The sequence below is a fragment of the Stutzerimonas kirkiae genome (genome assembly GCF_004327335.1).
GTDB lineage: Bacteria > Pseudomonadota > Gammaproteobacteria > Pseudomonadales > Pseudomonadaceae > Stutzerimonas > Stutzerimonas kirkiae.
In genome coordinates this window covers 1-57,671 of record NZ_QJUO01000017.1, presented here as the reverse complement: position 1 = coordinate 57,671, position 57,671 = coordinate 1, and the positions used below count along the sequence as shown (strand labels likewise).

Here is a 57,671-nt window from a genome sequence, read left to right as displayed (position 1 = left end):
GGGTGCGCGCTATACCGGTCGCAAACCCGGGAACTCGGCCAACACGCTTGAAGTGCCAGCGTTCGTCGTTTATGACACCAGCGTCAGCTATGACCTGAGCAAGCTGTCCCCAACCCTGCGCGGAGTGCAGGCCAGACTGAACGTACAGAACCTGTTCGATCGGGAGTACGTATCGCACTGCAACTACTACATGGGTTGCTACTACGGCCAGGAACGCGTTGCCGCTCTGGAAGTCTCCTACGACTGGCGATCGGTCCTCGCGGGCAGGACCGGGCCCGCGCCCGGCCTGTTGGCCACCTCCGCCATGCCCTTGATGACGACCGGGTCCTGCTGGCTGGACGCGGTGTGGGTGAGCCGGTGTCCGGCAGGGTGGCTGTACGCACCGTTTTCGCGTTCAGGGGCGCGCCACCCTCCATGGACCAGGGGAATATCCCTTGGCCTATCGCCCCCTGAGCAACTGCAGCAGCGCATCCGCATCCAGCTTGCCACTCACTTCGCCGCCATCCAGCAGGCTGTCGGCGAGATCGCGCTTGCGGCCATGCAGGGCGACGATCTGTTCCTCGATGGTGTTCTCGGTGACCAGCCGGTAGATGGTCACCGGGCGCTGCTGGCCCATGCGGTGGGCACGGTCGCTGGCCTGGTCTTCCACCGCCGGGTTCCACCAGGGGTCGAGGTGGATGACGTAGTCGGCGGCGGTCAGGTTGAGCCCGCTGCCACCGGCCTTGAGGCTGATCAGGAAGACTTCGCCGGTGCCGGCCTGGAAGGCTTCCACCGCCGCCTGGCGCGCCTTGGCCGGGGTGCCGCCGTCGAGGTACTGGTAGACGATGCCCTGTCGTTCGAGCCAGGCGCGGACGATGCTCAGGTGGTCGACGAACTGGCTGAACACCAGTGCCTTGTGGCGGTTCTCCAGCAGTTCCGTGACGATCTGCTGGAATGCCCGCAGCTTGCTGCCGAGCAGTGGCGAGCCGGGCAGCACCAGCGATGGGTGGCAGCAGAAGCGACGCAGGCGGGTGATTTCCGCCAGTACCTGGAGGGCTTGGCCATCCTCCGCACCGGCATTGGCGAGCTTGTCCACCGCTTGCTGGCGCAGGGCCTCGTACTGGAGGGCTTCGTCGTCGGAGAGCGGCACCTTGTAGGTGATCTCGGTACGTGCCGGCAACTCGTCCAGCACCTGGTTTTTCAGGCGGCGCAGGATGAACGGCTGGATCAGGTTCTTCAGGGCGCGGCGGGCGCCGGGGTCGCCATTTTCGATGGGGTTGGCGAAGCGCTGGGCAAAACTGTCCTGGCTGCCGAGCAGGCCCGGGTTGATGAAGCGGAACAGGTTCCACAATTCGCCCAGGTGGTTTTCCAGCGGTGTGCCGGTGGCGACCAGGCGGAAGTCCGCCTGCAACGCCATGGCGGCCTGGGAACGTTTGCTCTGGGCGTTCTTGATCGCCTGGGCCTCGTCCAATACCACGCTGCTCCAGCGAATCGCGGCGAAGGCTTCGCTGTCCTGCTGCAACAGGCCGTAGCTGACGATCACCAGGTCGCGCGGACCGAGGTCGTCGAGGCTGCGCTGGCGCTGATAGTCGCGCAGTTGCAGGGTGGGGGCGAAGCGGCGGCTCTCGGCCTGCCAGTTGAGCGTCACCGAGGTCGGCGCCACCACCAGTTGCGGGCCGAGGGCGGCGCGCTGCAGCAGCAGGGCGAGGGTCTGCACCGTCTTGCCCAGGCCCATGTCGTCGGCCAGGCAGGCGCCGACGCCCCATTGCGCCAGGCGCGCCAGCCAGGTGAAGCCTTCCTGCTGGTAGTCGCGCAGTTCGGCTTGCAGGGTGCTGGGCAGTTGAGGCTGATAGTGACGCAGAGATTGCAGGCGCTCGAGGTGGCCCTGCCAGTCGGCGCCAGCCTTGAATTCGTCGACTTCCTCGGCCAGCGAAGCCAGCAAGGGTGCGCTCAGCGGGCTGAGGCGCAGGCCCTGGTCGCTGACCCGCTCGGCCAGGTGGGCCAGTTCGTCGAGGCGTTTGCGCAGGCTGTCGCCGATCGCCAGCCAGTCGTTCTCGCCCAGCTTGAGGAAGCGCCCGGGACTGGCCTGCAGCAGTTCCAGCAACTGGCGCAGTTGCAGCACCTTGCCGTCGTCGAGGGTGATGCTGCCTTGCAACTGGAACCAGTCGCCCTGTTGCTTGAGGCCGAGTTTCAACTGCTGCAGGCTGCTGTTGCCCTTGATACGCATGCGCTCGCCTTCGGGCCAGACGCATTGCAACCGGTCGCCGTCGAGGGCCTGCAGTTCGCTCAGCACCTGCAGGGCGTCCTGGGGCTGTTCCAACTGCCATTCCTGGCCGTCGCTGTCGGCGCGGGCCAGGCCGGGGCAGGCGTCGAGCACCTGTTGCAGGGCCTGCTTTTCCGCGTGCAGATCGCGGACCACCTGTACGGTGCGGCCTTGCTGTTCGCCCAGCAGCCGTTCGCTGCCGTGGCCGGGGCGGAACCAGCCGCCTTCGCCCAGCGGGCGCACCAGCAATTGCAGGCGCAGGCCTTCGGCCAGTGGCAGCAGGTGCGCATAGAGGGTGGTGTCGGCGGCGATTTCATCGACCTGCCCGGCCAGTTCGGGAATATCCGAATGGATCGGCAGCAGCGGCGCGATGGAGCCGATGGCTTCGACCAGTTGCGCCTTGGCCGAGCGTGGCACGTTCAGCTCTTCGCCGACGATATCGGCGATCTGCCGCAGTTCGCGGGTGACCGGGTAGAGCACCAGGCGGGTCGGGGTTTCCCTTTCCAGGAACGGACCATCGCTGCCGCCGATGCCTTCCGGTTGCAGGCGCAAGCGGATATTGCCGTTATGCTCCTGCAAGTGCAGGCAGGGCTGGCCGGCGACCAGGTCGATACGCACGTCCGGGGCATCGCTCCAGAACAGTGCGGGGTGGCCGATCAGTTTCGGCAGCGCCAGTTCCAGCGGCAGTTCGTAATGTGCGCTGCCGTAGTAGGCGTGGCTGCTCTGGATCATCTGGATCGCCTGGCGATCCTGCTCCACCAGGAAATCCAGGCTGTCGCTTTCCTCGCGCAAACGCTTGAGCGCCACGGCCTTGCCCTTGCTCCATTGCCCCTTGGTGCCGAGCCGTTGTTCACGCGGCTCCAGTTGCTGGTAATAGCTGTCGAGGTTGAGCAGCCAGACCAGCCGCGCCTTTTTCGCCGCGCTCGCTGTCGTTGCCGGGGGCGCGCTCTTGATCCGGGCCAGGGCGTTGAGGGCATGCTGCCAGGCTTCCTGGCGCTGGTAGAGGTCGACCAGCGGTTGCAGGCCATGCTGTGCATGGTAGCCGGTGAACTGGTGTGGCAGGCCGAACTGGCGGGCGATCAGCGCATCGAATTCGGCGGCCAGCCAGTGGTAGCCCAGTCGTTCGAGCAGGTCGCGCTGCTTTTGCAGGCGCAGGCACCAGTCAGGGGTGCCTGCGTTGGGGCTGTCCTGCCAGTACAAGCCGAGGGCTCCGAGCAGGCCGTCGAGGCCGTACAGTTCTTTCGGCAGTTCGATGGTGCGCAGTTGTGCCGGCGCGGCGCCCAGCAGTTGTGCCTGCAGCCGCTCCAGGATGCGGTAGGGCTCGTACTGGCCGGCCTTGAGCTTCATCTCGATGGCCTGCTTGAGTTCCGTGTAGTGCTGCGGGTCATGCTGGGCGATCAACGCCATGCAGTAGAGGGCGTTGAGGGACCCCGGCAGTTCGATCTTGCGTTTGCGAGTGCTCTTGCGAATCGCCGCCAGCCATTGCTGGAAGGCGGCCAGGGTTTCTCCTGGCTGGCCGTGCAGCAGCGCTCCGGCTGTCCGCCCGAGTATGTCGAAGCTGTCCTGGGCGTGGGTGGCAAACGCCTGCCAGTCCCCCCGGTATAACGCCTGTAGCGCCAGTTGCAGCCCGAGCGGGCTGCCCGGCGGCAGGCTGTCCGCTTCCTGCAGGGCCAACTGGTAGGCCGGGGTGCCCGCGCCGGGGGTGAGGTTGTGCCAGCCGAGGCTGGTTTCCAGCAGGAGTTCCCGGGTCGGCGCCGCGAGCAGGGCCAGCGCCTTGCGACCACTGTCGCTGGCGAGCAATTGCTGCAACGGGTGCTGGGCATGCAACTGGTCGTGAGGGATGATGCTGGCCAGTCGATAGAACGCCTCGGACAGCCCTTCGAGGTCGTCTTCCAGCAGGCCCAGCCAGATATCCTGTTGCAGCCTGGGTCGCGATGGGGGTTGCCAGGGCGTCGACTGTGGCTGGCTCGCCCGCAGCTTGCGCAACCAGTCATGCCTGTCGGCTGACGAGAGCAGATGCAGCACGATGTCGCCATGCAGTTGCGGAGGGAGCCCGTAAAAGGTGGTTTCGTTGGCTTGTTTCAGTTGTCGCTGGGTGATCCAGCCTTGCTGCAACAGCGGTTGCAGGAAGTCCGCGAGAGAGGCATGGTCGAGCAGCCTGCCGCTGTCGCTGCGGCATCGCATTTCCCGCAGTTGCTTGAGCAGGGCGCTCTTGCTCTGGCCGGGAAAGCTGGTGGCCAGGCTATACAGGAGGGCCTGGTAATTCCGGGGGATGCGCGAGAACTCGTGTGTCATTTGATCCATCGGTAATTTCCAGCGGGCGAGTGCCCATGCGTTCTATCAGGGGCGAAAAGAGCGCTGGAAGGCCAGACGAAAAGGTGCGGCTTTCGTCCAGGCCTTCAGGGGTTCCGGGTCAGCCCTCCAGCAGGGCCTTGTTGCGTACCGCTCCCTTGTCGGCGCTGGTGGCCAGCAGCGCGTAGGCCTTGAGCGCGGTCGAAACCTTGCGTGCACGTGGTTGGGCGGGTTTCCAGCCCTTTTTCTCCTGTTCGGCACGGCGGGCCGCCAGTTCCTTGTCGTCGACCAGCAGGTTGATCGAACGGTTGGGGATGTCGATCAGCACTTTGTCACCGTCCTGCACCAGGCCGATGGCGCCGCCGGCGGCGGCCTCCGGCGAAGCGTGGCCGATGGACAGGCCCGAAGTGCCTCCCGAGAAACGGCCATCGGTGAGCAGGGCGCACTGCTTGCCCAGGCCCTTGGATTTCAGGTAGCTGGTCGGGTAGAGCATTTCCTGCATGCCCGGGCCGCCCTTCGGACCTTCGTAGCGGATGATGACGATATCGCCGGCGACGATCTCGTCATTGAGGATGCCCTTCACGGCGGCGTCTTGGCTTTCGAAGATGCGTGCCCGCCCTTCGAATACATGGATCGACTCGTCCACCCCGGCGGTCTTCACCACGCAACCGTCCTCGGCGATATTACCGTACAGCACGGCCAGGCCGCCTTCCTGCGAATAAGCGTGCTCGACGCTGCGGATGCAGCCATGCTCGCGGTCATCGTCGAGGCTCGGCCAGCGGGTGCTCTGGCTGAACGCGGTCTGGGTCGGAATGCCCGCCGGGCCGGCGCGGAAGAAGGTGTGCACGGCCTCGTCGGCGGTCCGGGTGATGTCCCACTGGGCGATGGCGTCGGCCATGCTCGCGCTATGCACGGTGGGCATGTCGGTGTGCAGCAGGCCGCCACGCGCCAGTTCGCCGAGGATGGAGAAGATACCGCCAGCGCGGTGCACGTCTTCCATGTGGTACTTCTGGATGTTCGGCGCCACCTTGCACAGTTGCGGCACCTTGCGCGACAGCGCGTCGATGGCGCGCAGGTCGAAGTCCACCTCGGCTTCCTGGGCGGCGGCCAGCAGGTGCAGGATGGTATTGGTCGAGCCGCCCATGGCGATATCCAGGGTCATGGCGTTCTCGAATGCCTTGCGGCTGGCGATGCTGCGCGGCAGCACGCTGGCGTCGCCTTCGCCGTAGTAGCGCTGGCACAGTTCCACGGCCAGGCGCCCGGCGCGCAGGAACAACTGTTCGCGATCGCTGTGGGTGGCCAGGGTCGAGCCGTTGCCCGGCAGCGACAGGCCGAGGGCCTCGGTCAGGCAGTTCATCGAGTTGGCGGTGAACATGCCGGAGCAGGAGCCGCAGGTCGGGCAGGCGCTGCGCTCGTATTCGGCGACCTTCTCGTCGCTGGCGCAATCGTCGGCGGCGATCACCATGGCGTCCACCAGGTCCAGGCCGTGGCTGGCCAGCTTGGTCTTGCCGGCTTCCATCGGCCCGCCGGAGACGAACACCACCGGGATATTCAGGCGCAGGGCGGCCATCAGCATGCCGGGGGTGATCTTGTCGCAGTTGGAGATGCAGACGATGGCATCGGCACAGTGGGCGTTGACCATGTATTCGACGGAGTCGGCGATGATCTCGCGGCTGGGCAGCGAATAGAGCATGCCGTCGTGGCCCATGGCGATGCCGTCGTCCACGGCGATGGTGTTGAATTCCTTGGCCACGCCGCCGGCCCGCTCGACTTCGCGGGCGACCAGTTGGCCCATGTCTTTCAGGTGCACATGGCCGGGCACGAATTGGGTGAAGGAGTTGGCGATGGCGATGATCGGCTTCTTGAAGTCTTCGTCCTTCATCCCGGTGGCACGCCAGAGCGCACGCGCACCGGCCATGTTGCGGCCATGGGTGGAGGTTTTCGAGCGATAGTCGGGCATGTTCGATGTCCTGCGGCTAATCAGGTAATGAGCGTTTATATGTCGGGTGAGCGGGTCGGCGGTCTATGGCCGCGTCCGGAAGTGGGCGTGGGGCGGTACGGGATCACCGTCCGCCCGGGCCTGGCTCACGAGCCTGCCGGAGGATGCCTGGCGAGGAATGTGCCGATTCTACGCCGCACGGGGTGGCGGGGAAAGGCGGTGGCGATTTAACAGGCCCTGGCTCGTCGGCTCGATACTGATCGCGGGAGCATCGAACGGTTTCCGGCGGGTGCGGGCCAGCCTGCGAGGCACCGTTGCGGACGCGCCCGCAAGAGCGCCGTGGCAGCCGGTCTTTCGTGACGTTCGATAAAATTCTATAAGACGCAATCCTGTTTACCGAGGCGTCCCAGCCATGAGCATTTCCCGATCGCCCTGGGCCTATCTGGCCATTGGCCTGGTCCAGGGAGGGCTACTGTTCCTCCTTTCGTCCCGTCTGGTCGAGTCCGCCGGAGGGCGGACACTGCTCCATGCGGCGAGTGCGGCGGCACTGGTGGGCGGGTTGCAGATGCAATTGCTCTGGGGCGCCTGCGCCAGTCCCGCAGTTGGCTGCCGGTGCTGGGTTGCGCCTTGCTGTTCGCGGCACTGGCAGGCTGGTTCGCCTGGCAGTTCAACAGGCGCTGGGAGCTGGATGCGCCTTATGGGTTCGGCTTTGTCAGTGCGCTGGCGCTGGGGCTGCTGCTGTATACGCTCTGCCCCTTCGTGCAGGCCTGGACGACTCGCCGAGGTTGGCGCTTTGATTACCACGCGCTCTACAGCCATGCCTGGAACAATGCCCTGATGCTGCTCCTGGCCGGGCTGCTGGTGGGGGCGTTCTGGTTGCTGATATGGCTCTGGAGCGCGCTGTTCGGCATGCTCGGCATCGACCTCTTCGAGCGCTTGTTCCTCAACCGGACCTTCGTCAGCCTGAGCATTCCGATGGTCTTCGCCCTGGGCCTGCGGGTCGGCCTGGAGCGCGTCCAGGTCATCGATGCGCTGCGCTCGGTGCTGCTGGGCCTGTGCCGCCTGCTGCTGCCGATGAGTTCGCTGATCATCCTGCTGTTCCTGGTCAGCCTGCCCTTCACCGGGCTGCAGCCGCTCTGGCAGACGCGCAACGCCACGGCGATCCTGCTGTCGCTGCTGCTGGCGCAGGTGCTGCTGGCCAATGGCGTGTTCCAGGATGGTCGCCAGGAAAGCCGCTACCCGAGGCCGCTGCACTGGCCCATTTGCCTGGGGCTGCTCGGTTTGCCCGTGCTGGCCGGCCTGGCGGGGTATGCGCTGTGGTTGCGGGTCGACCAGTACGGCCTGACGGTCGAGCGCTTCTTCGCCATCCTGATTACCCTGGTGGGTGCCTTGTATGCCCTGCTGCTGGCGGTTGCGACACTGCGCCGGGCGCAGCCCTGGCTGGCGTCGCTGGCGCTCGGCAATCCGCCGCTGGCCTTGTTCAGCGCTGCCCTGCTGGCGTTGTCGCAGACGCCCTTGCTCAGCCCGTTGGAGTTCAGTGCCGCCAGCCAGTACCAGCGCCTGCTCGACGGGCGGGGCGATAAAAGCGCACTCGATCAATTGCGCCTGCGCCTCGGCGAGCCGGGGCAACGCCGCTACCAGGCGCTCGAGGCCTTGATGGAGAGCCCGCAGGACGTGCCCGCATCGTTGCGCGAGCTGATGTCGCCGCACAGTCTGCTGGCGCCCGAGGCGCAAGCGTTGCTGGATGAGCGGCCGCTCTCAGGCAAGTGCCTGCGGCCGGGATGTTTCCTGATGGCACTGGATCTGGATGGCGATGGCCAGGACGAAGTGCTCTGGGTCGATACAACCGGCAAGTGGCCACAGAGCTCGCTGTTCGCCCGCGAGCAGGATGGCCACTGGCGGCGCTTGAGAACGCAGGGTGGCCTGGGGCGGCTGCCGCCAGGGGAGTTGCTCGAACGGTTGCGCGAGGGGCGCTTCAGCCTGGAGCCGCTGCGTTATCCGGTACTGAGGATCGGTGAGGCGAGTCTCTACCCGATGGAATGACGACGGCAGGGCCTTCGCGAGCGGCTCGTCGCGTGAGCCGGCCCTCGCGGGCCGTTCACGTCAGTTCGGCGCATGCTCGGCATGCCAGCCGGCGGCGCTGATGTGTGGGTCGAGGCTGAAGCGGCCGGCCAGTTGCTCGAGCAATTCATCCTCGCGGCGCAGGCTGAACACCACCGCGCTGACCTCGACCAGGCCGCTGCCATCGAGGGCGTGGCTTTCCAGGCGTTGCAGGCGCAGTTTGCGGTGGTTGATGCTCTTGAGCAGCAGGTTGCGGATGCGTGCCTCGTCGTTCGTCTTGCAAGTCAGGTCGACACGGTAGAACTGCTCCTCCTGCGTGGCGTGCAGGGTGTGGCGGTTGATCAGGTTGGCCAACGGGTGGAGGACCAGGTTGGTCAGCACGATCAGTCCGCCGACCTGGACGGCCAGCAGGCTGTAGCCGGCTCCCGCCAGGGTGCCGACGGCCGCCGAGCACCAGAGGGTTGCCGCCGTGCTCAGGCCGCGCACCGAGAACCCGTCCCGGATGATCACCCCGGCCCCGAGAAAGCCGATGCCCGAGACCACCTGGGCGGCGACCCGTGTAGAACTGCCCTCCTCCGGAAACAACAACGACAGGCTGGTGAAGATCGCCGCGCCGAGCGCTACCAGCGAGTTGGTGGTCATCCCGGTCAGGCGGTGCCGCCACTGGCGTTCCAGGCCGATGCAGGTGCCGATCAGCGCTGCCAGTGCGAGGTGCAGCAGTATTTCGCTGCTCAGGGGGGATACTGCGAGCATGGGCGGCTCGTCCTCTATCCATGGAAACCGCCAGCTTCGGGCCTCGGCTCGCAGGCTGCAAGGGGATGGTGATAGCGGATTGACAATAGTGTGTATTTGCCATGCGTCGGGCGAGGCGTCGTGTGGATGCATGTTCGTCATTTTTTACGTTATTTACCTGTAGATCGCTTAGGTTTCGACGGCGATTGCGGTTGCCATGCCCGTATGGGTTGCGCATGGCGCGCCCTTCGTTCGCATTGGCCCGTGGGGCTTCGAGTCGGCTCTGGGAGGCAGGCTTTTCAATATGTCGGTGGGCGTGCGGGGCGGGGCCGCCGCACAAGCCTCTCCCCCAGGTGGGAGACGGCCAAGGCGCGGGGAGCCGTAGACGCCGTAACGGAGCGATGCCATCGACGGCAACGGTGCGCGCAACCCCTGGCCCGCAAGCCTGGAAAATGCCGCCGCGCTCTGCCTGGAATGATTCCGATCTTTTCAGAAGGTTATTGCTCAGGTTTGCTCAGACTGCATGGGCGTTGTCTCCATTACACTCGATGCCAATAGGCCATCATCCGTGTAGTCGAAGGCCCCGTTGCATGGTGCCTTCCGCTGCGCGATCGACTGGCCCCTGTTCGTCGTCCGTAGGAGCCGTCGTCATGCCATTACCCCGATTTGCCATCACTCGCATGGCCCATGCCTGGTTGCTGGCCTTGCCGCTGTGCATCGGCCAGGCCATGGCCCAGACCCCTGCTGACCAGGAGGCCGCTGCCCGCCAGGCCGAGCGGCTGCAGAACGAGATGAACCAGCGCATCCAGCAGCAGCGCCTGCAGGACCTGCAATCGGAGCAGCCGCCGACGCGCCTGCAAGTGGCCCCGCCACAACCGCGAGCGCGGGAGGGCGGGGTCTGCCGGGAAATCCGCGAGGTGTCGATTCGCAATGCGACGCTGTTGTCCAGGCGTAGCCTGCAACGACTGGAGGCGAGCTACAGCGGTCGTTGCCTGGGTGTGGCGGAGATCGAGCGGTTGCTCGCCGATGTCACCGCGGCCTATATCGCCAAGGGCTATGTGGCCGCGCGCGCCTACCTGCCGGCCCAGGACCTGAGCGGCGGAAGCCTGTATATCGAAGTCGAGGAAGGGCGGATCGAACGGATCGAGGTCGAGGATGGTGACGCGAGCTCGATCGCTCCGGCCAATGTGATGCCTGGCGTGGCTGGCGAGCCGCTCGACCTGCGGGATCTTGAGCAGGCGCTGGACCAGATCAATCGGCTGGCTTCGAACAACGCGACCATGGAGATCCTGCCGGGCAGTGCGCCGGGCGACAGCCTGGTGCGCTTCAGCAATACGCCTGGGCGCCCGCTGCACCTCAACCTGACCTATGACAACAGTGGGCAGCGGGCCACCGGGCGCAACCAGTTGGGGATCAACCTCGCCCTGGACAACCCGCTGGGTTTCAACGATTTCATCAGTCTTACCCACCGCCGTGCCCAGCCCTATGACAGCGGTAGCCGCGGCTCCTGGTTCAACAACCTCAGCTATGTGCTGCCCTGGGGCTACAACACCTTCAGCCTGAGCCTTTCCGACTCCGAGTACGCGAGCCAGTTGAAGGCACCCAGTGGCTCCCGCCTGAAGACCAGCGGCGATTCGCAGACCTATACCCTGCGACTGGACCGGGTGCTCTGGCGTGGCCAGTCGGCGCAGTGGAACCTGTCTTCTGCGCTGACCCAGAAGGAGCAGGACAATTACCTGGAAGACGTGCTGCTGGGGGTGAGCAGCCGGCGCCTGAGTGTGTTCGATCTCGATTCTTCGTTCACCACCCGCCTGTTCGGTGGCGCCTTCAGCCTGAACCTGGGCATGGCCCGTGGCCTGCACCTGTTCGGTTCGTTGAAGGATGCCGCCAACCTGCCCGACTGGGCGCCGCGGGCGCAATTCGACAAGTTCAAGTATGGCGCTGGCTACTCGCGAGCGTTCCGCCTGGCCGGGCAGGAACTGAGCTTCTCCAGCCAGCTCAACGGCCAGTACGCCCAGGACGTGCTGTACGGCTCGGAACGCCTGTCCATCGGCAGCCCCTACACGGTGCGCGGTTTCAACGAGGAGTCGATCTCCGGCGATCACGGCTACTACCTGCGCAACGAACTGGCGCTGAACCGGCCGCAGGTGTTGCCGGGAGGCCGGGTCGCCCTGTTGCGGCCGTTTATCGCGCTCGACTATGGCAAGGCCTGGAACCGCACCGAGGAATCCGCCGGTGACCTGAGCAGCGCCAGCCTGGGCCTCGGGCTGTTCAGCGGTCCGCTGAGCCTCAACCTGGCCCTGTCCCATCCCCTCGACTCGCCCAAGTATGGCGATGACCGGGGCGACACCCTGTCCTTCAGCCTCAGCCTTTCCCTCTGACCAGGAGTGATGACATGAACCATATCTTTCGCATCATCTGGAGCAGGGTACGCCACGCCTTCGTGGTGGTTTCGGAGAATACCCGGCAGAGCGGGCCGGCTTCCTCGCGGGGGCGTGGGCGGGCATCCGCTAGCCCCGGCGTCTTCGTGCTCGGGGCGCTGAGCGCCGCGCTGTTCATCGACTCGGCCATGGCCGCCGGCGTCGAGGTGGCCTCGGGCAATACCCAGGTGTTCAACGCACCCAACGGCGTGCAGGTGATCGACATCGCCACCGCCAACGCCGCCGGCCTGTCGCACAACCGTTATATCCACTACAACGTCGACGCCAGCGGCCAGGTGCTCAATAACAACTCGGTATTGAGCCAGGCCGGTGCCCTGCAGTCGCAACTCGCGGGGCAACTGGTGCCGAACGTCAATCTGACCAACGAGGCGCGGGTGATCCTCAACGAGGTGGTGGCACCCAACCGTTCCAGCCTCGGTGGCTATACCGAAGTGGTCGGCGGCAAGGCCGACGTGATCGTCGCCAACCCCTATGGCATCACCTGCTCCGGTTGCGGGTTCATCAACACCGACCGCGCCACCCTGACCACCGGTACGCCGGTGATCGGCGGCAACGGTGCGCTGGCCGGCTTCCAGGTGCGCCAGGGCGACATCCTGGTGGAGGGCAATGGCCTGGATGGGCGCAACCAGCAGGTCCTCGACCTGCTGGCGCGGCAGGTGAAGATCGACGGACAGATCAACGGCAATGACCTGCAGGTGGTGGCCGGCAGCAACGACTACGACTATGCCGAGCGCAGCGCCAGCGCGCAGGAAACGACGGACGATGCGCCGTTGTATGCCATCGACTCCAGCGCCCTGGGCGGTATGTATGCCCAGCGCATCCGCCTGATCGCGACCGAGGGTGGCGTTGGCGTGCGCATGCGCGGCGAGGCGGCGGCCAGTGCCGACGACTTCGTGCTCGATGCCGCCGGGCGGATCGAGATCAATACCAGCCTCAGCGCCGCTGGCGACCTGGCCCTCAGCAGTGCGGCGGCTGGCCAGGCGATCCGCGTCGAAGGCGCGGCCAGCCAGTTGACCGCGGGTCGTGACCTGGCCCTGAGCGCTACGGAGGGCACGCTGAGCCTGGATGACGCGACCCTGACTGCCGCCCGCGATGTGCTGTTGACAGCCGACAGCCTGGACGACGGCGGTGACGGCCAGCGCTATGCCGGCCGTGACGCCCGCATCGAGACTGGCGCGGCCAGCCGGATCTCCGGCAGTACCTGGGGGGCCGGCGACGACCTGTCCATTCGTGCCTCCAGCCTGGCGCTCGATGACGCGGCGCGCCTCTACAGCGGTGCCGACGAGCAGGCCGACGGCAAGTCGCTGACCTTGACCAGCACGCACGGCGCCCTGCAATTGAACCAGGCCAGTGTGCAGAGTTCGGGTGCGCTGGCGCTGGATGCCGCCCAGTCGATCAGTACCGGTGGCGCCACCGAACTCAAGAGCGCGGGTGATTTCTCGGTGCGGGCCGTGGGCGACATCGAGCACGCTGGCCGCTTGTTGGGGGGCGGCGCGGGCGAGATACAGGCCGGTGGCAACCTGGACAACGACAACCTGATACATGCCGCCGCTGCGCTGCAGGTCAAGGCCGCGTCGATCAGCAACAGCAACACCGCAGGCATTTCCTCGCGGGAAGAACTGAGCCTGGAAGCCAGCGTCGCCATCGACAACGCCGGCGCCCTGTATGCCGGTGAGCATCTCTCGCTGAAGGCCGGCGACAAGGTGCATAACCAGAGCAGCGGCACGGTCGACAGCAACGGCGGCATCACCAGCGAAAGCACGCACTTCGTCAACAATGGCGCCATCGTCGGTGTCGGTGATATCCACCTCGAGGTCAGCCAATCCTTCGTCAACGAAACGCTCTGGAGTGGCGGCAGCCTGAGCAAGCGGGATGGTTCGCCGACCTATAACGGCGAGATCAGCAATGACCAGATCGCCAACGAAGGCGGCATCAGCCAGGAAAATGGCATGAACGCCTGGCTTATCGACGAAGCCTATTCCTACGATGAGCAACTGGTCGGGCTGACCCTGGATCAACTGCGGGCGTTGCAGAAGGCCCAGATCATCGCCAACGGTGCCGGCAGCAAACTGACGATCGAGTACGGCTCCAGCGGCCTGAACAAAGTCGGCGTGCTGTCCGCACCGAACCTCGAAATCAGCGGTAGCGGTATTTTCCGCAACGAGGAGCTGGCGCTCTATCGCTACGAAAAAGTGCTGCGCTGGATTCGCATCGAGGATGAGTCCTCGGGTAACGACGATTTCATCGCCTGGGCACGTACCGACCCGGATGTGTTCTGTTACGTTGGCGCGCCGGCGGGCTGCAGCGGCCGTGACGACGACCTGCCGAACAGCCCGGACGATGACTATTATCACTGGGACAACTGGAGCCCGGGGCCAGGCTGGACCAGTACCCGGCACATCGAAACGGGTAGCTGGCCTTCGGCACTCACCGATGAGGCCCGCGCGCTGGCCGTGCAGGGCGGCAAACTCAGCGGGGCTACCGTCATCGGTCGCAGCGGTGCGGGTATCTATGCCAGCACCTTCACCTTCAGCGGCGGCACCCTGGAGAACGTCGGCTCGCCCTGGGCGGACGACCCGGATCTGGTCAGCCAGGCGGGCCTGCAGAGCGGCTCGATCAACACCCCGAACGCCAGCGCGCAGATCAGCCTGCCGAGCAACCCCAACGGCAATTTCATTACCAGCAAGGACCCGGCGGCCAAGTACCTGGTGGAAAGCAACCCGCTCTATGCGGTCGGTTCGGATTTCGTCGGTTCCAACTACCTGGCCGAGCGCTATGGCTTCAACCCGGACACTGTGCAGCAACGCCTGGGTGATGCCAATTACGAGGCCTATCTGATTCGCCAGCAACTGATCGAGCAGACCGGCAACAACGTGATCGCCGGCTACGACAATGAAGCCGACCAGATGCAGCGACTGATGGACCAGGCCTACAACCAGGGCCAGGCGCTCGGCCTGGTGTTCGGCCAGACGCCGAGCGCCGAACAGCTCGCCGCGCTGAGCGAAGACATCGTGTGGATGGAAGAAGTCGAGGTCAATGGCCAGAAGGTGCTGGCGCCCAGGGTCTACCTGGCCGCCAGCACGGTCGCGGCACTCGATGCGGGTGCCGTGATCGCCGCCGGCAGTGTCGATATCTCCGGCGATGGGCTGAGCAATACCGGTGGCACCATTTCCGGCAGCGACAGCCTGACAGTGAACACGACCGGCGATATCCGCAACACCAGCGGTACGCTCAAGGGCGGCGATGTCAGCCTGACATCCAGCGAGGGCAGTATCCGCAACGAAACCCTGGCCATCGGCCAGGGCGACGATACGACCTACACCACGGCCATTGGCAAGACTGCCGCCATCCAGTCCACGGGCAACCTGAGCCTGGACGCGGCGCGCAACGTCGAGGTGATCGGCGCCAGCGTCAGTGCCGAAGGCAGCGCCTCGCTGGCGGCTGGTGGCGATATCATCGTCGATACCATCGTCGACAAGAACACCAGCACCCGCTCCAGTAAGAGCGGTGATGCGTTCGAGGGGAGCAGCAGCCGTATCTCGGTCAGTCGCGAGACGAATATCGGCTCGCAACTGGATATCGAAGGCAACCTGAGTACCCGTAGTGGGGGCGATACCACCATCGCGGGCAGCCAGGTCGATGTCGGTGGCGATCTGGATGCCGATGCCGGCGGCAGTTTCAACGTCATCGCCCGGCAGGACAAGCTCACCGTCGAAACCCAGGAGTCGGTGAGCGGCGCTGGCGTGGGGGGCGGCCTGTACGGTACCCAGACCACCACGACCAGCGATTTCACCGGCACCAATGTGGGCTCCACGCTCAATGTCGGCGGCAACGCCAAGGTGGCGGCCGGCGAACAGATCGTCCTGCAGGGCTCGGATGTCAATATCGACGGCGACGCCAGCCTCGAGGGCAAGGAAGGCATCAGCATTCTCGATGGGCTGGACGAGCAGCGCACCAGTACGCTGGTCGAAACCACCACCTTCATGAAGCTGGAACGCGAAACCGAGACCGGGGCCGGCGCGGCGGCGAGTGCCGAGGCCGATGGCTCCGAGCTTGAAGCCTCGGCCTCGGCAGAGGCGGAGGCCGGCGCGAGTGCCAGCACCAACCTGAAACTGATGGAAACCAGCCGCAGCACCACCAACTCCGGCAGCAACACCAGCGTGGCGTCGAACCTCAACATCGGCGGCACGCTGGGCATGAAGAGCGATGGTACCGTCACCGTACAGGGCTCGAACGTTGCGGCCGGGGGCGATCTCGATATCGAGGCGCGCGATCTCCAGGTACTGACCGGACGCAACGAGAGCTGGAGCGAAAGCGAAACCACCACGACCTCGGTAGGGATCTATGTCGACTCCGAGGCGAAAGCCAGCGCCAAGGCGGAAGCCGAGGCCAGCGGCAAGGGCAGCGCCAGTGCCAGCGCCGAAGCCAATGCCAGCGCCGAGAGCACGGCCACCGCAGGCCTGCGTTACGAGCGTGAGCAGGAATCCAGCTACGACCTGGTCAACAGCGCCTCGACCCTGGGCTCTGGCGGCAACATGCGCCTCAAGGTGCAGGACAACGCGACCTTCCAGGGCGCGGAGGTGTCCTCTGGCGGTGATATGGAGATCGACGCGGGCAATATCCGCAATCTGGCGGCGCAGGACATCAGCACCAGCAGCAAAAGCTCTGAAACCCACACGATCGGGGTCTATGCGGGGGCTTCCGCCGAGGCCAAGGCAAGCGCCGAGGCCGAGGTCGATGCCAGTGGCCTGGGCCAGCCGCAGGCCGGGGTTTCCGCCGAGGCGAGCGCTTCTGCCGAGGTCAGCGCCGGCCTGCGGCAGAACAGCGAGATGGAGTCCAGCAGCAGCACCGATATCACCCAGGTGACCAACACCTTCACTTCCGGGGGCAATTTCTCCCGTACCGCCAAGGACACCATCGTCGACCAGGGCACCCAGGTCGAGGCGGGCGGCAATATCAGCCAGTCGGCCCGGGTGATCCGCGACGAAGCGGTTTCCGACCAGAGTTACTCGAGCGAGTCGTCGCATAGCCATGATGTGCGGGTCGGCGCCTATGCCGGTGCCGAGGCCGAGGCCAGCCTGGATGGGACGGAGGCCTCCGCCGGGTACGGGGCCAAGGCTTCGGCCGAGATCGAGCGGAGCAGTGAAAGCAGCCAGTCGAGCACCGCTGTCACCAGCGCGTTCAAGGCTGGCGGCAGCATTTCCTCGCAGTCGACGGAGAAGACCACCCTGGTCGGCGCCCAGTTCGAGGCCGGCGAGGATATCGATATCCAGGCCGGTTCGCTGGACGTGCAGGCGGCCCGCGATACCAGCAGCAGCTCCAGCAGCGAGTGGGGAGCGGAAGCCGAGGTCAAGGCTGGCGTGGGCAGTGTCGAGGGTTCGGTCGCGTTCGATGGGGCGACGGAGGAGGAGGCATCGTCCACTGCCAGGGCTGCCAGCATCAACGCCGGCGGCAAGCTGAACATCCGCACTACCGGCGATGCGCGTTTCGAGGGTAGCGAACTGTCCAGCGGCGGCGACACCCAGATCGATGCCGGTGGCGATGTCGAGTTCGCCGCCGCGCGGGATACGCAGAGCCGTTCGGCGAACAGCCTGTCGCTGGAACTGGGTGCCTCCGGGGACGATGAGGGTGGCAGTAGCAAGTCGGCCTCCGCCGGAGTCGGCCTGGAGCGTGAGAACTCCGACCAGGCCCAGGTCGGCTCGATCACGTCGGGAGGCAGCATCAAGGTGCGCTCCGGCGGCGATACCACCCTGGAAGGTACCCAGGTGGAGGCCGACGGCGATGTCGGGTTGAGCGCTGGAGGCAAGGTACAGCTCAAGGAGGCCGAGAGCACCTCGTCCAGCCTGTCGCTGGAGCTGGGCGCCAGCGCGGAAAGCGAGACGGCGGATGGTGCAACGGAAAGCGGCAGCGGCGCGGAGTTCTCGCTGGATGCCAGTCGGGAGCAGAGCGGCACTGCCGCGACCATCCAGTCCACCGGCAAGATCCGTATCGAGCAGGGGCGCTGATCGGCGGCTGCGCTCGTCACGACGGGCGCAGCCGGACACAAGAACTTCGCGACCGAGGCCGCTCCTTCGACTGGCGGAGCGGTCTTGTCAGTCCGCGGGATATTTCCCGTATGGTCGGCGTGTGCTCCGCCGGGGGGCTTCAGAGCCCGCGCCAGACCTGACCGGACGGGTTGTCGATGGGCACGCCGACGGCGTTGCCGTATTCGGTCCAGGAACCGTCGTAGTTGCGCGTCGGGTAGCCGAGCAGCCTGGCCAGGGCGAACCAGCTGTGGCTGGAACGCTCGCCGATACGGCAGTAGGTGACGATCGGCGTGCTGCCGTCGATGCCGACGGCCTGGTAGATGCGGCGCAGCTCGTCGACCGACTTGAAGGTACCGTCTTCGTTCACCAGTTCGCCCCAGGGCACGTTGACCGCGCCGGGGATGTGCCCGGCGCGCATGGACAGCTCGGTGGAGCCGGGCGGTGCGATCACCTGGCCCTGGTATTCGGCTGGCGAGCGGATATCCACCAGTTTGCCCGGCGCCTTTCCCTCGGCGATGGCGACCACGTCCGCCAGGCGTGCACGATGTGTCTCTGAGAGTGGCGAGAGGGCCAGGTCGCCGGGTTCGGCCGGCCTGGCCTCGCGGGTCAGCGGGCGGCCTTCGGCTTCCCATTTGACCCGGCCGCCATCGAGCAGCTTCACATTGCCGAGCCCATAGGTTTCCAGCACCCAGACGCCCCAGGCGGCGAACCAGTTGTGGTTGTCGCCGTAGAGCACCAGGGTGTCGCCCCGGGAAACGCCGGCTTTGCGCAGCAGGGCCTGGAGGGCATCGCGACTGGCGATGTCGCGACGCAGCGGGTCGACCAGGTCGGTGTGCCAGTCCAGGTTGTGCGCGCCGGGGATATGGCCGAAGTCGAACTGCTCCGGCACCATGCTGACTTCGAGGATTTTCACCTTGTCGTCATGCAGGTGCTTCTCCAGCCAGGCGCTATCCACCAGGGGCGAAGCTTGCAGGCCGCTGGCGGCCAGGTAGAGCAGGGCGGCGATGAGTGGTCGGGCGAGGCTCATGGCTGCCCTCCCGTACTCAGTGAGTTGGCCAGCTCTACCAGGCGCGTGGCGGTTTCGTCTTCCGCCGAGGCGCTGAACAGCGCATAGCCGCGGTCGGCGCCCTGCCAGGCGAGGAAGGTGGCGCCCTGGCCGTTGGCGCTGACGCTGCGCTGCAGCCAGGCGGGCTGGCCGGCTATCAGCAGGTTGACGCGGTCGCGGCTGAGGGAGAAGCCCTGCTTGCCCTGGCTCGGGTAGTAGTCGCGCAGGTTGAGGATCATGCCGTCGCAGTTGAAGGTGACGAATTGCCCGGGCACGCCCTGGTTGGCGGCGATCTTCAGCCCGCAGACCTGATTGCAATGGTCCAGCAGCGACTGGCTGACATGGTAGGAGAGCGAGCGCATGGCCGGCTGGCCGTCGTCGTCGTGGGGCAGGCGCAGGCCGGTCAGGACTTTTTCGAAATCCTGGAAAGCGATCGCGGCCTGGCCACGGCGTACCTCGATGCGGCCCGGTGCCTGGCTGTTGCGGCGCAGTTCCTCGATGGGCAGGGCCAGCGGCGACTGGGCCAGCTCATGCCCGGCCGTGGACGGCATGGCCGCGAGACGTTCGGTGAGCTGTCGGTCGGGGTTGCTCGCGCAACCGCCGAGCGCCAGGGCAAGGCCCAGTGCGCAGGGGATGAAAGATTTCACGGAAACTCCTTGAAGGTCCATCAGAAGCGGTAGCCCACTTCCAGGGTGTAGTTGCGCCCCAGTTCGTAGTCGATCTCGGCGGTGAGGCTGGTGCTACTGCTGCTGCCGATGGTGTTGCGGCGGTTGAGCAGGTTGCCCACATCGAGATTGACGAATGCGGCCTCGGTTTTTCCCAGCGGCAGTTCCCAGCCGGCGCGCATGTCCCAGGTCAGCGCCGAGCCGATATCCTTCTCTACGTAGTTGTAGATGTTCTGCCCCTGGTAGGGCGTGCGGCCATTGCGGATGACCTGGGAGTAGCCGTCGCGCCAGTTGATGAAGTTGCCGAGGGTCAGGTTGAGGGCGGGAATCCGCGTACTGGCGACCAGCCGGGCGGACCAGGGACGGGTGAAGTTGTCCACCGGGATTTCATAGGCCCTGATCGGCTTGCCCTTGTACAGCACCAGGGTTTCGTCGAAATCGTCGTCGTAGGAGCGGTTGCTCGACTCGATGTCGCTCCAGCTGAACGACAGCGAGCCGTCGGTGTGCGTGCCGTACAGGCTCAGGGTGCGCAACGGGGTGATGGTCAGGTAGTAGTGCTTGCTGTCGGTACTGCCATCATTGGTGTACTCATAGTAGGTGGTGGCCAGGTCGGGGCGGCTGCCGTCGTTGCTCGCCGGGCGGCGATGCAACTGGTCTTCGCCGTTGCGCTGGACGTAGCGCAGGGCGAACAGGGTGTCGAAGAACACTTGTTCGATGCCGAGGGTCAGTTCGTCGTCGTAGGGGGTCTTGAGGTCGGCCAGGTTGGTGGTGTTCCTCGCGGCCAGCACGCGCTCGCCGAATTCCAGGGTGGCGGTATCGCGCAGTGCGTAGTAGCGCAGCCCTTCGCGACCCTGGCGCAGGCGCACATCGAAGATGTCGCGGCCGTAATAGCGGTTGGCGCCGGCGATCAGGCGGGTGCCGCCATTGCCCAGTACGTCCCAGCTCAGTACCAGGCGCGGGGCCAGGTTGAGGTCCTGGGCGAAGTCGTTGCGCTCGGCGCGCAGGCCGGCGCGCACGCTCAGGTTGCGCCACTGGATGCTGTCGTCGACGAAGACGGCCAGGGAGTCCTGCTCGGCTTCGATCTCGCCCGGCACGTAGTAGTACAGGCGGCGGAACATCTGGCCCTGTCCGTCCGCCCAGGGGGTGAAGGGATTGGCCAGTACCGGCGAGGCGGAGCAGTACTCGCTGTCGAGGCGGCCGCTGGCGGTGGTGCAGGTGCCGGTGGCGATCAGGTCGACACCGTTGGCCTGGATGTACTCCTTGTCGCGACCGTAGCTGGCCTTGGTTCGATCGAGGTTCACGCCGAGCTTGACATTGTGCTGCGTGGTGGCGAACTGGAAGGGTTGCAGGTCGAGCTTGAGGTCGTAGCCGAGGCGCTTCTGGGTCTGCTCGATGTTGCCGTAGCTGCCCTCCATGGCAGCGTTCCAGCGCTGGGTCGGGTCGGCCCAGTCCTTGTCCGCCGAGTAGTACCAGGCCTTGAAGTAGTCAGCGCCTTTCTGCCGCGACTGTTCCAGTTCCGACCAGCCGAGGATGTGGTGCCAGGTGCCCCAGCCACCCTGCCAGTCGGCATTGAAGATGGTCTGCAGGCCGCCGGACTCCATCTCGAAGCTGCCGTCGAGGGTGTTGATGTTGAAGTACTCGGCTTCCTGCGGTGCGTAGTTCAGGGTGCTGCCCAACGTCAGGCGGTCGCTGACTTGCCAGACGCCCTTGAGGAACAGGTTGTCGATCGTCTGCGCGAGGTCGGTGCGGGTCGGTGCGCTGACGCCGTTGTTGGCCTGGTCGCGTGCGTAGATGTTCTTGTCTTGGATATCCGACTGGCGACGCACGACACTGCCGATCAGGCCGAGGTTCTCGCTTGGGTGCCCTTCGAGGGTGGCACGGTAGGTGAGGGTACGGAACTTCGGCTGGCTATCGGCGTTGCCGTCGGCGGCACCGGAGTCGTAGAAGTCGTCGCGGTAGCGGTCGTCGATGTGGTACTCGGTCCAACTGTCCCTGGCGATGCTCATCGACAGGCTGCCGGACAGTTCGCGCTTGGGTTGGCGGGTCTGGGCGTCGATCACGCCGCCGGTGAAGCCGCCGTATTCGGCCGGCACGTTGCTGTCGTAGACCTCGAGGGATTGCAGCAGCGAAATGTCCAGGTTCATTCCCTGGCTGGTGTTGGCCGGCAGGTCGGTGAACGAGGAGTTGGCCGCCACTGTCCTGCCGCCGGGGTTGATGTCGTTGTTCATGCTTACGCCATCGACCGAGAAGCGGTTGTCCCAGTACTTGGCGCCGTTGATCGAGACGTTCTCGGCGGCCAGGTCAGCCGGCGTCTTGCTGCTCAGCGAGTTCCTGTCGAAGCTGACCGCCGGATGCTGGCGCAGCGCCTCGGTGATCTGGCCCTGGCGGATGGGCATGCTCTGCAGGTGTTCGCTATCGTAGCGGGTGTTGCCTTGTGGCAGTGCCCCGTGGTCGACCACCAGGGTGTTCTGCAGTAGTACGCTCTGAGCCTGTTCGGGGCCGCGTAGCAGCATCAGGGAGCCATCGCCCTGGCGTTCCCAGGTGAGGTTCAGCCCTGCCAGCAGGCGGGTCAGGGCGCTTTGTACACTCATTTCACCGTGCAGGCCGGGCGAGGGCGTATCGTCCGGGATCAACCCGCTGTCGAAGCTCAGGCGCAGCCCCGCCTGCTGGGTGAAGGACAGCAGGGCGTCGGGCAAGGATTGTGGTGCGATGTTGAAGTGATGGCGCTGTTCCAGGTAGGCGTTTTCCGTGCTGGTGGCGGCCATGAGGTTGGTAGGAGCAAGCAAGGCCAGGCTGATACCGAGGGCGAGCCTGTGCAGTCGTTTGGCAGATGGATTCTTGTACACGCTTTCTTCCTTTTTGGATGAGATGCATTCGCATGTCATGAGGAAGACGAAACGTGTGGATTTTTTTCCCAGGTTTTTTGGCCCGCGGCCTCTATATGGCGACAACCCTTCGGGCTGTCACTGGTGGGATGTCAGAAACCTGTTCCGGCGGCCTTTTGTGGTCGGCCATCGGGCTATCGCTGGCGCGATAGCTCCGGCAATTTTTGCCTCAATGCTCCCGGGTATCGATCAGCAGCACATTGGGCCAGATGCGGCGGACCTGGCCGCCATGCGGGCGGACCATGGAAGCGAGCGCCTGTTCGGGATGATTCAGGTCGTACAGGCCGGTCACGCGTTGCCGGCCAAGCTCGGTATCGCGCAGCCAGACGAAGCCGGTGTGGGCCGCCGCCACCTTGCCTACCAGGCTGTCGATGGTTTCGTTGCGGGCTACCAACAGGTTTTCCCGCCAGGGCGCGATGGGCCCGACGATGTCGGCAGGGCGCGCGTCCTGCAGGTGAGCCGGATCGATCCTGAGCATCTGCCCGGGGCCGATCTCCTGCCGATACAGGCCGCTGCCGACGCGAACCCGGCCATGTTCGACGGCGACCTGCACGCCGTTGTCCAGCAGTTCCACCGCAAAGGCGGTACCGACCACGAGGACTTCGATGCCCGATGCATTCACAGTGAAGGGCCGCGAGCTGTCGGCGGCCACTTCGAAGAATGCCGCGCCCTTGTGCAGGATGACCTGGCGCTGGCTGGCATCCATGTGGCGCTCCAGGCGGGTATCGGCGGCCGGCCAGATGCGGCTGCCGTCCTCGCTCAACAGGGCTTCGCTGGCGGTATGGCTGGGCAGTGCGAGCCATGACAGGAAGACCGCCAACAGCATGCAGGCTGCGCTGGCAATGGCAACCATGCGTGGCCGTCGCGCTTTCCCGGGCCAGCGACCGCGGGTCGCTGGCTGCAACTCGGCGGTCAGCCGCCACATGGCCTGAACGGCATCCCAGCTTTCCCGGTGCAGTGGGCTGCTGCCCAGCCAGCGGAGATGGCGCAGGTGCAGCAGTGGATTGCGTGGTGACTGGTGCAGGCGCATCTGCCAGTCGATGGCCTGCATCTCGGCGCGTTCACGTGAATCGGACATGGTTCAGTGGGGCTCCTTGAGTGCATGCAGGCAGCGTTGCAGTGACGAATGAACCAGGCGATGAGCCGAGCTGGAGGAAATACCCAGGTGGTCCGCGATCTGCTGCAGGGTATAGCCGCCGAAGCGGTGCATCTCGAAAGCGGTCCGGGCGTCGTCATCGAGCGTTTCCAGAACCTGCCCGAGACGCTCCAGGGAGCTGCTCTGCTGGGCGGCACTGGCCGGGTCCGGCTCGCTGGAGACGACCTCTTCCGCCTGCTCCAGCGGGCAGAGCCAGCGCCGTTCCACCTGCTGGCTGCGCAAATGGTCCAATGCCAGGTTGCGCACCATTCTAAACAGGTAGCCGATGGGTTGCTGCACCTCTTCCAGTGAATGCCGCTCGAATTTGAGCCAGGCTTCCTGCACCAGGTCTTCGGCGGTTTCCCGTGAATCGAGCAGGGCACTGGCATAGTTGATCAGTTCGCATCTGTGGCGCAGGAACAGATGCAGGCGTTCTTCGCTGGAGACGGACACGACAGAAGTTCCGGGTAGTGTTTACGTCGGTAGATTCTGATGGCAAATGGGAATTATTTATAGTGAGTAGCGATCATGTTTTCACATCGGCCTCTGCCATCAGCCCCGTCCAGGCGCTGATGGCAAGTCCCTGGCTCAACTGGGCAGCAGCCTGCAGGTCAGGCTCTTGATATAGCGTGTCTCGGCGATCGCCGGGTGCTCCGGATGGTCCGGGCCCTGGCCGCCACGTTCGAGCAACTGGATGTTGCGGTCAAGGTGGCGGGCGCTGGTCAGCAGGATGTTCTGCAGGTTGTCTTCGTCCAGGTGCATGGAGCAGGAAGCGCTGACCAGGATGCCGTCCTTGTTCAGCAGGCGCATGGCGCTTTCATTGAGACGGCGGTAGGCGGCCTCGCCATTCTTGATGTCCTTCTTGCGCTTGATGAACGCGGGCGGGTCGGCGATTACCACGTCGAAGCGCTCGTCGGCGGCCTTGAGTTCGCGTAGTGCGGCGAACACGTCGCCCTCGGCGCAGATGATCCTTTCCGACAGGCCGTTGCGCGCGGCATTGCGCTCGACGCCATCCAGGGCGAAAGCGGAGGCATCCACGCACATCACCTCGCTGGCGCCGAACGCCGCCGCCTGCACACCCCAGCCGCCGATATAGCTGAACAGGTCGAGCACCCGCTTGCCCTTCACATAGGGCGCCAGGCGTGCGCGGTTCATGCGGTGGTCGTAGAACCAGCCGGTCTTCTGCCCGGCGATCACCGGGGCCTCGAAGCTGACGCCGTTCTCTTCCAGCGCCACCCACTCCGGCACCACGCCGAAAGCGGTGTCGACATGACGTGGCAGGCCCTCGGCATCGCGGGCGCCGGAGTCGTTCTTCCACAGCACGCCGCTGGGTTTGAGCACCTTGAGCAGCGCTTCCAGCACGGCGTCCTTGTGGCGTTCCATGGTCGCCGAAGCCAGTTGCACCACCAGGATGTCGAAGAAACGGTCCACCACCAGCCCCGGCAGCAGGTCCGAGTCGCCATACACCAGGCGATAGCAGGGTTTGTCGAACAGCCGCTCGCGCAGCGACAGGGCGACTTGCAGGCGATGCACCAGCAGCGACTTGTCCAATGGGTGCTTGGTATCGCGCGACAACAGGCGCGCGCAGATAAGGTTGTTCGGGCTGACGCCGACGATGCCCAGGGCCTTGCCGCTGGCGGCCTCGAGTACGGCCTGGTCGCCGGCGGCGAAGGCACCCAGCGGGGTGCTGGCGGTGTCCACCTCGTTGCTGTAGACCCACAGATGGCCGGCGCGCAGGCGTCGGTCGGCGTTGGCTTTGAGGCGCAGGCTGGGCAGGGACATGACGAGGCTCCGGGCAAAGGGCGCGATTATAGAGGATGGAGTGGGGCCGCCGCTGGCGATTTGTCGCTCCGCCGGGGCGGTCATGAAATCCCGCTGCATGGCCGTGGAAGCCGGGTTCGTGTTGTCACGGGCACCAGGCCCCCGCCAGCGCTGTACGATTTGCGCGTAATCCCGCCTCCTGAAGCGGGGCATATGCCTGCCCGGGAGCGGCAGTGGGCGTTCATGCGATTGTCCGACTGTCCCGCTACGCGCCGACAACCACCTATTGGCGTGCGGCCTCTATATAATGGAAAACGCCCCCTACCAGAAGCAGGATTACTCAATGAAACGACCCAGTGGCCGAGTTGCCGACCAACTGCGATCGATCCGTATCACCCGTCACTACACCAAGCATGCCGAAGGATCGGTCCTGGTCGAATTCGGCGATACCAAGGTCATCTGTACCGCCAGCATCGAGAGCGGTGTACCGCGTTTCCTCAAGGGCCAGGGCCAGGGCTGGCTGACCGCTGAATACGGCATGCTGCCGCGCGCCACTGGCGAGCGTACGCAGCGTGAAGCGAGCCGTGGCAAGCAGGGTGGCCGTACCCTGGAAATCCAGCGCCTGATCGGCCGTTCGTTGCGCGCCGCGCTGGATATGAGCAAGCTGGGTGAGAACACCATCTATATCGACTGTGATGTGATCCAGGCCGATGGCGGTACGCGTACCGCTTCGATCACCGGGGCCATGGTGGCGCTGGTGGATGCCCTGGCCGCGCTGAAGAAGCGTGGATCGCTCAAGGGCGAGCCGCTCAAGCAGATGGTTGCGGCGGTATCGGTCGGCATTTATCAGGGCGAGCCGGTACTGGACCTGGATTACCTGGAAGACTCCGCGGCGGAAACCGACCTCAATGTGGTCATGACCGATGCCGGTGGTTTCATCGAGGTCCAGGGAACGGCGGAGGGGGCGCCCTTCACCGCTGACCAGTTCAACGCGATGCTGGCCCTGGCCGACAAAGGCTTGCAGGAACTGTTCGCCATTCAGCGGGCAGCCTTGTCGCAGGAGTGAGTCCGGTTGCGCCCGTCGGGCGCAGCGTATAGTCCGCATGCCGCTGGCATGCCCCGTTTCGACATCTATATTCAGGGTGATGCCGAGTGCCTGCCTTACGCTGTTTTCCGCCGCGTATAATCCTGTCCCTGTCACTCGTACTGCTGGCCTGCCTGCTGTATTGGGGCGCCTTGTTCAATGCCCAGCGGACGCAGTTGAACAATGCCGAAGAGCAGACCCGCCTGCGGGCCATGCAGATGGCGGATGCGCTGACCTCGCAGGTCACGACCCTGATGTTCGGCCTCGAGTATCTGGCGCGCAGCCTGGCGGCCAAGTACCAGACCGGGCAGATGGACTACTTCGAGCTCTCGGTGCACAGCGCCCTGGAAATCTTTCCGCCAGAGAGCTTCATGCAGATTTCCATCGTCGATCGTAGCGGCGATGTCATCTACTCCAGCCACGGACGATTGCAGGGCCGGGTGTCCGTTGCGGACCGCGAGCATTTTCAGGCACAGGCCAGTGCGGAGTCGGAGCATCTGTTCATTGGCCGCCCTGTGCTGGGGCGGGTTTCCGGGCGTTGGACGATCCCGCTTTCCTATCCGCTCCACCAGCAGGGGGTTTTCGATGGCGTGCTGGTGGTTTCGGTTTCTCCCGACTACATCTCCAGCTATTTCCGCTCGGTGTTCAGTGAGGATGATGATGTCGCCCTCCTGCTGCGTAACGATGGTGACTACCTGGCGCGTTCGAGTTTCCAGTCCGAAGTCATGCGTGCGCGGGTGTCGCCCGTTCGTGAGTTCATGGACGAGAGCGATGCCGAGAGTGGGCAGTATCGCTATTTGACGCCTTTCGATGATGTCGAGAGGGACTATGCATGGCGGCGTCTGGAAAACTATCCACTGATCGTGAGTGTCGGCCTCGATCGGGAGCGGGCGCTGCTGGCCGTGAAGGCGCAGAATCGGCTCGCCCTGCTGGGCAGTGCTTTCGGCACATCCACCCTGCTGCTGGCCAGCCTGGGGATCGCCTTGCTGTTCGCCCGGCTGGGCGAGGACCGGCGGCTGCTGAGCGAGGGCGAGAAGCGTCTTGGCCTGGCGCTGGAAGGCGGTGACATGGGCTCGTGGGAACTGGAGCTTGCCACCGGCAAGGTCATTTTCGATGCGCGCTGGGCGAAGATGCTCGGCTTGCCGGCGGTTTCCTCCGTGCAGAACTGGCAGGTGATCGAAGAGCGCGTGCATCCGGATGACCGGGCGGCCCTGGAAGAGGCGATGCGTACGCACCTGGCCGGGCATAGCGCATCCTTCGAGTGCGAATGTCGCCTGCTGCATGAGAATGGCGACTATATCCGTACCAGCAATCGCGCCAAGGTTACCCAGCGTGCGGCTGATGGCACGCCCCTGCGCATGGCGGGGGTGCAGTCCGATGTCACGCAGCAGGTGGCCCAGCGCAACATGCTGGCGGCGCTGTTCGACAATAACGGAGCGGAGATTTTCCTGACCTCCAACGACAGGCATATCCGTCTTGCCAACCAGCGGGCCGTCGATCTGTTCTCCGCCGGTGGTGCGCCGATCGACGGGCAGAGCTCACGTGTGATCCATTGCGATGACGAGAGCTACGAGGCCTTCCAGTCGCTCTACAGCAGCCTGCGGGAAACTGGCAAGGTCCAGGTCGAATACCAGTTGCGCGATGCCCAGGGGCGCCCGCGCTGGTTTTCCATCCAGGGGGCCTTGTTGGAGCCGGATATCGTCGATGGCGATGTTATCTGGACCCTGGTCGATACCACGGAGCGCCGTGAAGCCGAGAGGGCGCTGGTCGCCGTACGCGTGCGTCTGCAAGCGATCATCGAGCATTTCCCCGGTGGTGTGCTGGTCGAAGATGAGGAAGGGCTCATTCTGCTGGTCAACCAGATGCTGCTGGATATCCTGGGGCTCGAGATGGAGCCGGATTCCCTGGTCGGCCGATCCGGCTCCGTGCTGGGCGCCCTGTTGCCCGGTATCTGTATGGCGGATGCCGAGAGTTTCCAGGATATCCTGCTGGAGGACGGACGGATCTTGCGCGTATCGCTGGTCGTGGTGCGCTATCAGGTCAGCCATGCCGGCAGGCTGTGCATTGTCCAGGACATTACCGAGCAGCGGCGCAAGGAGATGGACCTGGAGCGCATGGCCATGACCGATCCGCTGACCAGCCTGGCCAATCGCAATGCCTTCATGTCACGGATGCGGCACGTATTGGGCCAGCCCGTCGCCGGCGTAGAGAAGGGCGCTTTGCTGATGCTCGACCTGGATCACTTCAAGCGCGTCAACGATAATTTCGGACATGCCGCGGGCGACCAGGTACTGGTGCATCTGGCGAAGATCCTGCGGGAAGTGCTGCGCGTGAGCGATACGGTGGGACGCCTGGGGGGAGAGGAGTTCGCGGTACTGTTGCCGGCGACCGGTCTTGCCGGGGCGCAGGTGCTGGCCGAGCGTTTGCGCAGTCGTCTGGAGCGGAGTGCTGTCGAAGTGGATGGAGAGCTGATCCGCGTGACCATGAGTATCGGTATCGCCATGCTCGATGGCGAGATCAAGCATATCCTGGCACGTGCCGATGAAGCCCTCTACAAGGCAAAGGCCAACGGGCGCAACCGGGTCGAGTTCGCAACCGCTGGCAGAGCCACCGGGTGAGTGCCTTGCGACCCTGAGCGAATATGAATGAATGGAGAGTGCGACCATGAGCGAACAGGAACACCAGCCACTGGATCACCAGGCCCGTCAGTGGGCGATGCTTTGCCATTTCGCGGCAGCCCTGGGGTTCGTATTCCCCTTCGGAAACCTGTTCGGGCCGTTGATCGTCTGGCAGATCAAGAAGGACCAGAATCCCTTCATCGACGATCAGGGCCGCGAGGCGATGAACTTCCAGATCACCGTGGCCATCGCGCTGGCTATCAGCCTGCTGCTGATGCTGGTCATAGTCGGGTTCATCCTGGCCGGGATCGTCATCATCGGCGCGGTCATCCTGGGCGTGATCGCCGGCATCAAGGCCAATGAAGGGCAGGCCTACCGCTACCCGTTCTGCTGGCGGCCGATCAAGGCGGCGGGGGATTAGAGCCCTGACGGCGATCGCATATCGCTTGCGTGGGAGCGGCCAGGGCTGCCCCTGCTAGATGCTGAGGGTCCAGTCGTAGTCGACGATCATCGGCGCGTGCTGGGAGAAGCGCGGCTGGCTCGGCAGGCGTGCGCTGCGCACGAAGCGGCGCATGCCCGGTGTCAGTATCTGGTAGTCGAGGCGCCAGCCCAGGTTGAGCAACTGCGCCTGCTCGCTGTCTGCCCACCAACTGTAGAGATCACCTTCGCGGTTCACCTCGCGCAGGGCATCGACATAGCCCATGGTGCCGAATATCTCATCCAGCCAGGCCCGCTCGGGCGCCAGGAAACCGGGCTCCTGCTGGCATTCGCGCCAGTTCTTCACGTCCAGCTTCTGGTGCGCCACGTACAGGGAGCCGCAGTACAGGTACTCGCGGCGCTTGCGGCGCTGCTTGTCCAGATAGTGGGCGAAGTCGTCCATGAACTTGAATTTCTGGTTCAGGCTATCGTCGCCGCCATGGCCGGAAGGCAGCAGCAGGCTGGCGATACTGACCTTGTCGAAGTCCGCTTGCAGGTAGCGGCCATAACGATCCGCCGTTTCGAAACCCAGCCCAGTGATGATGGCCTTGGGCTGCAGCCTCGAGTACAGCGCGACACCGCCCTGTTGCGGGATCTCGGCATCACAGGCATACAGGAAGTAGCCGTCCAGCTGATAGGCCGGGTCGTCGAGCTCCAGGCCGGAGGCGCGGGTATCCTGCAGACAGATGACATCGGCATTCTGCGCCTGCAGCCAGCTGAGCAACCCCCGCTGTACCGCCGCTTGAATACCATTCACGTTGACGCTGATGATCCGCATAAATGGCCCCTAGAAACACGTGCGTGTATGATAACTCAAGCACTTGGCAATTAGCCAAAAGCTAAATTCCTGATCTTTCGGAAGTTCTTTCAATGCAGGCGTATCAGCGCGAGTTCATTCGCTTCGCCATCGAGCGAGGCGTCCTCCGTTTCGGTGAATTCACCCTCAAGTCCGGGCGTACCAGCCCGTATTTCTTCAATGCCGGGTTGTTCGACAGTGGTGCGGCGCTGGCCCAACTGGGGCGTTTCTACGCGTCGGCCATCGTCGATAGCGGGATCGACTTCGATGTGCTGTTCGGCCCGGCCTACAAGGGCATTCCGCTGGCGGCCGCGACCGCCGTGGCATTGGCCGAACAGCATGGGCGCGACCTGCCCTGGTGCTTCAACCGCAAGGAAGCCAAGGACCATGGCGAAGGTGGTTCGCTGGTGGGCGCGCCACTGGATGGGCGGGTACTGATCGTCGACGATGTGATTACCGCCGGAACGGCCATCCGCGAGGTGATGCAGATCATTCAGGCGCAGAATGCCCGGGCCGCTGGCGTGCTGATCGCCCTCAACCGCCAGGAGCGGGGCCAGGGCGAGCTGTCGGCGATCCAGGAAGTCGAGAGGGACTACGGGATACCGGTGATCAGCATCGTTTCGCTGTCGCAGGTCCTGCAGTACCTGGCCGAGGATGCCGAGTTGCAGCGGCATCTACCCGCGGTCGAAGCCTATCGGGCGCAATACGGCATTTGACCACTGCCCGGCGCGCTTGCCCGTGCGCGCCGTCCCCCCACACTTCGCGCGCAGCTTTCAGTGGGTATTGGTGATCTTGGTGCCGACGCCGATGTCGGTGAAGATTTCCAGCAGCACCGCGTTGGGCACGCGCCCGTCGATGATATGGGCGCTGGTCACCCCTTCCTGCACCGCATCCAGGGCGCAGCGGATCTTCGGCAGCATGCCACCGTAGATGGTGCCGTCGGCGATCAGCGCGTCCACCTGGGCGGTGCTCAGGCCGGTCAGCACCTTGCCCTGTTTGTCCATCAGCCCGGCGATGTTGGTCAGCAGCATCAGCTTCTCGGCCTTCAGCGCCTCGGCCACCTTGCCGGCCACCAGGTCGGCGTTGATGTTGTAGGTTTCGCCATGCGCGCCGACACCGATCGGGGCGATGACCGGAATGAAGTTGCCATTGACCAGGCGATTCAGCAGGTCGATGTTGATTTCGGTGACTTCGCCGACATGGCCGATATCGATGATTTCCGGTTGGGTCATTTCCGGGGTCTGGCGAGTGGCCCGAAGTTTCTTCGCGCGGATCAGGTTGGCATCCTTGCCGGTCAGCCCGATGGCGCTGCCGCCATGCTGGTTGATCAGGCTGACGATGCTCTTGTTGACCTGGCCACCGAGCACCATTTCCACCACGTCCATGGTCTGGCTGTCGGTGACCCGCATGCCGTCGATGAAATGGCTTTCGATGTTCAGGCGCTTGAGCAGGTCGCCGATCTGCGGCCCGCCGCCGTGCACCACCACCGGGTTGATGCCGACCGCCTTCATCAGCACGATGTCGCGGGCGAAGCCGGTCTTCAACTCCTCGTTCTCCATCGCGTTGCCGCCGTACTTGATCACCAGCGTCTTGCCGACGAAGCGGCGGATATAAGGCAGCGCCTCGGACAGTACCTGGGCGAATTGGGTGGCAGCTTCACGGCTGAGGGTCATGCAGGACTCCAGAGCAAGTCAGGGACGGCGATGAAATAGTCAGAACGGCAGTTTGAGGTCGGGTGCGACGTTGTGCAACTGGGCGCGGAACACCTCCTGGATGCGACGGATCTCTTCCTCGCTCTCGGCCTCGAAACGCAGCACCAGTACCGGCGTGGTGTTGGAGGCGCGGACCAGGCCCCAGCCCCGAGGGTAATCGACGCGCACGCCGTCGATGGTGGTCAGGCTGGCCTCGCCCCACTGGGCGTCGCGTTGCAGCGCGTCAATGATGGTGAATTTGCTTTCTTCTGTCACCGTGATGTTGATCTCCGGCGTGGACACATCGCCCGGGAAGCCGGCGAACAGGCTTTCGGCGTCCTGCGCCTGCTGGCTGAGGATTTCCAGCAGGCGGGCGGCGCTGTAGATGCCGTCGTCGAAGCCGAACCAGCGCTCCTTGAAGAACACATGGCCGCTCATCTCGCCGGCCAGCAGGGCACCGGTTTCCTTCATCTTTTTCTTGATCAGTGAGTGGCCGGTCTTCCACATCAGCGGCCGGCCGCCATAGCCCTTGATCAGCGGGGTGAGACGGCGGGTGCACTTGACGTCGAAGATGATTTCCGCGCCGGGGTTGCGCGACAGCACATCCTTGGCGAACAGCATCAGCAGGCGGTCGGGGTAGACGATACTGCCGGTGTTGGTGACCACGCCGACACGGTCGCCGTCGCCGTCGAAGGCCAGGCCCAGGTCGGCGTTCTCGGCCTTGACCCTGGCGATCAGGTCGACCAGGTTCTCCGGTTTGCCGGGGTCGGGGTGGTGATTGGGGAAGTTACCGTCCACCTCGCAGAACAGTGGGATCACCTGGGCGCCGAGTGCCTCGATCAGCCGTGGGGCGATGACCCCGGCCACGCCGTTGCCGCAATCGACCACGACCTTCAGCGGCCTGGCCAGCCGAATATCACCGGTGATTCGTTCGAAATAGCCTTGCAGCACGTCGACCTGCCCGATACTGCCCTGGCCTTCGCTCAGGTCGTTGTCCTCGATGCGCTGGCGCAAGGCCTGGATCTGCTCGTTGGCCAGGGTGTCGCCGGCGACGACGATCTTGAAACCGTTGTAGTCCGGCGGGTTATGGCTGCCAGTGAGCATCACGCCGGATTTGCCGGCGAGGATATTGGCGGCGTAGTAGAGCGCCGGCGTCGGCACCATGCCAACGTCGCTGACCTGGCAACCGCTGTCGGCCAGGCCCTGGATCAGGTGCTTGACCAGCTCCGGGCCGGACAGCCGCCCATCGCGGCCGACCGAGACACTGGCTTCGCCCTTGGCCAGACTTTCCGCGCCGACTGCGCGACCGACCCAGTAGGCGGTGTCGTTGGTCAGGGTGTCGCCGACCACGCCACGGATATCGTAGGCACGAAAGATCGTGGCGGGAAGGTGTGGGGGGGCACTGTTGCTCATGAGGTTTCGCTCCTGATGCGGCGAGGCGGGGCCTGCTGCGGATTCGAATCGGGTTCTTTCAACAAACCGGGCGGCTGAAGCTATTGTCCCGGTGCGCATGGCGCACCCTATGGGTCGCGTTACTGACGGCCGGAGTGGCCGAAGCCGCCGGCGCCGCGCTCGGAGTCGTCGAACTGCTCGACCAGCTCGAACTGCGCCTGGATCACCGGGACCAGCACCAACTGTGCGATACGTTCGCCCACCGCGATAGTGAAATCGCCCTGGCCACGGTTCCAGCAGGACACCATCAGTTCGCCCTGGTAGTCAGAGTCGATTAGCCCGACCAGGTTACCGAGCACGATACCGTGCTTGTGGCCCAGGCCCGAACGGGGCAGGACCAGGGCGGCGAGGCCCGGGTCGGCGATATGGATCGACAGGCCGGTGGGGATCAGCAGGGTTTCGCCCGGTCGCAGCGCTGTGTCCTGCTGCAGCATGGCGCGCAGGTCCAGCCCGGCGGAGCCGCTGGTGGCGTATTGCGGCAGGGGGAAGTCCTGGCCGAGGCGAGGGTCGAGGATACGGGCTTGGAGTCGATGCATGGTCAAACCTGACGGGTACGTTCCGGATGATTGAACCGCTCGGCGATAAAGGCCACCAGTTGCCGGGCGATATGCCCCTTGCTGGCCTGGCCGAAACGGGTTTCGTGCTGTTGGCGGTCGATGGCGGTGACCGCGTTCTCTTCGCTGTTGAAGCCGATGCTGGGGTTGGCCACGTCGTTGGCGATGATCAGGTCGAGATTCTTGTCGCGCAGCTTGCGGGTCGCGTAGGCCAGCAGGTTCTCGGTCTCGGCGGCGAAGCCGACGCTGAACGGGCGGTCTGGCCGACCGGCCAGGGTGGCGAGGATATCCGGGTTGCGCACCATCTGCAGCAGCAGGCCATCGCCGTTGGCGGGGTCTTTCTTCAGCTTGTGCGGCGCGACGACCTCGGGGCGATAGTCGGCGACGGCGGCGGCGGCGATCAGCAGGTCGCAGGGCATGGCCGCTTCGCAGGCCGTGAGCATGTCGCGGGCGCTGATGACATCTATGCGCTGCACCCGCTCGGGGGTCGGCAGGAATACCGGGCCGGCCACCAGGGTCACGCGGGCGCCGGCCTCGGCGGCGGCCTCGGCCAGGGCGAAGCCCATGCGCCCGGAGCTGTGGTTGGTGATGTAGCGCACCGGGTCGATGTTTTCCTGGGTCGGGCCGGCGGTGATCAGCAGGTGGCGGCCGGTCAGCAGGCCGTTCTCGAAACTGTCGGCGGCGGACTGCGCCAGCTCCTCCGGTTCCAGCATGCGTCCGAGGCCGACATCGCCGCAGGCCTGGCTGCCGGCCGCCGGGCCGAGCAGGCGCAGGCCGCGTTCCGTCAGGCGCGCGCAGTTGGCCTGGGTCGCCGGGTCGGCCCACATCGCCTGGTTCATGGCTGGCGCCAGGGCGACCGGCGCATTGGTCGCCAGCACCAGGGTGGTCAGCAGGTCGTTGGCGAGGCCTTGGGCCAGGCGCGCGATGAGATCGGCGGTGGCCGGCGCGATCAGCACCAGGTCGGCCCAGCGTGCCAGCTCGATATGGCCCATGGCCGCCTCGGCGGCGGGGTCGAGCAGGTCGAGGTGGACCGGGTGCCCGGACAGGGCCTGGAGCGTCAGTGGCGTGATGAACTCGCGGCCGCCCTGGGTCATCACCACGCGGACCTCGGCGCCATGATCGCGCAGCCGGCGTACCAGCTCCGCGCTCTTGTAGGCGGCGATGCCACCGCCGACCCCCAGGACGATGCGTTTGCGATACAACCGTTGCATAGACCTGCCTTGTTGGAAATGTGAAATGCCGCACGCATTTCCCGAGCATACGGCATCAAAAAGGCCGATAAGATAGCACAGCGCCAAACGTCTCGATAAAAGTGCTGGAGGCCGGGCGGGGCGATCGCGCCATGCGCTGCAAGGAGCCGGGCACAGGGAGGTGGCATGAGCATTCGGCACTGGCCGACCGACGAGCGGCCCCGGGAAAAGTTGCTCAAGCATGGGCCGATGGTCCTTTCCGATGCGGAGCTGCTGGCGATCTTCCTGCGCACCGGGGTGGCTGGCAAAAGCGCGGTGGACCTGGCGCGCCTCCTGGTCAAGGACTTTGGTAGCCTGCGCAGCCTGCTCGAGGCCGATCAGCGTTCGTTCTGCCGCCACCTCGGGCTCGGTCCGGCGAAGTTCGCCCAGTTGCAGGCGGTGCTGGAGATGTCCCGGCGGCATCTGGCCGAACGCATGCAGCGCGATTCCGCGCTGGAGAGCCCGCAAGCGGTACGCGATTTTCTCAAGGCGCGGCTGCGGCATGAGCCCCACGAGCAGTTCGCCTGCCTCTTTCTCGATGCCAAGCACCGGGTCATCGCCTTCGAAGTGCTGTTCCAGGGCACGGTCGATAGCGCCAGCGTCTATCCGCGGCAGGTGATCAAGCGTGCCCTGGCGCAGAATGCCGCGGCGCTCATCCTTTCCCATAACCACCCTTCCGGAATCACCGAGCCGAGTCCGGCCGACCGGCTGCTGACCCGCCGGCTCAAGGAAGCGCTGGAATACGTCGATGTACGGCTGCTCGATCATTTCATCGTCGGCGATGGCGAGCCGCTGTCGATGGCCGAATATGGCTGGATCTGAACGGAGCGGTCGCAGGCTAAGCTGGAGGTGGGCGCTGCACGAGCTGTTCGTCGTGCATCCAGCGTCAATGTCGACGGTGATTTCCTCTTCCCGCTTATGGCTTTCTGCTACCAATGAAGACTGTGTTCTTCATGGGAATGTCTGGTAAATAGAACCGGTCCGACAAAAACAACAAGAGGTCGCCACTATGCGTCCCGCCTTTCGCCTTCATCCTGTCATGTTCCTGTTGCACGTGCTGTTCCTGCTGGGCCTGCTGTTCGTCCTGCAGAAGCTGCAGCCACCCTTGTTCGTGCAGGTTGCCGCCGTGCTGGCTTTCGCGTTATGGCCCTGGCTTCGTGGTGAGCGAGGGCGCGACGAGGCGCCTGCGGCCGTCGAGCAGGGCTTCGGCGACCTGAGCAAGCGTCTGTCCCGGCACACCTGTGAAAATGCACTGGCTTCGGCGCGTGTTGCCTTCAGCGTCGAGCAACTGGCTGCCCGCCTGCATTCGCAACGTGGCGCGGTCGGCGAGATTGCCGAGGGCGCGCATGCCATCGCGGCGACCGGCCAGGACAGCGCCGAACGCGCCCGCGAGGCCTTGCAGGCCGCCGAGTCGGTGCGCGCCAGCAGCGACAGTGGGCGGCAGGCCCTGCAACAGGCCATCGGCTGCATGCAGCAACTGAGCGAGCAGACCGAGACCAGCCGGGAACTGGTCGATGGCCTGTCGGCGCGTACCGAGGAGATCCGCCAGATCACCGACGTGATCCAGTCCATCGCCAGCCAGACCAACCTGCTGGCGCTCAATGCCGCCATCGAGGCCGCGCGTGCCGGGGAGGCCGGGCGCGGCTTCGCCGTGGTGGCCGATGAAGTGCGCAACCTGGCGGCGCGGACTTCCAGCGCCACCGAGGAGGTCGGGCGGATGGTGACCGATATTCGCCAGCAGGGCGAGGCGGTGGTCAGCTATATCCAGCAGCAGGCGCGGGAGCTGGATGAGGCGGCGGAGCGGATTGCCGGCATGGGTGAACAATTGAGCGGTATCGCCGAGCTGGCGGGCGACGTGGAGGCGCAGGTCGGGCAGATCGCCTGCGGCACGTCCAGCAGCCATGAGCGCCTGACCGGGCTGTTCGTCGCCCTCGACCAGTTGCGCGCCGACGCTGTCGAGAGTGAGGAACAGACCCTGCGCCTGGAGCAGGCCGCGGAGCTGCTGGTCAGCCAGGCGGAGACGGTCAGCGAGCAACTGGCCGAGGTCCAGCTCGACGACTACCATCAGTTCTTCTACGATCTGGCGCGCCAGGGCGCGCGGCAGATCGCCGAGCGTTTCGAGGCGGACATGGCGGCAGGGAAGATTTCACTGGACGATCTGTTCGACCGTAACTACCAGGCCCAGGCCGGCAGCGATCCGCTACGCTACCACACCCGCTTCGATGGTTATGCGGATGCGGTGCTGCCCGCTATCCAGGAGCCTTTGCTCGAACGCCATGACGGGCTGATATATGCCATCGCCACGACGCCGGAAGGCTATGTGCCGACCCATAACCGGGCTTTCGCCCACCCGCCGGTAGGCGATCCGCAGGTCGACCGTGTGCGCAGTCGCAGCAAGCGGCTGTTCAATGACCGCACCGGTGCGCGTTGTGGCAGCCACCAGCGCAACCTGCTGTTGCAGACCTACAGCCGTGATACCGGCGAACTGATGCACGATCTGTCGGTGCCGATCATGGTCAAGGGCCGGCACTGGGGCGGCCTGCGGCTCGGCTATCGACCGGAAGAGTGAATGGGGACGTGTGCGCATAGGGGTTACCTCGACACTGAAGCCATAGGCTGGAAGTGCATGGCGCACCTGCAAGGCCCGCCCTGCAACGGCGTCAAGCTTCCCGCTTATGGCTGCTGCACTAGGGGTTGTTGAGGTTTCGGCGAATAGCCCCGGTCAGGCCGCGCCCGTTCCCGACGGGCTTGCGGCATTCACTCCATCCCTGGAGCTTGCGCAGGACGCAGGCACCGGCGCGGTCGCGCCGAAACCTCAACAGACCTTAGAGCATGCGCTCCAGGCCGATGGCATTGGCGACCCAGGCATTGAAGCGCCGCCACAGGTTGCCGGGTTCCTTTTCGAGGATTTCCAACTGCCCCTGGTTCTCGGCGATCCAGACCAGTTGCAGGCTGCCATCGCGTTCGCGCAACCGCACTTCGTAGCTGATGGCGGGTGCCATGCCTTCGAGCAATAGCTGGTGAACCTCGCGTGCCAGTTCCGGGCTGTCGACCAGGATGCCGACTTCGGTATTCCACAATACCGAGCGCGGATCGAGGTTGAAGGAGCCGATGAACACCTGTTTCTGGTCGAGCACTGCCGCTTTGCTGTGCAGGCTGGATTCGGAGTCGCCGCTCAGGCTGTAGGAGACTTTCTCCTCGGGCTGGCGGCGCAGCTCGAAGAGCTGGACGCCGTTTCTCAACAAGGCCTTGCGGTAGGGGGCGTAGCCACCGTGCACGGCGGGTACGTCCGTCGCTTCCAGGGCATTGGTCAGCAGGCGGATGTTCACACCCGCGGCGGCCCGTTCCGAGAGATAGTCGACGCCGGTACGGGTAGGCACGAAATAGGCCGACACCAGGGTCAGTTCCTCACTGACCTGCTGCATGGCCGGTTGCAACTGGGTGGTCAGCAGCAGTTCGGGATCGGGCAGGCCGTTGGCGCTGATCTTGTCCGGGTCGTCCCACATGGCGGTGGCCGGGGCCCAGGTCAGCCCGGCCAGCCAGCCCGGCAGTTGCGGATCGCTCTGGTAGGCCATCAGCCGCCGGTAGCGGGTCGGCTGGGTGTGTACCGCCTCGTCGAGGGCGCGCCGCAGCTGGCGCTGTGCACGGCGCAGGTCCCTGTCATCCGGTGGCGTACGCAGGAATTGCTGGATCGGCGCGCTCAGCGCGTGGTTCCAGTACTGGTCGAAACTACTGGCCAGTTGCCCGGCGACCGGGCCGACGCCGAGCAGGTCGATATCAGTGAAGTTGAGTACCTGGTCGGCGTCGAAATACTCGTCGCCCAGGTTGCGACCGCCGACGATCGCCAGGCTGCTGTCGGCGAGCATCAGCTTGTTATGCATGCGCCGATGTTGCAGTGACAGGTTCAGCAGCCGCCCGGCGGCACGCGTGATGCCGGTGCTGCGGCCCAGGTGCAGGGGGTTGAAGACACGCAAGTGGATGTTCGGGTGCGCCGCCAGCTTGGCGATGCGGTAGTCGTTGCCGTCGCTGGTGGTGTCGTCGAGCAGGATGCGAATACGCACGCCGCGATCGGCCGCCTGCAGCAGTTCATGCACCAGGGCGCGGGTGGTCAGCCCGTCGTGCACGATGTAGTACTGGATATCCAGGCTCGTGCGGGCGGCGCGGATCAGTTCGGCGCGGGCGCTGAAAGCCTCGGTGCTGGATGGCAGCAGGCGGAAGCCGGACGTGCCCGGTGCCTGTCGGCTGGCCAGCTCCTGCACTCGTTCGCCGAGGGGCGACAGGCCGGGCGGCAGCGCATGAGAGGGCTCGGACGTGCTTTGCGACATGCAGCCGGCCAGCAGGGCCAGCGCCAGTAACAACAGGTATCTGGGTGATTGCATTTACGTTCCCGGTCCACTACTGCAGGGCGGTTGGCGCTTTGTCCGTGGTGTGCGTTGAAACGGCGACAGACCTCTGGATAGACAGCGATTCGCCCGAAAGCTCACAGTAGATCCTTCAAGCGATACCACAGCATGCCCAGTGCCAGCAGCGGCGAGCGCAACAGTGGGCCTCCCGGGAACGCCGGGTGCGGGATGCGCGCGAACAGGTCGAAACGATCACTGCGCTGCCCGGCAATGGCTTCGCCGAGCAGGCGCGCCGCCAGGTGCGTGGCATTCAGGCCGTGCCCGGAGTAGGCCTGGGCGTAGAACACGTTGGGCTGATGTTCCAGGCGCCCGATCTGTGGCAGGCGATTGGCACCGATGCCGATCGTACCGCCCCACTGGTAGTCGATGGCGACATTGCCCAGTTGCGGGAAGACTTCGAGCATTTTCGGTCGCATATAGGCGGCGATATCCCGTGGGTCGCGACCCGAATAATGGCAGGCACCGCCGAACAGCAGGCGTCCGTCGGCGGACAGGCGGAAGTAATCGAGCGCCACGCGCTGGTCGCAGACCGCCATGTTCTGCGGCAGCAATTCCCGGCACAGTGCCTGCGGGAGCGGCTCGGTGGCGATGATATAGCTGCCAGCGGGCAGCACCCTGCTCGACAGGCTGCGCTCGAGCTTGCCCAGGTGGGCGTTGCAGGCCAGCACCATGGTTTCGGCATGCACCTGCCCGTGGGCGGTATGCACCCGCACGCTCGGGCCGTATTCGATGCGCTCCACCGCGGAGCCTTCGAAAAGGCGCACCCCCAGCGACTGTGCCACGGCGGCCTCGCCCAAGGCCAGGTTGAGCGGATGCAGATGCCCCGAGCCCATGTCCACCAGCCCGCCCAGGTAGCGCGATGAACCGATGATCTCGCCCATCTCGTCCGCCGGCACCTGGCGCAGTGGGTGTGGATAACCAAGTCGCATGAGGTCTTCGAAGTCCTCCTGGAAGCCTCGCAGATGACGGGGTTTGGTCGCCAGATCGCAGTAGCCCCAGCGCAGGTCGCAGTCGATGGCGTAGCGCTCGATCCGCTGGCGCACGATATCCACCGCCTCGAAGCCCATGCGCTTGAGCTGGTCGACACCCTCGGCACCGATGATAGAGTGGAATCGCTCGACATCATGGCCGACACCACGGATCAACTGGCCGCCGTTGCGCCCGCTGGCGCCCCAGCCGATGCGCCGGGCCTCCAGCAGTGCCACGGAGAAGCCGCGCTCGGCCAGCTCTATCGCGGTGTTCAGACCGCTGTAGCCGCCGCCGACGATACAGACATCGGCGCGTGCCTCGCCGCGCAGCGTTTTGAAGGCCAGCTCACGGTTGGTCGTGGCTGCATAGTAGGAGGGGGCGTGGGCTGGCTGGAGCATGGCGGGCCTGTGCAATCCGGAGTTGCCGAAGGATAAGGGGCGCGGCTGCCATGGGCCAAGCGTTCGGGCAGTGATCGCACCATGTGCTGGAAAAAACAGCGAAAGGCCGAAAGGGCGCTGGAAAGCGATAGACCGGGCGAACAGAGCGGGAACGCCGCCCAGCGGGTGAGTCTACCCGGCGATGTGAAGCGCTTGCACCCCTCCGTCGCTCTGCTATCATGCGCGCCCTGATTCGTGCGGTACTTGGCATAGGGCCGAGTGGCGGCACGACACTTCGAGGAATCACCCATGAAAGCCGATATCCACCCGAATTACGTCGAGATCGACGCCACCTGCAGTTGTGGCAACGTCATCAAGACCCGCTCCACCCTGGGCAAGAGCCTGAGCATCGACGTTTGCTCCGAGTGCCACCCGTTCTACACCGGCAAGCAGAAAGTCCTGGATACCGGTGGTCGTATCGACCGCTTCAACCAGCGTTTCGGCGTATTCGGCGCCAAGTAATGCGCTGTGGCGCAGAAAGCCCGATGAGGTTTTCCGTGTATTCGAAAAAGGCGTCCCTGGTGGGCGCCTTTTTCGTGTGTGCCTGCATGGCCTTGCCGGCCTGGGCATTCTGCCCGGCGCCACGGGATGCACGGCTGGTCGAAGTGGCACGAGTGGTCGATGGCGATACCTTGCGTCTGGCCGATGGCCGCAGCGTGCGCATGATCGGCCTGAATACGCCCGAGCAGGGCGGCAAGGGCAAGCAGGCCGAGGCCTTCGCGCAAGCTGCGACTCGCGAATTGCAGAAGCGGGTCAGGGCCAGCGCCAACCAGGTGATGCTCGAGGCGGGTGATGATCCAAGGGATCGTTACGGTCGGCTGCTGGCCCATGTCTACGACCGCCGAGGCGACAACCTGGAGGCCGCTCTGCTGGCTGAGGGGCTGGGGTACGTTGTCGCAGTCGCGCCCAATACACGTCTGCTCGATTGCCACCTGGACGCCGAAAAAGCAGCCCGCGATCAGCGCAAGGGACTGTGGCGCAAGCCGCCGATCCAGTCTGTGGCGGATGTCAGCCAGGGTGGCTTCGCACTACTCTCGGGGCGCGTGAAATCCGTCGATCGCAACCGTGGCGGCCTCTGGCTGGACATGGGCCATTCGCTGGTGCTGAACGTTCCGCTCCAGCAGGCAAGCGCTTTTACGGAGTATCACCCGGGTTCGCTGGTGGGGCGCGAGGTCGAAGTCCGGGGCTGGGTGGTCGACCGTGCCGGCCGCACACAGAGCTCCGGCCAGGCCCGTTGGTCGCTGCGGATCACTCATCCGTCGATGCTGGCCATTCGGCGGGACTGAAGCGTTTTCTCTCAATATAAGGCCTTCGTCTAGGCAGAAAGTCGTAGCCCGCGGGCTTGACAGCCACGCCCCGTGGCTGGCTTGTGAGGCGCCGCTCGATTGGCGTATGCTCGCCGGCCCGTCTGTCCCAATAAAATAAGCGGATATGCCACATGACTGACTTGAAAACTGCCGCTCTCGACTATCACGCCCAGCCCCGGCCGGGCAAGCTGAGTGTCGAGCTGACCAAGCCCACCGCAACTGCACGCGACCTTGCCCTGGCCTACAGCCCGGGTGTCGCCGAGCCGGTGCGCGAAATCGCCCGTGATGCCGAACTGGCCTACAAATACACGGGCAAGGGTAATCTGGTGGCGGTTATTTCCGATGGCACCGCGATCCTGGGCCTGGGCAATCTAGGGCCTCTGGCTTCCAAGCCGGTCATGGAAGGCAAGGGCGTGCTGTTCAAGCGTTTCGCCGGTGTCGATGTGTTCGATATCGAAGTGGACGCGGAAAGCCCGCAAGCCTTCATCGACACGGTCAAGCGCATTTCCATCACTTTCGGTGGCATCAACCTGGAAGATATCAAGGCGCCCGAGTGTTTCGAGATCGAACGGGCGTTGATCGAGCAATGCGATATCCCGGTCTTCCACGATGACCAGCATGGCACCGCCATCGTCACCGCCGCCGGCATGCTCAACGCGCTGGAGATCGCCGGCAAGACCATCGAGCAGGCGAAGATCGTCTGCCTGGGTGCTGGCGCCGCTGCGACCTCCTGCATGAAGCTGCTGGTGAGCGTGGGTGCCCGGATCGAGAATATCTTCATGATCGATCGCAAGGGCGTGATCCACGCCGGCCGCGATGACCTGAACCAGTACAAGGCCGCTTTCGCCCACGAAACCGACAAGCGCACCCTGGATGATGCGCTGGATGGCGCCGATGTGTTCGTCGGCCTCTCCGGCGCCAACCTGCTGAGCGCCGAAGGCCTCAAGCGCATGGCGGCCAACCCGATCGTCTTCGCCTGCTCCAATCCGGACCCGGAGATCGCCCCCGAGCTGGCCCATGCGACCCGCGACGACGTGATCATGGCCACCGGGCGTTCGGATTACCCGAACCAGGTCAACAATGTGCTGGGCTTCCCCTTCATCTTCCGTGGCGCGCTGGATGTGCGCGCGACCCGTATCAACGAAGAGATGAAGATCGCCGCGGCGCTGGCCCTGCGTGACCTGACCAAGCTGCCGGTGCCGGCCGAAGTGAGTGCGGCCTATGGCCTGGAAGCGCTGGAGTTCGGCCGTGAATACATCATTCCGAAGCCGATGGACCCGCGCCTGATCACCCTGGTGGCCGATGCCGTGGCCAAGGCTGCGATCGAGACGGGCGTGGCGACTCTGCCTTATCCGGCGAATTATCCGCTGCAATCCGTGAGCGATGTCTTCAAGGACTGATTGCCAAGGCTGCTGTGAGTGTTGCGCATGAACCCCGTGACCTGCCGGCCACGGGGTTTTTTGTGGTGCGCCATCCCGGCCACCCTTCTGGCCGTCGCTGGCTAGCAATTCCGTGCCTGAGCGTGCTCCGCGCGCATCACGCCAGGATCGCTTGCGGCTGCTCCCTTGCGGGTTTCAGGCCTTGTCGACGAGCTGTTGCAGGGTGTTGAGCAACTGGGCCGAGAACACCGGTTTGTGCAGCCATTGCACACCGGGCAATTCCGCCCGGTCGGCGTCATGGCTGGCGGAGATCACGATGATTGGCAGCGCCTTCGTGCCCGGTGTGCCGCGGATCTCCTCGATCAGTTGCTGGCCGCTGCCGTCGGGCAGGTGCATGTCGAGCGTCATGGCCTTGTAGGTTGTCTGCGCCAATCGCTCCCGCGCCAGGCCGAGGTTCTGCACACGGTCGACTGTGTAACCCGCTTCATGCAGCATGATGTGCAGCATGCGCCCGGTGTCCGGCTCGTCCTCCACCACGAGGAGGCGAGGGCTGCCTGGCTGGTGATCGTTCCCGTTCTGCTGGTGAAGGGGGAGTTCGCACCAGAATGTCGCGCCCAGGCCTGCGGGCGAGTCGAAGCCGATCCTGCCCCCCATGCGTTCGATCAGCTCCTTGGAAATCGACAGCCCCAGCCCTGTACCGCCTTTGTTGCGATTGCCCGGCGCACCGGCCTGGGCGAACTTCTCGAATACCCTGGGCGAGAACTCCTGGGTGATTCCGGGCCCCTGGTCCTCGACCTCGATCCTGGCATGGCCGTCACGCAGTCTGGCGCCGATCCATACGCATTTGCCCGGTGGCGTGTGCTTGATCGCGTTGCTCAGGAAATTGCCCAGCACCTGTTGCAGCCTGGAATAGTCGACCCAGAGCCGGACATCCGGCGTACCGGCGGGTAGCAATCGGACATCGTGCTCCGTGGCATAGGCCTGGTTGCTGGTCAGGGCATCTTCGAGGAGGCGCGGCAGTGGCTGGGCATGAAAGTCGAAAACCATCTTGCCGGCGGCGATCTTGTCCATGTCCAGCAGGTCGTCGATCAGGTGGCCGAGGCGCTGGCTGTTGCGCTGGGCTATGTCGAGCATCTGTTGCAGTGTCGCGGGTACCGGCCCCAGGCTGCCTCCATTGATCAGGCCAAGGGCGCCCGAGATGGAAGCCAGGGGGGTGCGCAGTTCATGGTTGAGCGTGGCGATGAACTCGTTCTTCAGGCGCTCGCTCTGCTTGCGTTCGGTCAGGTCCATGAGCGTGCCGCTGATGCGCAGAGGTCGGTTATCCTGATCCCTGAGGATATAGCCACGCAGCAGCACCGGCACGAGCATGCCAGATTTGTGCATCAGGTGCTGTTCGGTAGCGAAATACTCGGTGTTCGAACTCATCAACTGTGCCAGGCGGATCTTGCTCTGCTGGCGCTCATCGGGCTCCATGAGACGTTGCCACAGGCTGGGGGGCGGCTCCAGCTCCCCTGGCCGATAGCCAAGCATCTGCCAGGCCCGGGTGGAGGCATAGAAGGTCCCGACCTCCAGATTCAGGTCCCACAGGCCGTCGTTGCTGCCTTTCAATGCCAGGCTCAGGCGTTCTTCACTGAGCCTGAGGGCCTGCTTGTTCCGCTGGATATGTTCGGTCATCTGCTCGAGATGTTCGGCGCGGTTGTTGCGAGCGCCCAGGGATGATGCGTAGAAGAACAGCGTCAGGCTAAGGCCGATACCAAGCGCCGCCAGCAGGGGTTCGTTGCTGTGGAAGCGTTTCTCGAACGGCGGTTCGCTCTGCAGCCGCAGGTCCCAGTTCTGCCCGTACAGGTCGAGCGGCAACTGTCGGCTGTAGCGCGGCGCCCGGTCGTGAGAGGCCTCGTCACGGTTGCTGTAGAGTGGCGAGGAAGGGCCGTCGCCCTGGGATGTATGGATTTCCAGGGCAAGTTGATGGTCGATGAGGTCGGGAATCCCCTGCAGCAAGTGGTCGATGTGGTGGCTGCTGTAGACGAACCCGCGCAATGCCTGCAGCCGTTGCGAAGAGGTGTCCGGTGCGAGGCCTCCATGGTAGACCGGCAGATAGAGCAATAGCGCGGGCTGCTCGTCCTGCATGCCCGGCCCAGCCGTGCCGACCATGCGGGGCTGGTTCTCACGTGCCGCGCGCTGCATGGTCCTGCGCAGCAGGTCGTGGCTGAACATGTCGTACCCCGGCCCGACAGGCGCCTGCTTCGTGAGCGGCTCCACATGGCTGGCCGGTATATGGACGCGGTGTCCGCTCTGGGGATGGACACGATAGTCAGCCGCCAGCTCACTGCGCATCCGCGCTTCATGCGCCGCTCGGTCCCTGGCGCCGATGACCGGGGCGTAGCCCAACTGCCGGGTTCCCGGGTATTGACTCTGCAACTGCAGGTTGCGGACATACTCGCGCCATTGTCGCTGGCTCGGTTCACCGAGGGCCGCGAGCAGCCCGGCGGCGCCATGCAGGGCTCGCTCATGGCTGAGCAGGCGATGGCGAATGGCCTCGCTGGCCTTGACCGTGAGAATGTCGAACTGCTGGCTGGCCGCCCGCGACTCGTTCCTGTGCAGATGCAGAAGTGTAATGAACTGCACCAGCAGGCTGAGCAGCAGGACCAGCCATGCGATACCGTTGCGGCGGGACAGGAGTTGCCTGATGGTCGAGGGGGGGCTGAGGCTCATGGACACAGGATGTGCAGATTCGTCTGCAGCTAGGTCTGATATAGCCTCAAGATTACTGTGGATATTGGCACATTGCCATCTTGGCTTTTGAAACCATGTTTATACTGTGATTCTTTGTCCGTAGGACATCGTACTGTCGCACCAGTCGATATCGCTGGCGGCCTGGGGTCTGGCAAAGCCATAGCCCTGTCCGAAATCGCAGCCTTCCTGCAACAGGAATGCCGCCTGCTCGGCGGTTTCGACACCTTCCGCGACCACGCACAGGCCGAGGTTGTGCGCCAGGCCGATGACCGAGCGGGTGATGGCCGCGTCCTCCTGGTCATCCGGCAGGCCGCTGATGAAGCCCTGGTCGATCTTCAGTTTGTGCACTTTCATGCTTTTCAGGCGCAGCAGCGAAGAGTAGCCCGTGCCGAAGTCGTCGATGGCCAGGCGTACGCCCAGGGCACGCAGTCTGGCGAGCAGGACACTGGCGGCATCGGGGTCTTCCATGACCGCGCTTTCGGTGATTTCCAGTTCCAGGTACCTGGGCTCAAGGCCGGTCCTGCGCAGGATACGGGCAATGTGCTGGTCCAGGTCGGCGTGACTGAAAAGCCGGCTGGAGATATTCACTGACACGAAACGCAGTACCTTTCCCTGCGACAGCCAGAGCTGCATCTGGCGGCAGGCTTCCTCGAGGACCCAGTGGTCGATGGCGCTGATCATGCCGCTTTCTTCGGCAATGGGGATAAAGGCCGCGGGAGGGATGAGCCCCTGCTCCGGGTGGAGCCAGCGCACCAGCGCCTCGAAACTGACGATCCGGCCATTGCTCAGGTCATAGATGCCCTGGTAGTGCACACGCAGTTGCTGCTGCTCCAGCGCCTGGCGCAACGAACTGGCAAGCTCCAGCCGTTGCTGGGCCTGGCTGGTCAGTTCCTGGGAGTAGAACGCGTAGGTGGAACGCCCGCTACCCTTGGCCTTGAACAGCGCGGAGTCGGCATTGCGCAGCAACTGTTCGACGTTCTGCACCTCTTCGGGATAAAGCACGATACCGATACTGGCGGTACTGAACAGTTCGTTGCCGGCCAGGTTGTAGGGGACGTTCAGGCTGTCGATCAGGCGTAGCGCCAGGGCGGCGGCCTGGTCGGCGCTACAGTCTTCGCAAAGCAGTGCGAACTCGTCGCCGCCGAGCCGTGCCAGGGTCATGTTTTCCTTTTGGTGGCCCTTGAGGCGCCTGGCCACTTCCTGTAGCAAGGCATCGCCCAGGCTGTGCCCGAGGCTTTCATTGATATCCTTGAAATGATCGAGGTCGATCAGCAACAGCGCGCCCTTGCGCCTGCCGCTGCGCGCACGTTCCAGGTCATGCTTGGCTCTTTCGCTGAACAGCAGCCTGTTCGGCAGGCTGACCAGTGGGTCGTAATGGGCCAGGTAGTCGAGTTCTTCACGTGATCGCTTGAGTGCCGAGAGGTCGGAAAATACGGCGATGTAATGGGTCACGACGCCCTGCTCGTCGACGATCCGGCGCAGATTCTGCCATTGAGGGTACACCTCGCCACTCTTGCGCCGGTTCCAGATTTCACCGCTCCAGGCGCCTTTCCCCTCCAGTGACTGCCACATTTCCCGGTAGAAATCCGAATCGTGCTTGCCCGAGGCGAACATTTTCGGCGTCTTGCCCAGCACTTCCTCGAGGCTGTAGCCGGTAATCAGGCTGAAGGCCGGATTGACATGGATGATGGTTTGTTTGGCATCCGTCACCAGCACCCCTTCCTGAGTACTGTCGACGACGGCGGCAGCCTGGCGTAGGCTGCTCTGGGAGGCCCTGTTGAACTGGTGCTGCAACGCCAGCCGGTTCAGGTAGCGCTGGCCGATGGCATAGAGCAGGGCCGTCGACAGCAACAGGAACAGCATGGCCCTGGCTACATACCAGTGAGGTTGGGAGCCTGCACTGGCCAGCCGTTCCAGCAAAGGGCCGCTGAAGACGAGCCAGAGCAGCGCGATCGCGAAATAACCCAGGCACAGCCATATGAGCCTGGTATTCAATTTTTTCAGATCCGACCGATCGCATTGCATCTTGCGATAGTTCCTGTGCAGCTAGGTGTGAATGGTACTGGTGAGCCTGCGGGGCGCGTAATTTTGCCCTGCCAGGATTTCCTTGTATTGCGCTACAGCAAGAAGCACGGACATTGTTCCGAGTCAGAAACGCTTCATCGTTGCAGTGACTCAGTCTGCGATGATAGTCGCTGCAGATAGTGATGCCCGCCGAGCTGGCGCATCTGCTGGCGTACCCAGGACGCTCTGCTCAGCACATGGCTGTCGGGCTTGCCGGCGCTCCAGCGGTGCGGGTTGGGCAGTACCGCTGCCAGTTGAGCGGCCTGTTGCTGCGACAGTTGGGCGGCCGTGATACCGAAATGATGTCTTGCCGCGGCCTCGGCGCCAAAGATTCCGTCTCCCCATTCGACACTGTTGAGGTAGACCTCGAGCGTTCTCTGCTTGGGCCAGAGCAGTTCTATCAGGGCCGTGAACCAGGCTTCAAGCCCTTTGCGCGGCCAACTGCGGCCCGACCAGAGGAACAGGTTCTTCGCTACCTGCTGGCTCAGGGTACTGGCGCCACGCAGGCTACCGCCCTGTTCATTGTGGGCCAGGGCGGCGCGTATGGCCGCAAGGTCGAAGCCCCAGTGCTCGGCGAACCTCTGGTCCTCCGCCGCGATGACCGCCATTTTCAGATCGTCCGGCAGTTCTGCCCAGGGGCGCCAGGTCCGCTCCAGGACCAGGCTGCCGCCCTCGCTCCAGGCGTTGAGCTTGCGCTCTATCATCAGGGCCGTGACCGGCGGGGGCAACCAGCGTAGAGCAAGCACCAGCAGGGCCGACCCCAGCATGAGAAAGATGATCAGTTTGGCTAGACGATGCAGCAAAGAGGGAAACATGTCACATGGCCGGAGCGGAAATGAGCGGGCATTATAGCGGTCACTCATTTCCGTGACCGGAGCTATCGAATGATTCGTGTATTTCTCATGCTGGCCGCTTTTTTCGGCTTCACCGGCGTCGCCCTGGGAGCCTTTGCCGCCCATGGCCTGAAGGGCCGCATAAGCAGCGAGTACCTGGCGGTTTTCCAGACTGGCGTACATTATCAGGTGATTCATGCGCTGGCGCTGATCGGTGTCGCCTTGCTGTTGCAGCGCGTCTCCGGGACACTGCTGAACGTCGCCGGATGGGCTTTCACACTGGGTGTCCTGCTGTTCTCCGGCAGCCTGTATGTACTGACCCTGACAGGCATCGGCAAGCTCGGCATCGTCACCCCGATTGGCGGGACGGCCTTTCTGGTGGGTTGGCTGTGCCTGTTCATCGCGGCCTGGCGGCAGGTTTGAGCGAGCGGCGTGCACGGTTGTCCTGCCCCTGCTTGTGACGGAGCCCGAACAGCCCCTAGAATGCCGGCCACTCTTCGCAACCGCAGCGATCGACATGAATATTCAATTGAATGGCGAGCCCTATTCTCTTGACCCCGGCCAGACCGTGGCTGACCTGCTGCAGAATCTGGGGCTGGTCGGCCGTCGCCTGGCCGTCGAGCTGAACGTCGATATCGTGCCGCGCAGCCAGCACGCCGTCACCGTTCTGCAGGAAGGTGATCAGGTCGAGATCGTGCATGCCATCGGTGGTGGCTGACATCGTTCTTGATTCGCCGCAGTGTTCTACCCACCGCAGCGCCATCCCGGTGCCTTTATGTTCTGACGAGGATCCTCCCATGTGCCCCGCTCCGCACGACAAGCCCTTGACCCTGGCTGGCCGCACCTACAACTCCCGTCTGCTGGTCGGTACGGGAAAGTACAAGGACATGGACGAGACACGTGCGGCCATCGAAGCCTCCGGTGCGGAAATCGTCACCGTTGCCGTGCGCCGCACCAACATCGGGCAGAACCCGGGCGAGCCGAACCTGCTGGATGTGATTTCCCCCGAACGCTACACAATCCTGCCGAACACTGCCGGCTGTTTCGATGCGCTCGAGGCCGTGCGTACCTGCCGGTTGGCCCGCGAACTGCTGGACGGCCATTCACTGGTGAAACTCGAGGTACTGGCGGACCAGAAGACCCTGTTCCCCAATGTCATCGAAACGCTCAAGGCGGCGGAAGTGCTGGTCAAGGATGGCTTCGATGTCATGGTCTACACCAGCGATGACCCGATCATCGCACGGCAACTGGCCGAGATCGGCTGTATCGCGGTGATGCCGCTGGCGGGGCTGATCGGCACCGGCCTGGGTATCTGCAACCCCTACAACCTGCGCATCATCCTGGAAGAGGCTAGCGTTCCGGTGCTGGTCGATGCTGGCGTGGGTACCGCCTCCGATGCAGCCATCGCCATGGAACTGGGGTGTGACGCGGTGCTGATGAACAGCGCCATCGCCCATGCCGGCCACCCGGTGCTGATGGCGAAGGCCATGAAATACGCCATCGAGGCCGGTCGCCTGGCCTACCTGGCGGGGCGGATGCCGAAAAAACTCTATGCCAGTGCTTCTTCGCCCCTGGAAGGGCTGATTCGCTGACAGGCGGTGCGCATCTGTCCCAGGGTGCGCACCGCGCTCTCTACTTCGTACAGGTGCCGTGATGACTGATGTGACCCCGGAGACAACCGAAGAGCCCGTTGCGCCGCGCATGCGCACCATCAAGAGCTTCGTCATGCGTGCCGGGCGCATGACCGAAGGCCAGCAGCGCGGGCTGGAACAGGGCTGGCCGCGTTTCGGCCTTTCACCGCAGCAGCCGCTCGACTTCGCACAGGCGTTCGGGCGCGATGCGGCGCGTACCTTCGAAATCGGTTTCGGCATGGGCCACTCCACACTGGAGATGGCGGCCGCCGCGCCCGAGCAGGATTTCGTTGGTGTCGAGGTGCACAAGCCGGGCGTCGGAGCCCTTCTCAGCGGTCTGCTGGCGCGTAACCTGGATAACGTCAGGGTCTATAGTTGCGATGCGCTGGAGGTGCTGCGTGACTGCATCGCCGATGGCAGCCTGGACCGTGTGCTGCTGTTCTTCCCCGACCCCTGGCACAAGAGCCGCCACCACAAGCGGCGCATCGTGCAGCCGGCGTTCGCCGAGTTGGTGCGGCAGAAGCTGAAGCCGGGTGGCGTGCTGCACATGGCCACCGACTGGCAGCCCTATGCCGAGCATATGCTGGAAGTCCTGAACCAGGCGCCCGGCTATCGCAACCTGGCCGAGGATGGCGGCTACGTGCCGCGCCCCGAAGAGCGTCCGGTAACCAAGTTCGAACGCCGCGGCGAGCGCCTTGGTCATGGTGTATGGGATCTGAAGTTCCAGCGAGTGGATTGAGCCTAGAAGGGCTTGACCACCACCAGGATGACGATCGCCAGTAGCAACAACACCGGGAATTCGTTGAACCAGCGATAGAAGACATGCCCACGCCGGTTCTCGCCGCGGGCGAAACGCTTGAGTTGTGCGCCACACATATGGTGGTAGCCAATCAGTACCAGTACCAGCGCCAGTTTCGCGTGCAGCCACCCGCCGCTGGCGAACAGGCCCGGGTTGATGCTGAGCATGCCGATGCCAAACGCCAGTGTCGCGATCATCGAGGGCAGCATGATGCCCCGGTACAGCTTGCGTTCCATCACGCAGAAGCGTTCGCGGCTGGGGGCATCCTCGCTCATGGCATGATAGACGAACAGGCGTGGCAGGTAGAACAGGCCGGCGAACCAGCAGACCATTGCAACGATGTGCAGGGCTTTCAACCATAGATAGAGCATCAGGCGTTTCCTGTTATTGGAGTGCCTCCGATATTAGGGATCGAGGGACGGTTCGTCATCCCGGCAGTTGGCCGGCGAGAGGCGTGGCTTTATCATCTAGCGCTTTCAGGCAGCATTATCGAGGGGATGTCATGGTCAAGGTCGGAATCGTCGGCGGCACGGGCTACACCGGAGTCGAGTTGTTGCGCCTGCTGGCACAACATCCCCTGGCCGAAGTGGCGGTGATCACTTCCCGTTCGGAAAACGGCCTCAAGGTCGAAGACCTGTACCCGAACTTGCGTGGCCATTATGGTGACCTGGCCTTCAGTGTTCCCGATACCGCCCTGCTGGGCTCCTGCGATGTGGTGTTCTTCGCCACGCCGCATGGTGTCGCGCATGGCCTGGCCGGCGAGTTGCTGGCGGCGGGAACCCGTGTGATCGACCTGTCTGCGGATTTCCGCCTGAAGGATGCCGACGAGTGGGCCAGATGGTACGGGCAACCGCATGGCGCGCCGCAACTGTTGCCTGAGGCCGTGTACGGCCTGCCGGAAGTCAATCGCGAACAGATCCGCGCGGCGCGTCTCGTCGCCGCGCCCGGTTGCTATCCGACCGCGACCCAGCTGGGTTTCCTGCCATTGCTGGAGAATGGCCTGGTGGACGATTCGCGGCTGATCGCCGACTGCAAGTCCGGTGTCAGCGGTGCCGGGCGCTCGGCGAAGATCGGTTCGCTGCTGACCGAGACCAGCGAGAGCATGATGGCTTATTCGGTCAAGGGGCACCGCCATCTGCCGGAAATCATCCAGGGCCTGGGATATGCGGCAGGGCATGCCGTGGGGTTGACCTTCGTGCCGCACCTGACGCCAATGATCCGTGGCATCCACGCCACGCTCTATGCCACGCTGCTGGATGCCTCCGTGGACCTGCAGGCGTTGTACGAGGCGCGTTACGCCAGCGAGCCTTTCGTCGATGTGATGCCGGCCGGCAGCCATCCGCAGACCCGCAGTGTGCGTGGCGCCAATGTGTGCCGGATCGCCGTGCATCGCCCGCAGGGCAGTGACCAGGTGGTGGTGCTTTCCGTTATCGACAATCTGGTCAAGGGGGCTTCGGGCCAGGCGCTGCAGAGCATGAACATCATGTTCGGCCTGGATGAGCGCACGGGCTTGAACAATGTTGCCCTCATGCCTTGAGCCGAGTGGCAATAGTTGATTTGTTTTGTCGGGTAAGCCGATAATGTTACGTCATTGCAAGTTAGGCGTTCGCGCCAGGAGAACCACATGAGTGTCGAGTCCTTCACGCCGACCGCGATCCAGTTCACGCTGGGGGCGGCAAGCAAGGTGAAGAACCTGGTCGAGGAAGAGGGCAATCCGCGGCTGAAACTCCGCGTCTTCGTCACGGGTGGCGGCTGCTCGGGTTTTCAGTACGGCTTCACTTTCGATGAAGACGTGGCCGACGATGACACCATCATAGAGCGCGAGGGCGTCAGCCTGATCGTCGACCCCATGAGCTACCAGTACCTGGCGGGTGCCGAGGTCGATTACCAGGAAGGCCTCGAAGGCTCTCGCTTCGTGATCAAGAATCCGAATGCGACCACGACCTGTGGTTGTGGGCAGTCCTTCTCGATCTAGGCTGCGTCAAGCGGGGTAGATCGCGCCGAGAATTCTCGGGCCTCGCGCCCCCGTCACGGCTGCCCGGTTGGCAGGAATACCTTCCAGGCAGCAGTGCGCGAGCCAGGCGAATGCCATGGCCTCGATCCAGTCGGGCGATATACCGATGGCTTGCGTGCTTTCGACCCTGCAACCTGGCAACAGGGCCTGCAGCCGCTGCATCAGTCGTCCGTTATGCGCACCGCCACCACAGACCCATAGCTGCTCTGTGTCTGGCTGACTCCGTTGCAGTGCGATGCTGATGCTGCGAGCTGTAAGTTCCAGCAGGGTGGCCTGGACATCCTGGGCGGGCAATGCCGGGTAACGCCCGAGGTGAGCCAGCAGCCATTGTAGATTGAATGTTTCCCTGCCCGTGCTCTTCGGTCCTCGAGTCGCGAAGAATGGATCTTCCAGGAGTGCCTCGAGCAATGCGCCATTGACCACGCCACTGGCGGCCCAGCGCCCATCCGCATCGTAATCCAGTTGTCGTGAATGCCTGATCCAGGCATCCATGAGGACGTTGCCGGGGCCTGTATCGAACCCGCCGGTATCCCTTTCGCAAGCGATCAGTGACAGGTTGGCGAACCCGCCGATATTGAGCACGGCACAAGCCTTGTCGCGTTTTCCCAGCAGTGCTTCATGGAAGGCGGGCACCAGGGGGGCGCCCTGGCCTCCCGCCGCCACGTCCCGGCGCCTGAAGTCGCCGACTACCGTGATGCCGGTCAGCTCGGCGAGTAGCGCTGGATTGCCGATCTGTAGGGTGAATCCCCGCCAGGGCTCATGCCTTATGGTCTGGCCATGGCTGCCGATGGCGCGGATATCGGATGCCGACTTGCCTGCTTGCCGGAGCAGGACCTCGATCGCCTCGGCGGCCAGTTCTACCCAGCGCTGCTCGGCGATGGCCGCCCTCGCCACTTCGTCGAACCCTGGGGAGCACAGCGCCAGGAGCACCTGGCGCAGCTCCGCGGGCATGGGGGTGTAATGGCTGGCGAGCAGGCGGGTCCGCGCTTCCTGCTCTATCAGCGCGACATCCAGCCCATCCAGGCTGGTGCCGGACATCACGCCGATATAGAGCGGCATGTGCTATTGCTTGTTGAGTGCCAGCATGGTGGATCTCTCTTTATCCATGCGGGCCAGCAGGGGTTTGCTTTGCAGGAGGAAGCGCTGTTTCTCGCTCTTGGCAATGGGGTCGGCCATCGCGGTCTTGATACTCAGGGGGTCGACGTGAACGCCATTGACCTGGAATTCGTAATGCAGGTGTGGCCCGGTGGAAAGGCCAGTGGTGCCGATGTAGCCGATGATCTGTCCCTGCTTGACCGTCGAGCCATTGCGAATGCCTTTGGCGAAGCCCTGCATGTGCGCGTACAGCGTGCGATAGCGCTGGCCATGCTGGATGACCACGGTATTGCCATAGCCGCCGCTGCGTCCCGCCAGAACGACCTTGCCGTCGCCTGCTGCCTTGATCGGCGTTCCGCGCGGCGCTGCATAGTCGACACCCTTGTGTGCCCGGATCTTGTTGAGGATCGGGTGCTTGCGGCCATTCGAGAAGCGCGAGCTGATACGCGCGAAATCGACCGGGGTGCGGATGAACGCCTTGCGCATGCTGTCGCCGTCGGCGGTGTAGTAACTGCTGACGCCTTGCGCGTTGGTATAGCGCACGGCGGTATGCGTCTTGCCCCGGTTGGTGAAGCGTGCAGCCAGGATATTGCCGGTGCCGACACGCTCGCCATCGACGGTTTTCTCTTCATAGATGACTTCGAATGAGTCGCCGGTACGGATGTCCATGGCGAAGTCGATGTCATAGCCGAAGATATTCGCCAGATCCATTGTCAGGTTATGGCTCAGGCCTGCCTGCTTGGCTGCCAGGAACAGGCTGCTCTCTATGCGCCCGGCGGCATAGCCGGAATCGATCTGCGGTTTTATCTGCTCTTTCTTGAAGACATACCCCTTGGATGTCCGCTCCAAGCGGATGCTTTCCAGCTTGCTCAGGCTGCTATGGAGGCTTTCCAGGGAGCCGTCTTCAGCCAGCTTGAACTCCAGTGTCTGGCCGACGCGCAGGCGTGTGAACTGCTTGGCTTCCTTCTGGCTGGCCAGCACATCATGGACGGTGGATGAGGGTAGGCCGACCTTGGTGAAGATCGTCGAAAGAGTATCGCCATTGGCGACGGTTATCGTATGTTCCCGCTTGTCTTGAGGCTCATCCGCAGGCTCGGTTACCGCGATGTCCGTGGCTGTCGAGTCGGGAGCGCTAATACTGGGGAAAGGCGATTCGGCTTTCGCGAGGTCGCTGCCGGCCTTCGCTTCTACGGCCTGGCTTTGCGGCTTCTCATCCTGCTGCTCGAGGCCGAGGTCGATGAAGGTTTTCCTGGCTTCTACTTCTCGGGAGGGAAACACCAGAAGCGCCAAGCTGAGCAGGGCCGCCACACCACTGGCCGCCAGAATATGGCTTTTGGGGTAGAGAGGGGCTGTGGTCTTGGAGTTCGTCATCAGAAAAAGACTGGCATTTTATGAGAAAATATCTGCCTAAAGTATAAGCAAAGTCGAAGCGAGGCAACCCTTTGGCTGCCTCTTCTGTCGGATGGCCTGCCGCAGGCTGTCTTGTAATTCATAGACGATATTGTAAGGTTGTCGACTTTTCGTTTTCGCCAAAATTGGTAGGGTCGATTCATGAGGTCAGTAGAAGAGCAGTTATCGGTCATCAAGCGTGGTGCTGATGAGGTGCTCGTGGAGTCCGAGCTGCGTACCAAGCTGGAGCGTGGGCAGCCGTTGCGAGTCAAGGCGGGTTTCGATCCTACTGCGCCGGACCTCCACCTGGGGCATACCGTCCTTATTAATAAGCTGCGCCAGTTGCAGGAGCTGGGGCATCAGGTCATCTTCCTGATCGGTGACTTCACCGGGATGATCGGTGACCCCAGTGGCAAGAGCGCCACCCGGCCTCCGCTGACGCGTGAGCAGGTTCTGGAGAATGCCGAGACATACAAGGCCCAGGTCTTCAAGATTCTCGACCCTGCCAAGACCGAGGTCGCGTTCAATTCGACCTGGATGGATGCTCTGACCCCTGCCGACTTCATTCGCCTGGCTTCGCAGTACACCGTGGCGCGAATGCTGGAGCGCGATGATTTTGACAAGCGCTACAGCTCCAACCAGCCTATCGCCATCCATGAGTTCCTCTATCCCCTGGTGCAAGGGTACGACTCTGTGGCATTGCGCGCCGATATCGAACTGGGTGGTACTGACCAGAAGTTCAACCTGCTGATGGGGCGTGAGTTGCAGCGTGCCTATGGACAGGAGTCGCAAAGTGTCGTGACCATGCCGTTGCTGGAAGGGTTGGACGGGGTCAAGAAGATGTCCAAGTCTCTTGGCAACTATGTGGGCATTCAGGAGGCGCCGGGCGTCATGTACGGAAAGCTGGTCTCCATACCTGACTCCCTGATGTGGCGTTATTTCGAATTGCTCAGCTTCCGCTCGCTGGAGGAAATCGCTCAGTTCAAGGCGGATGTCGAGCGGGGTGCCAATCCACGTGATATCAAGATAAAGCTGGCGGAAGAGATCGTCGCTCGTTTCCATGGCGAAGAAGCGGCGGCCAGTGCTCATCGCTCTGCTGGAAACAGAATGAAGGATGGTGAGTTGCCGGAAGACCTTCCGGAGGTATCGCTGCCGTCGTCGGAGGCGATGCCTATTTCGGCTGTGCTCAATCGTGCCGGGCTGGTGAAAAACGCTGCGGCCGCGAGGGATCTGCTGGCGGCCGGTAGTGTTCGTGTCGATGGAGAAGTCGTTGATCGTTCCTGTGTGCTTGCGCTCGGGGCTAGCCATGTGATCCAGGCCGGCAAGAAGGCTTTTGCGCGAATCTCCCTGGTTTCCGAATAAAATCGAAAACAGCGCTTGACGTGAGATTTGCCTGGCCTATAATGCGCACCACTTCCGGCGCGGTAGCGAAGGAAAACAGCTTTCAAATCAACAAGTTACATTAGGTTTGAGTGGTTTTCCGGTGTGCCGGG

The 57,671-nt window shown here is 64.1% G+C and carries 40 protein-coding genes and 2 pseudogenes (1 of these 42 running past the window's edge); 20 read left to right on the top strand and 22 right to left on the bottom strand.

Annotation, left to right across the window (positions count from 1 at the left end):
* Positions 1-94, top strand: a pseudogene (locus DNJ95_RS11030) (TonB-dependent siderophore receptor) (its annotated part extends 420 nt beyond the left edge of the window); the annotation flags it as partial.
* A 345-nt stretch (positions 95-439) separates the two neighbouring features.
* Here DNJ95_RS11030 and DNJ95_RS11025 read toward each other — a convergent pair.
* Positions 440-4,546: a DEAD/DEAH box helicase gene (locus DNJ95_RS11025; RefSeq protein WP_131184780.1), complete on the bottom strand. Its 4,107-nt coding sequence runs from the start codon at positions 4,544-4,546 to the stop codon at positions 440-442.
* Between the two features lie 109 nt (positions 4,547-4,655).
* Positions 4,656-6,494 (bottom strand): dihydroxy-acid dehydratase, encoded by a 1,839-nt coding sequence (gene ilvD / locus DNJ95_RS11020; RefSeq protein WP_131184779.1) that lies wholly within the window; start codon positions 6,492-6,494, stop codon positions 4,656-4,658.
* A 345-nt stretch (positions 6,495-6,839) separates the two neighbouring features.
* On the opposite strand from ilvD, the gene DNJ95_RS11015 reads away from it, so the two are divergent.
* Positions 6,840-8,516, top strand: coding sequence for a DUF4153 domain-containing protein (locus DNJ95_RS11015; RefSeq protein ID WP_338069648.1), 1,677 nt, complete (start codon positions 6,840-6,842; stop codon positions 8,514-8,516).
* A gap of 60 nt (positions 8,517-8,576) precedes the next feature.
* On the opposite strand, the gene DNJ95_RS11010 is transcribed toward DNJ95_RS11015, so the two are convergent.
* Entirely contained in the window at positions 8,577-9,287 is a 711-nt protein-coding gene (locus DNJ95_RS11010; RefSeq protein WP_131184777.1) for an MgtC/SapB family protein, read from the bottom strand.
* Between the two features lie 629 nt (positions 9,288-9,916).
* On the opposite strand from DNJ95_RS11010, the gene DNJ95_RS11005 reads away from it, so the two are divergent.
* On the top strand, positions 9,917-11,647 hold the full coding sequence (locus tag DNJ95_RS11005) for a ShlB/FhaC/HecB family hemolysin secretion/activation protein (RefSeq protein ID WP_131184776.1): 1,731 nt from the start codon (positions 9,917-9,919) through the stop codon (positions 11,645-11,647).
* 14 nt (positions 11,648-11,661) lie between these two features.
* Entirely contained in the window at positions 11,662-17,712 is a 6,051-nt protein-coding gene (locus tag DNJ95_RS11000) for a hemagglutinin repeat-containing protein (RefSeq protein WP_131184775.1), read from the top strand.
* Positions 17,713-17,851: 139 nt separating this feature from the next.
* Here DNJ95_RS11000 and DNJ95_RS10995 read toward each other — a convergent pair whose 3' ends face one another.
* The 6 genes from DNJ95_RS10995 to DNJ95_RS10970 form a co-directional block, all read right to left on the bottom strand.
* A complete protein-coding gene (locus tag DNJ95_RS10995; RefSeq protein ID WP_131184774.1) occupies positions 17,852-18,760 on the bottom strand; it encodes a sulfurtransferase in 909 nt (302 codons plus the stop codon).
* Positions 18,757-19,425 (bottom strand): hypothetical protein, encoded by a 669-nt coding sequence (locus DNJ95_RS10990; protein WP_131184773.1) that lies wholly within the window; start codon positions 19,423-19,425, stop codon positions 18,757-18,759. Before DNJ95_RS10990 ends, DNJ95_RS10995 begins: the two co-directional genes overlap by 4 nt.
* Before the next feature lie 20 nt (positions 19,426-19,445).
* Complete coding sequence (locus DNJ95_RS10985) at positions 19,446-22,289, bottom strand: TonB-dependent receptor (protein WP_165491619.1); 2,844 nt, start codon at positions 22,287-22,289, stop codon at positions 19,446-19,448.
* A 208-nt stretch (positions 22,290-22,497) separates the two neighbouring features.
* A complete protein-coding gene (locus DNJ95_RS10980) occupies positions 22,498-23,406 on the bottom strand; it encodes a FecR family protein (RefSeq protein ID WP_131184771.1) in 909 nt (302 codons plus the stop codon).
* A 3-nt stretch (positions 23,407-23,409) separates the two neighbouring features.
* On the bottom strand, positions 23,410-23,916 hold the full coding sequence (locus tag DNJ95_RS10975; protein WP_131184770.1) for an RNA polymerase sigma factor: 507 nt from the start codon (positions 23,914-23,916) through the stop codon (positions 23,410-23,412).
* A 135-nt stretch (positions 23,917-24,051) separates the two neighbouring features.
* On the bottom strand, positions 24,052-25,245 hold the full coding sequence (locus DNJ95_RS10970) for a class I SAM-dependent rRNA methyltransferase (protein ID WP_131184769.1): 1,194 nt from the start codon (positions 25,243-25,245) through the stop codon (positions 24,052-24,054).
* Positions 25,246-25,567: 322 nt separating this feature from the next.
* On the opposite strand from DNJ95_RS10970, the gene rph reads away from it, so the two are divergent.
* From rph to DNJ95_RS10955, 3 genes are all read left to right on the top strand, one after another.
* Positions 25,568-26,290 (top strand): ribonuclease PH, encoded by a 723-nt coding sequence (gene rph, locus DNJ95_RS10965; protein WP_131184768.1) that lies wholly within the window; start codon positions 25,568-25,570, stop codon positions 26,288-26,290.
* An 86-nt stretch (positions 26,291-26,376) separates the two neighbouring features.
* Positions 26,377-28,926, top strand: a complete 2,550-nt coding sequence (locus DNJ95_RS10960; protein WP_131184767.1) for a diguanylate cyclase — start codon at positions 26,377-26,379, stop codon at positions 28,924-28,926.
* Between the two features lie 46 nt (positions 28,927-28,972).
* Positions 28,973-29,347 (top strand): DUF4870 domain-containing protein, encoded by a 375-nt coding sequence (locus DNJ95_RS10955; protein ID WP_131184766.1) that lies wholly within the window; start codon positions 28,973-28,975, stop codon positions 29,345-29,347.
* A gap of 54 nt (positions 29,348-29,401) precedes the next feature.
* On the opposite strand, the gene DNJ95_RS10950 is transcribed toward DNJ95_RS10955, so the two are convergent.
* On the bottom strand, positions 29,402-30,181 hold the full coding sequence (locus DNJ95_RS10950) for an exodeoxyribonuclease III (RefSeq protein WP_131184765.1): 780 nt from the start codon (positions 30,179-30,181) through the stop codon (positions 29,402-29,404).
* A 92-nt stretch (positions 30,182-30,273) separates the two neighbouring features.
* On the opposite strand from DNJ95_RS10950, the gene pyrE reads away from it, so the two are divergent.
* Positions 30,274-30,915, top strand: coding sequence for an orotate phosphoribosyltransferase (gene pyrE, locus DNJ95_RS10945; protein WP_131184764.1), 642 nt, complete (start codon positions 30,274-30,276; stop codon positions 30,913-30,915).
* Positions 30,916-30,972: 57 nt separating this feature from the next.
* On the opposite strand, the gene argB is transcribed toward pyrE, so the two are convergent.
* From argB to coaBC, 4 genes and pseudogenes are all read right to left on the bottom strand, one after another.
* Complete coding sequence (argB, locus tag DNJ95_RS10940; protein WP_131184763.1) at positions 30,973-31,872, bottom strand: acetylglutamate kinase; 900 nt, start codon at positions 31,870-31,872, stop codon at positions 30,973-30,975.
* Positions 31,873-31,911: 39 nt separating this feature from the next.
* A pseudogene (locus DNJ95_RS10935) lies at positions 31,912-33,285 on the bottom strand (phosphomannomutase/phosphoglucomutase); the annotation flags it as partial.
* A gap of 137 nt (positions 33,286-33,422) precedes the next feature.
* The gene (gene dut, locus DNJ95_RS10930) at positions 33,423-33,878 is read right to left on the bottom strand and encodes a dUTP diphosphatase (RefSeq protein WP_131184761.1); all 456 of its coding nucleotides are present in this window, start codon (positions 33,876-33,878) and stop codon (positions 33,423-33,425) included.
* A 2-nt stretch (positions 33,879-33,880) separates the two neighbouring features.
* Positions 33,881-35,107 carry a bifunctional phosphopantothenoylcysteine decarboxylase/phosphopantothenate--cysteine ligase CoaBC gene (gene coaBC, locus DNJ95_RS10925; protein WP_131184760.1) on the bottom strand — a complete coding sequence of 409 codons (1,227 nt, stop codon included), beginning with the start codon at positions 35,105-35,107 and terminating at the stop codon, positions 33,881-33,883.
* A 165-nt stretch (positions 35,108-35,272) separates the two neighbouring features.
* Between coaBC and radC the strand changes: the two genes are divergently transcribed.
* Together radC and DNJ95_RS10915 are read left to right on the top strand one after the other, a co-directional pair.
* Positions 35,273-35,947 (top strand): RadC family protein, encoded by a 675-nt coding sequence (radC, locus tag DNJ95_RS10920; protein WP_131184759.1) that lies wholly within the window; start codon positions 35,273-35,275, stop codon positions 35,945-35,947.
* A gap of 187 nt (positions 35,948-36,134) precedes the next feature.
* Complete coding sequence (locus tag DNJ95_RS10915) at positions 36,135-37,694, top strand: methyl-accepting chemotaxis protein (RefSeq protein ID WP_131184758.1); 1,560 nt, start codon at positions 36,135-36,137, stop codon at positions 37,692-37,694.
* A 256-nt stretch (positions 37,695-37,950) separates the two neighbouring features.
* Here DNJ95_RS10915 and DNJ95_RS10910 read toward each other — a convergent pair whose 3' ends face one another.
* Together DNJ95_RS10910 and DNJ95_RS10905 are read right to left on the bottom strand one after the other, a co-directional pair.
* A complete protein-coding gene (locus DNJ95_RS10910) occupies positions 37,951-39,504 on the bottom strand; it encodes a phospholipase D family protein (protein ID WP_131184757.1) in 1,554 nt (517 codons plus the stop codon).
* Between the two features lie 101 nt (positions 39,505-39,605).
* Positions 39,606-40,895 carry an NAD(P)/FAD-dependent oxidoreductase gene (locus DNJ95_RS10905; protein ID WP_131184756.1) on the bottom strand — a complete coding sequence of 430 codons (1,290 nt, stop codon included), beginning with the start codon at positions 40,893-40,895 and terminating at the stop codon, positions 39,606-39,608.
* Positions 40,896-41,183: 288 nt separating this feature from the next.
* On the opposite strand from DNJ95_RS10905, the gene rpmE reads away from it, so the two are divergent.
* The 3 genes from rpmE (at position 41,184) to DNJ95_RS10890 (ending at position 43,641) form a co-directional block, all read left to right on the top strand.
* A complete protein-coding gene (rpmE, locus tag DNJ95_RS10900) occupies positions 41,184-41,396 on the top strand; it encodes a 50S ribosomal protein L31 (RefSeq protein WP_131184755.1) in 213 nt (70 codons plus the stop codon).
* Positions 41,397-41,419: 23 nt separating this feature from the next.
* Complete coding sequence (locus DNJ95_RS10895; protein ID WP_131184754.1) at positions 41,420-42,220, top strand: thermonuclease family protein; 801 nt, start codon at positions 41,420-41,422, stop codon at positions 42,218-42,220.
* 152 nt (positions 42,221-42,372) lie between these two features.
* Entirely contained in the window at positions 42,373-43,641 is a 1,269-nt protein-coding gene (locus tag DNJ95_RS10890) for a malic enzyme-like NAD(P)-binding protein (RefSeq protein WP_131184753.1), read from the top strand.
* Positions 43,642-43,815: 174 nt separating this feature from the next.
* Here the strand turns inward: DNJ95_RS10890 and DNJ95_RS10885 are convergent, their stop codons facing one another.
* The 3 genes from DNJ95_RS10885 to mtgA all read right to left on the bottom strand — a co-directional run bounded on the left by DNJ95_RS10885 (position 43,816) and on the right by mtgA (position 49,232).
* Positions 43,816-46,332 carry a hybrid sensor histidine kinase/response regulator gene (locus tag DNJ95_RS10885; protein WP_131184752.1) on the bottom strand — a complete coding sequence of 839 codons (2,517 nt, stop codon included), beginning with the start codon at positions 46,330-46,332 and terminating at the stop codon, positions 43,816-43,818.
* Between the two features lie 99 nt (positions 46,333-46,431).
* A complete protein-coding gene (gene dibA / locus DNJ95_RS10880; RefSeq protein WP_131184751.1) occupies positions 46,432-48,348 on the bottom strand; it encodes a phosphodiesterase DibA in 1,917 nt (638 codons plus the stop codon).
* A 164-nt stretch (positions 48,349-48,512) separates the two neighbouring features.
* Positions 48,513-49,232, bottom strand: a complete 720-nt coding sequence (mtgA, locus tag DNJ95_RS10875) for a monofunctional biosynthetic peptidoglycan transglycosylase (RefSeq protein WP_131184750.1) — start codon at positions 49,230-49,232, stop codon at positions 48,513-48,515.
* Positions 49,233-49,301: 69 nt separating this feature from the next.
* Here mtgA and DNJ95_RS10870 point away from each other — a divergent pair, with 69 nt between their 5' ends.
* The 4 genes from DNJ95_RS10870 (at position 49,302) to trmB (ending at position 51,620) form a co-directional block, all read left to right on the top strand.
* Positions 49,302-49,673 (top strand): DUF423 domain-containing protein, encoded by a 372-nt coding sequence (locus DNJ95_RS10870; protein WP_131184749.1) that lies wholly within the window; start codon positions 49,302-49,304, stop codon positions 49,671-49,673.
* Between the two features lie 94 nt (positions 49,674-49,767).
* Complete coding sequence (thiS, locus tag DNJ95_RS10865) at positions 49,768-49,968, top strand: sulfur carrier protein ThiS (protein ID WP_131184748.1); 201 nt, start codon at positions 49,768-49,770, stop codon at positions 49,966-49,968.
* Positions 49,969-50,047: 79 nt separating this feature from the next.
* Positions 50,048-50,842, top strand: a complete 795-nt coding sequence (locus tag DNJ95_RS10860; protein ID WP_131184747.1) for a thiazole synthase — start codon at positions 50,048-50,050, stop codon at positions 50,840-50,842.
* A 61-nt stretch (positions 50,843-50,903) separates the two neighbouring features.
* Positions 50,904-51,620 carry a tRNA (guanosine(46)-N7)-methyltransferase TrmB gene (gene trmB / locus DNJ95_RS10855; protein WP_131184746.1) on the top strand — a complete coding sequence of 239 codons (717 nt, stop codon included), beginning with the start codon at positions 50,904-50,906 and terminating at the stop codon, positions 51,618-51,620.
* 2 nt (positions 51,621-51,622) lie between these two features.
* On the opposite strand, the gene hemJ is transcribed toward trmB, so the two are convergent.
* Positions 51,623-52,051, bottom strand: a complete 429-nt coding sequence (hemJ, locus tag DNJ95_RS10850) for a protoporphyrinogen oxidase HemJ (protein WP_131184745.1) — start codon at positions 52,049-52,051, stop codon at positions 51,623-51,625.
* Between the two features lie 131 nt (positions 52,052-52,182).
* On the opposite strand from hemJ, the gene argC reads away from it, so the two are divergent.
* The gene (gene argC / locus DNJ95_RS10845) at positions 52,183-53,217 is read left to right on the top strand and encodes an N-acetyl-gamma-glutamyl-phosphate reductase (protein WP_131184744.1); all 1,035 of its coding nucleotides are present in this window, start codon (positions 52,183-52,185) and stop codon (positions 53,215-53,217) included.
* 87 nt (positions 53,218-53,304) lie between these two features.
* Positions 53,305-53,655: an iron-sulfur cluster insertion protein ErpA gene (gene erpA, locus DNJ95_RS10840; protein ID WP_131184743.1), complete on the top strand. Its 351-nt coding sequence runs from the start codon at positions 53,305-53,307 to the stop codon at positions 53,653-53,655.
* A gap of 6 nt (positions 53,656-53,661) precedes the next feature.
* On the opposite strand, the gene DNJ95_RS10835 is transcribed toward erpA, so the two are convergent.
* Both DNJ95_RS10835 and DNJ95_RS10830 read right to left on the bottom strand, forming a co-directional pair.
* Positions 53,662-54,753: an anhydro-N-acetylmuramic acid kinase gene (locus DNJ95_RS10835; RefSeq protein WP_131184742.1), complete on the bottom strand. Its 1,092-nt coding sequence runs from the start codon at positions 54,751-54,753 to the stop codon at positions 53,662-53,664.
* 3 nt (positions 54,754-54,756) lie between these two features.
* Positions 54,757-56,160 carry a peptidoglycan DD-metalloendopeptidase family protein gene (locus DNJ95_RS10830; RefSeq protein ID WP_131184741.1) on the bottom strand — a complete coding sequence of 468 codons (1,404 nt, stop codon included), beginning with the start codon at positions 56,158-56,160 and terminating at the stop codon, positions 54,757-54,759.
* A gap of 180 nt (positions 56,161-56,340) precedes the next feature.
* Here DNJ95_RS10830 and tyrS point away from each other — a divergent pair, with 180 nt between their 5' ends.
* Positions 56,341-57,540, top strand: coding sequence for a tyrosine--tRNA ligase (gene tyrS, locus DNJ95_RS10825; protein ID WP_131184740.1), 1,200 nt, complete (start codon positions 56,341-56,343; stop codon positions 57,538-57,540).
* Positions 57,541-57,671: the final 131 nt, after the last annotated feature.

Bases quoted from the DNA above. Each gene is read 5' to 3' on its own strand.
- erpA (WP_131184743.1), top strand. From the start codon at position 53,305: ATGAGTGTCGAGTCCTTCACGCCGACCGCGATCCAGTTCACGCTGGGG.
- dut (WP_131184761.1), bottom strand. From the start codon at position 33,878: ATGCATCGACTCCAAGCCCGTATCCTCGACCCTCGCCTCGGCCAGGAC.
- ilvD (WP_131184779.1), bottom strand. From the start codon at position 6,494: ATGCCCGACTATCGCTCGAAAACCTCCACCCATGGCCGCAACATGGCC.
- DNJ95_RS10950 (WP_131184765.1), bottom strand. From the start codon at position 30,181: ATGCGGATCATCAGCGTCAACGTGAATGGTATTCAAGCGGCGGTACAG.
- DNJ95_RS11025 (WP_131184780.1), bottom strand. From the start codon at position 4,546: ATGGATCAAATGACACACGAGTTCTCGCGCATCCCCCGGAATTACCAG.
- tyrS (WP_131184740.1), top strand. From the start codon at position 56,341: ATGAGGTCAGTAGAAGAGCAGTTATCGGTCATCAAGCGTGGTGCTGAT.
- DNJ95_RS10910 (WP_131184757.1), bottom strand. From the start codon at position 39,504: ATGCAATCACCCAGATACCTGTTGTTACTGGCGCTGGCCCTGCTGGCC.
- rph (WP_131184768.1), top strand. From the start codon at position 25,568: ATGAAACGACCCAGTGGCCGAGTTGCCGACCAACTGCGATCGATCCGT.
- mtgA (WP_131184750.1), bottom strand. From the start codon at position 49,232: ATGTTTCCCTCTTTGCTGCATCGTCTAGCCAAACTGATCATCTTTCTC.
- radC (WP_131184759.1), top strand. From the start codon at position 35,273: ATGAGCATTCGGCACTGGCCGACCGACGAGCGGCCCCGGGAAAAGTTG.
- pyrE (WP_131184764.1), top strand. From the start codon at position 30,274: ATGCAGGCGTATCAGCGCGAGTTCATTCGCTTCGCCATCGAGCGAGGC.
- DNJ95_RS11000 (WP_131184775.1), top strand. From the start codon at position 11,662: ATGAACCATATCTTTCGCATCATCTGGAGCAGGGTACGCCACGCCTTC.
- DNJ95_RS10885 (WP_131184752.1), bottom strand. From the start codon at position 46,332: ATGAGCCTCAGCCCCCCCTCGACCATCAGGCAACTCCTGTCCCGCCGC.
- trmB (WP_131184746.1), top strand. From the start codon at position 50,904: ATGACTGATGTGACCCCGGAGACAACCGAAGAGCCCGTTGCGCCGCGC.
- DNJ95_RS11005 (WP_131184776.1), top strand. From the start codon at position 9,917: ATGCCATTACCCCGATTTGCCATCACTCGCATGGCCCATGCCTGGTTG.
- DNJ95_RS10895 (WP_131184754.1), top strand. From the start codon at position 41,420: ATGAGGTTTTCCGTGTATTCGAAAAAGGCGTCCCTGGTGGGCGCCTTT.
- DNJ95_RS10835 (WP_131184742.1), bottom strand. From the start codon at position 54,753: ATGCCGCTCTATATCGGCGTGATGTCCGGCACCAGCCTGGATGGGCTG.
- DNJ95_RS10860 (WP_131184747.1), top strand. From the start codon at position 50,048: ATGTGCCCCGCTCCGCACGACAAGCCCTTGACCCTGGCTGGCCGCACC.
- DNJ95_RS10890 (WP_131184753.1), top strand. From the start codon at position 42,373: ATGACTGACTTGAAAACTGCCGCTCTCGACTATCACGCCCAGCCCCGG.
- DNJ95_RS10905 (WP_131184756.1), bottom strand. From the start codon at position 40,895: ATGCTCCAGCCAGCCCACGCCCCCTCCTACTATGCAGCCACGACCAAC.
- DNJ95_RS10980 (WP_131184771.1), bottom strand. From the start codon at position 23,406: ATGTCCGATTCACGTGAACGCGCCGAGATGCAGGCCATCGACTGGCAG.
- DNJ95_RS10870 (WP_131184749.1), top strand. From the start codon at position 49,302: ATGATTCGTGTATTTCTCATGCTGGCCGCTTTTTTCGGCTTCACCGGC.
- DNJ95_RS11010 (WP_131184777.1), bottom strand. From the start codon at position 9,287: ATGCTCGCAGTATCCCCCCTGAGCAGCGAAATACTGCTGCACCTCGCA.
- thiS (WP_131184748.1), top strand. From the start codon at position 49,768: ATGAATATTCAATTGAATGGCGAGCCCTATTCTCTTGACCCCGGCCAG.
- argC (WP_131184744.1), top strand. From the start codon at position 52,183: ATGGTCAAGGTCGGAATCGTCGGCGGCACGGGCTACACCGGAGTCGAG.
- coaBC (WP_131184760.1), bottom strand. From the start codon at position 35,107: ATGCAACGGTTGTATCGCAAACGCATCGTCCTGGGGGTCGGCGGTGGC.
- argB (WP_131184763.1), bottom strand. From the start codon at position 31,872: ATGACCCTCAGCCGTGAAGCTGCCACCCAATTCGCCCAGGTACTGTCC.
- DNJ95_RS10955 (WP_131184766.1), top strand. From the start codon at position 28,973: ATGAGCGAACAGGAACACCAGCCACTGGATCACCAGGCCCGTCAGTGG.
- hemJ (WP_131184745.1), bottom strand. From the start codon at position 52,051: ATGCTCTATCTATGGTTGAAAGCCCTGCACATCGTTGCAATGGTCTGC.
- DNJ95_RS10995 (WP_131184774.1), bottom strand. From the start codon at position 18,760: ATGAGCCTCGCCCGACCACTCATCGCCGCCCTGCTCTACCTGGCCGCC.
- DNJ95_RS10915 (WP_131184758.1), top strand. From the start codon at position 36,135: ATGCGTCCCGCCTTTCGCCTTCATCCTGTCATGTTCCTGTTGCACGTG.
- DNJ95_RS10970 (WP_131184769.1), bottom strand. From the start codon at position 25,245: ATGTCCCTGCCCAGCCTGCGCCTCAAAGCCAACGCCGACCGACGCCTG.
- DNJ95_RS10830 (WP_131184741.1), bottom strand. From the start codon at position 56,160: ATGACGAACTCCAAGACCACAGCCCCTCTCTACCCCAAAAGCCATATT.
- rpmE (WP_131184755.1), top strand. From the start codon at position 41,184: ATGAAAGCCGATATCCACCCGAATTACGTCGAGATCGACGCCACCTGC.